Here is a 56,618-nt window from a genome sequence, read left to right as displayed (position 1 = left end):
GTCGAACCCTGCAGCGCGAGCGAGGTCGACGCCTTCCTGATTGACGGTCTTCGCGTCGGTGAGGGCGATGTCCTCCGCCTCGGCCTCGGGCGCCCATTCGGGCTGCAGGACGCCGGAGAGTCCGGACATGCGGGCGGCCTGGCGCACCATCGGTTCCCATGCCGTGACGACGACGGCGCGGTGTGAGGTGAGGAAGCGGGCCGCGTAGTCGATCGCGCGTTTCGCGTTGTCGGTGCCGTCGTACGCGATCATCACGAGGTCGGTTGCCATGTCGCCTCCCGGTGGCTGGTGGTCCGTCATAGTACTCGTGGTTCACGGCGGTGACCTCGGCTCGGGACGGGTGTCGAGACCTTTTTGTTATCTTGGTCGCCATGCGTTGCAAGCTCGTGATCACCGTTCTCGCGTGTGCCGGTCTCGTCGCCGGCTGCTCGTCCGCGTCCGGCGGTGAGGCCGCGCCGGAACCGGAGGCGCCCGCCTCGCCGGCGTCGAACGGCGTGACGGCGTCGCAACTCGCGGCCGCGCCGTCGTGCGAGGACGCGTTCCTGGACACTCTCACCGACCGGCAGAAGCTCGCGCAGCTGCTCACCGTCGGTGTCACGGACACCGCCGACGCCGTGTCGATCGTGTCGCGCGAACAGATCGGCGGGATCTTCGTCGGCAGCTGGACCGACGAGGCGATGCTCGCGAACCGCGAGATCCCACAGGTCGAGGCCGCAGCTCCGATTGCCCCGCTCGTGACGATCGACGAGGAGGGCGGCCGCGTCTCGCGCGTCGCCGACCTGCTCGGGGCGGATCCGTCGGCACGCGAGGCGGCGCAGACGATGACCCCCGAGCAGACCTACGAGATGGCGCTCACGCGCGGGCAGCAGTTGCGCGAGCTCGGGATCACCGTGAACTTCGCGCCCGACGTCGACGTGAGCGCGCAGCCCGACGGCGCCGTCATCGGCGACCGCTCGTTCTCCGACGATCCCGACGTCGTGATCCGGTACGCCGACGCGTATGCGCGCGGGATGCGCGACGCCGGCGTTCTGCCCGTCCTCAAGCACTTCCCGGGTCACGGTGCGGCGTCGGGAGATTCGCACACGGGGTCGGTGACGACGCCGCCGCTGCCCGACCTGATCGCGAAGGATCTCGTGCCCTATCGCGCGCTGGTCGACGGCGCGACGAGCGAGCCCGGCGTGGCGTCGGAGAGCGCCGGCGTGATGCTCGGTCACCTCGAGGTGCCGGGGCTGACGGCGCCGGGCGAACCCGCGTCGATCAGCCCGGCGGCGGTGGAGCTGCTGCGCAGCGGCGCCGGTTACGGCGGAACGCCGTTCGACGGCGTCGTGTTCACCGACGATCTCTCGGGCATGAAGGCGATCACCGATCGCTACGGCATCGCCGACGCCGTCGCGATCGCGATCGCTGCGGGTGTGGATCAGGCGCTGTGGCTCACGACGGACGACGTGCCGCGTGTCCTCGATCATCTCGAAGGGCAGCTCGCGAGTGGAGAGTTGCCTGTGTCACGTGTCGACGAGAGTGTGATGAGGGTCGCGGAGACCAAGGGCGTGGTGCGCTGCTAACGTTTTTTCGGCCCGTGTCCGGGTCGTGTTTTTCGTTGGTGGAGAGGACTTCTCGTGCGTTCAACCCTGGTGGCCGGTGTTCTCGCGGCGGCGACGGCCGCGACGGCGGTGGGGTTCGCGGCACCCGCGACGGCGGCGACCGCGACCTGCCCCGTGGGCTTCGAATGCCCGGCCGATCCGCCGCCCTGCCCGTACGAGTGGAAATTCGTGTGGGGTCAGTTCCGGTTCGTGTGGCAGCAGCAGTCGTACTGTCTCGACGAGCGCGCTGTCTCGACGCCCGAACGGGACGCGCAGCGGGCCCGCCAGCAGGCCTACAACGAGGGTCACGCATACTGACCGTGGCGCACGCGGCCCCGCCCGCTCGTGTCGAAATCCGACGCCCGCGCGAAGTTCTTACCGTAGAGTAAGATCGTCTGTTCGCGGACGGTTGGAGGGTGTGATGGCTGGCGGCACCAAGCGATTGCCGCGCGCGGTGCGTGAGCAGCAGATGCTCGACGCCGCCGTGTCCGTGTTCTCCGAGCGTGGCTTCCACGAGACGTCGATGGACGCGATCGCGGCGCGGGCGGAGATCTCCAAGCCCATGCTCTACCTCTACTACGGCTCCAAGGACGAACTCTTCGCCGCGTGCATCCAGCGTGAGGGCGCCCGGTTCGTCGAGGCGCTCGCCCCCGCGGGTGCCCGCGGCCTCACCCCGCGTGAACAGTTGCGTGTCGCCCTCGAATCGTTCCTCGGCTTCGTCGCCAAGCATCGTGAGTCGTGGCTGGTCCTGTACCGGCAGGCGCTCGCGCAGGCGGCCTTCGTCGGATCGGTGCGTACCAGCCGCGACCGGCTGGTCGAGCTCACGCAGCATCTGCTGGAGGCGAGCACGAAGGATCCGTTGTCGGACGAGGATTTTCGCATGATGGCCATCGCGCTGGTCGGCGCGGGCGAGGCAGTCGCGGACCGCGTCGCCGGCGGCGAGATCGAGGCCGACCATGCCGTCGATCTGCTCGAAGCCCTCGCCTGGCGCGGCCTGAAGGGCGCTCTGCGCTCGTGAGCGACTTTCCGGCACAGGGGCCGGAAAGCCGCGCACGAGCGGCTCGCCGCCTACCGTAGCGTCGCGGTGAGGTGCGGGTAGCCCTTCTTCGGATGCCGGATCGCGAGATTCCAGCCCGACTCGCCCGCCTCCGCGTGCTCCACCCGATCCGCGTAGAGGTTCAGCGTCGCCGGCAGCACGATCGGCTTGCCGAAGCGCACCGAGTACGTCACGGCGCCCGGAATCCGCCCTTCGACGGTGCCGAGGATGGTTGCCGCACTCCACATTCCGTGTGCGATCGTGCGCGGGAAGCCGAACGCCTTCGCGCCAAGCGTCGAGACGTGGATCGGATTGCGATCGCCCGAGACTGCCGCGTACCGCGAGATCGTCTTCTGATCGACGCGCAGGGTCCGCAACGGCGGCGGCGGCACCTCGTCCGACTTCGGGACGGCGCGCGGCTGATCCGAGAGCGACGTGTGGCCCTGCCGCAGGAAGCTCGACACCTGCCGCCACACGAGTTCACGGCCCACCCGAACCTCGCTGACGACGTCGATCAGCATCCCCTTGCGGTGCTCGCGCAGGTTCTCGGCGTGCACCTCGATGTCGAGCGGCGAGGTCGTCGAGATCGGCCGGTACTGCTCGATGACGTTCTCGGCGTGCACCGATCCGATCGCGGGGAACGGAAATCCCTCCGACACCATGAGTTTCATGACGATCGGGAACACGAGCGTGAAGGGGTAGGTGAGCGGAAGGTCGTCGGTCAGCCGAAGGCCCGTCACCTTGCAGTACGCGGCGAGGTTGTCGCGGTCCACTCGGAAGTTCTTCAGCGCGAGCGTCGTCGACGGCACGGAGTCGCCGCCGGCGCCGATCACCGGGAGTGCGCTCTTCACCGCGCGCGAGTAGAGATCGAACGTGCTCGGGATGCCGCCGAGGACGATGGTGTCGCCGGCCATCACGCGCCCAGCATGCTCTGGCCGCACACGCGGACGATGTTGCCGCTCACGGCGTTCGACGCGGGGCTCGCGAAGTACGCCACGGTCTCGGCGACGTCGACGGTCTGGCCGCCCTGCAGGAGCGAGCTCATCCGCCGGCCGCCCTCGCGGGTGACGAGCGGGATCGCGGCCGTCATCGCCGTCTCGATGAATCCCGGTGCGACGGCGTTGATCGTGATCTTCTTCTCGGCGAGCAGCGGCGCCTCGGAGTTCACGAGACCGATGACACCGGCCTTGGAGACGGCGTAGTTCGTCTGGCCGCGGTTGCCGGCGATGCCCGCGATCGAGGACACGTCGATCACGCGGCCGCCGTCGCGCAGTGCGCCCTTCTCGACGAGGGCGTTCGTGATCCGGTACGGCGCGAGCAGGTTGACGGCAAGGACGGAGTCCCAGCGGCTCGCGTCCATGTTCGCGAGCAGCTTGTCGCGGGTGATGCCGGCGTTGTGGACGATGATGTCGATTCCGCCGTGGCGCGCGATCGCGTGCTCGGCGAGCTTGTCGGCGGCGTCGGGCGCCGTGATGTCGAGCGCGAGCGCGGTGCCGGACACCTTGTTCGCGGTCTCGGAGAGCGCTTCGCCGGCGGCGGGGATGTCGGCGCAGATGACGTGGGCGCCGTCGCGCGAGAGGACCTCGGCGATGGTCGCGCCGATGCCGCGGGCGGCGCCGGTGACGACGGCGACCTTGCCCTCGAGTGGCTTGTCCCAGCTCGCGGGTGCCACCGAGTCCTTCTCGTCGACGCGGACGACCTGGGCGTCGACGAAGGCGGACTTGGCCGAGAGCAGGAAGCGCATCGTGGATTCGAGGCCCGAGAGCCCGGTGCTCGCGTCGGGCGAGACGTAGACGAGCTGGGCGGTCGCGCCGCGGCGCAGTTCCTTGCCGACGCTGCGGGTGAACCCTTCGAGCGATCGCTGCGCGATGTGCTCTTCGACGTCCGTCACGAGTTCGGGGGTCGTGCCGACGACGACGACGCGCGCACACGGCGCGAGGGAGCGCATCGCGGGCTGGAAGAACTCGAAGAGGGCGCGGGTGCCCTCGATCGTCGTGATTCCGGTCGCGTCGAACACGAGTGCGCCGTACTTCTCGTCGCCACCGGAGGGGGTGGTCCCCGACGCGGCGGGGTAGTCCGAGAGCAGTTCGCGCAGCGGCTCCACGACGCGGCCTTCGCCGCCGACGAGGAGCGGGCCGGGGAGCGCGGGCTCGCCGGCCTTGTAGCGGCGGAGCGGCTCGGGCTTGGGCAGACCCGCCTTGTCGGCGATGAAGGCGCCGGGCGCGGACGAGAGGAATTGCGAGTACAGGTCGGGCGCTTGTTTCGCTGCCACGTTCCCACCTTTGCGTTCGTGTGTGCCGTGTGGTGTCGACAAGTAACTTACTGCTGAGTAAGAATAGTAGCCAATACCGAGCTGCACCACAGTTCACGAGCGCACGGCACGACGACAGGGAGACTCCCGTGACCAGCAAAGCCCGCACCACGACCAAGACGGCCGCCGCGAAGCCGAAGCCCGCGGGGGCATCCGGGGGCCGGGCACTGCGGCCCGTCGCGATCGTCGGCGGCAACCGTATCCCGTTCGCGCGTTCGGATCGCGCGTACGCGCGGGCGAGCAACCAGGACATGTTCACCGCTGCGCTCGACGGCCTCGTCAGCCGCTTCAACCTGCAGGGTGAGCGGCTCGGCATGGTCGGCGGCGGCGCCGTCCTCAAGCACAGCCGCGACTTCAACCTGATCCGCGAGTGCGTGCTCGGGTCGTCGCTGAGCCCGTACACGCCGGCGTTCGACATGCAGCAGGCGTGCGGGACGGGTCTGCAGTCGATCATCGCCGTCGGTGACGCGATCGCGTCCGGCCGTATCGAGTCGGGTGTCGGCGGCGGCGTCGACACGACGTCGGACGCGCCGATCGGTGTCGGCGAGGAGCTGCGCGAGTTCCTGCTGTCGCTCAACCGCGCGAAGTCGACGGCCGATCGCATCAAGCTGCTCGGCAACGTCCGGCCGTCGATGCTCGGCATCGAGATCCCGCGCAACGGCGAGCCGCGGACGGGTCTGTCGATGGGCGAGCACGCCGCGATCACGGCCAAGGAGTTCGGCGTCTCCCGCGAGGCGCAGGACGAGCTCGCCGCCGCGAGCCACCAGAACATGGCAGCCGCCTACGACAGCGGCTTCTTCGACGACCTCGTGACCCCCTACCTCGGCCTCATGCGCGACGACAACCTGCGCGCCGATTCGACCGCCGAGAAGCTCGCGAAGCTGAAGTCGGTCTTCGGCACGAAGCTCGGCGACGCGACGATGACGGCGGGCAACTCGACGCCGCTCACCGACGGCGCGTCGACCGTTCTGCTGTCGACCGACGAGTGGGCGACGGAGCGGGGCCTGCCGGTCCTCGCGCATCTCGTCGACTCCGAGACCGCCGCCGTCGACTACGTCCACGGCAAGGACGGGCTGCTCATGGCCCCGACGTACGCGATTCCGCGTCTCCTCGCGCGCAACGGCCTCACGCTGCAGGATTTCGATTTCTACGAGTTCCACGAGGCGTTCGCGTCGGTCGTGCTCGCGACGCTCACGGCGTTCGAGGACGACGCGTACTGCAAGGAGCGGCTGGGTCTCGACGGCGCGCTCGGCGCGATCGATCGAAGCAAGCTCAACGTCCACGGTTCGTCGCTGGCGGCCGGTCACCCGTTCGCCGCGACGGGCGGACGCATCGTCGCGTCGCTCGCCAAGACGCTCGCCGAGAAGGGTTCGGGCCGTGGTCTCGTCTCGATCTGCGCGGCCGGCGGCATCGGTGTGACGGCCATCGTCGAGCGCTGAGCAAACCCCGCGCGCATCCTCCCGGCCGGCGTGTAACACTTCGTCGGCCGGGGCGGATAGACGGGACAGCCTCGCGTTGCTGTCCGACCCCCGACCTGGCAGCAACGCGGGGCTCCTTCGTGTCGTCGGTACCCTGGAAGGGACTATCTGGACATCACGGGGGCAGGAAAGCGAGTTCATCGGTGAGGTACACGTCGTGACGGACGATCGACGACGGGGCGACGGCCCCCACGACGAAACGACCCCGATCGGCGGTCCGGCCGCTGGTGACGGCGGCGCCGATCCCGTGGGTGACGACCGCGCACACTCTGCCGACGAGGGCCCCGGGCAGGCGCCCGAACAGCCCGTCGGCGACGGGTCGAACGATCCGACCGAGGCGATCCCCGCCGTCCCGCCGGCCGAGCAGGGGCATGCGTACTCCGCGATGCCGCCCGAGCCGCGGCCGGTCCGGCAGCAGTCCGATGCCGAGGCGACGCGTGAGGTTCCGACGGTGCCGGAGTCGCCGCAGCCGGAGCCCGAGAACCCCACCACGACGTCGAGTGCTCGTCCGGCCTGGGTGAAGGCCGCGGCGATCACCGGTGGCGTGGTCGGCGTCCTCGCGATCGGGTACGGCATCGACCTCGCGGTGTCGTCGGGCTCGATGCCGCGCGGCACTGCCGTCGCGGGCATCGAGATCGGCGGCGCGAGCCGCGAGGAAGCACACGAGCGGCTCGTCGCGGGACTGTCGAATCGGGTCGACGAGCCGGTCGCGGTCCGGGCGGGCGACGTCGAGACGCAGATCGTGCCCGCCGACGCCGGTCTCGGGTTCGACTGGGAGGCGACGCTCGATCACGCCGAGGCGCAGCCGCTCAATCCGTTCGTACGGGTCGCGTCGTTCTTCACGACGACCGACAGTCCCGTCGTCCCGCAACGCGACGACACCGCCCTCTTCGGCGCGATCGACGGGCTGCGAAACGACGTCGATCGTGCACCGCGCGAGGGCGGCGTCGTGTTCGAGGGTGCGACGCCGGTCGCGGTGACTCCCGAGCCCGGCCAGAATCTCGACGGCCAGGCAGCGGCGGACGAGTTCGCCCTGCAGTGGCCGTACGGCGAGACGGTCGAATTGCCCGTCGACACCGTCCCGGTGACGGTGACGCAGGACGCCGTCGATCGCGCGATGAACGAGGTCGCGATTCCTGCGACGTCGGCGGATCTCGTCGTGACCGGCCGTGACGACGTCGCGGCGACGCTGCCGCGCGATGCCGTCGGTGCCGTCCTGTCGTTCGCGCCGACGGAGTCGGGTGATCTCGAACCGCGATTCGACGCGGAGGCGGCGACGGGGATCCTCGCGCCGCAGCTCGCGCCGACCGAGGTGCAGCCGGAGGACGCACGGATCAGGCTCTCGGGCGGCACCCCGACGATCACGCCGTCCGTCGAGGGTGTCCTCGTGAACTGGGAGGAGACGCTCGAGCAGCTTCCCGAGATGATGACGGACACGCACACGGGCGAGGCGGTGTACGAGACGAAGGAGCCGGAGCTCACGACGGAGCGGGCGGAGTCGCTCGGCGTGAACGAGCAGGTGAGCACGTTCTCGACGGGTGGCTTCTCCGCGGCGTCGGGCACGAACATCCGGCTCGCCGCGAATGCGATCAACGGTGCGCTCGTGATGCCGGGCGAGACGTTCTCGCTCAACGGTCACACCGGTCCGCGCGGGACGGCGCAGGGCTACGTCGAGTCGGGGATCATCAACAACGGCCGGCCCGACAACGCCGTCGGCGGTGGTGTGAGCCAGGTGGCGACGACGCTGTACAACGCGTCGTACTTCGCGGGAATGGAGGACGTCGCGCACACCGAGCACTCGTACTACATCTCGCGGTATCCGGAGGCGCGTGAGGCGACGGTCTTCGAGGGTGCGATCGATCTGCAGTTCCGCAATCCGTTCGACACCGCGGTGCTGATCGCGGCGTCCGCCGATTCGTCGACGCTCACGGTGTCGTTCTACGGGACCGACCATGTCGAGGTGGAGTCGGTGACGGGTTCGCGTTCGAATCCGACGCAGCCGAACACCGTCCGGTTGCCGGCGGGGGAGGCGTGTTCGCCGTCGAGCGGTGCGCCGGGCTTCACGTCGAGCGACACCCGCATCATCCGGGATGCGGCGAGCGGCCGCGAGATCTCGCGCGATACGCGGACGGTGCGTTACGACCCGCAGCCGATCGTGGTGTGCGGCGACCAGGGCGACGACAGCGCGGACGACGACAGCGCGGGCGACGACGAATAGCCGTTCTGCACCCCTTTTCGCATTCTGCACCCCTTTCGGGCGACCGATAGGGGTGCAGAATGCTGTCAGGGGTGCAGAATCGCGGAGCGTCGGTGCCCGTGCGCACACTGTCGGGTCATGGAACCCGAGTTGATACGGCGCGGTGGGCCTGCGAGTCCCACCGACAACGACATGAGGCGGCGGCGCCGCACCCACGACGTGCATCGGATCGCGTGCGGCGTCTACACCCCGCTCGATCCGGACGGGCTCGATCCGCTGCGGCGGCACCGGCTCGCCGTCGACGCGATGCTGCCGCGGCTGTCGCCGGACGCCGTCGTGAGTCACCAGTCGGCGGCCGTCGTCCACGGTCTGACGCTGTGGCGCACCGACCTGTCGCGCGTGCACGTGACGCGCGAGCGTGACGGCGGCGGCAGGCGACGAGCGGGGTTGCGGGTCCACCCCGGTGATCTGCGAGGGCGAACGACACGTGTCGACGGCATCGTCGTCACGACGCTCGAGCGCACCGTCGTGGATCTGGCGCGTGAGCTGCCGTTCGAGCAGGCGCTCGTCGCGGCGGACGCCGCACTGTCGACGGCGGGCGCGCGCCGCGCCGAGCTCGAGCGGGCGTGTCTCGAGGTGACGGGGTGCTACGGCGCTCCCGCGGCCCGCCGCGTCACCGAGTACGCGAGCGAGGGGAGCGAGAGCGTCGGGGAGTCGCGCTCGCGAGTCGTGTTCGCGAAGTTCGGCGTGCCGCTACCGATTCAGCAGGCCGAACTCGTCACGGCCGAGGGCCGGGTGCGGGTCGATTTCCTGTGGCGTGGGCACGGCGTCGTCGGCGAGTTCGACGGGAAGGTGAAGTACGGCCGGTTCGTGCGTCCGGGTGAGGATGCCGGCGATGCGGTGTTCCGGGAGAAGCGGCGCGAGGACGCGATCCGCGACCTCGGCCTGCGCGTCGTCCGGTGGACGTGGGACGACCTCGACGCACCCGCCGATCTCGTCGCCAGGATCATGCGCACGCTCGGTCGCCGCTGACGGTTCTGCACCCCGAATACGACTCTGCACCCCTACCAGTTGCCCGGCAGGGGTGCAGAGTACGAAAAGGGGTGCAGAACCGCAGAGATCAGAACGCGGCTTCGTCGAGCTCCATGATGTCGCTGTCGAGGTTCGCGACGATGTTCTTGGTCGCGGTCAGCTCCGGCAGGACGTTCTTCGCGAACCAGGACGCCACGGCGACCTTGCCCTCGTAGAACGCCTTGTCCTTGTCGGACGCACCCTCGTCGAGCGCCTTGATCGCGACCTCGGCGCTGCGCAGCAGCAGCCAGCCGATGACGAGATCGCCGGTGGCCATGAGGAAGCGGACCGAGCCGAGGCCGACCTTGTAGAGCTCCTTCGGCTGCTCCTGCGCACCCATGAGCCACTGGGTCAGCGTCGCCGCCATGCCCTGGACGTCCTCGAGCGCCGTGTTCAGCAGGGCACGCTCGGACTTGAGGCGACCGTTGCCGGCCTCCGAGTCGATGAACTTCTTGATCTCACCGGCGACGTGCGCGAGCGCGACACCGCGATCGCGAGCGATCTTGCGGAAGAAGAAGTCCTGCGCCTGGATCGCCGTGGTGCCCTCGTACAGCGAGTCGATCTTGGCGTCGCGGATGTACTGCTCGATCGGGTAGTCCTGCAGGAAGCCCGAGCCACCGAACGTCTGCAGCGACTCGGTGAGCTTGGCGTACGCCTGCTCCGAGCCGACACCCTTGACGATCGGGAGCAGCAGGTCGTTGACGCGGTGCGCGGTCTCGGCGTCGGCGCCCGACACGAGCTGCGCGGTCTCGACGTTCTGGTGGGCCGCGGTGTAGAGGTACACCGAACGCAGGCCCTCGGCGTACGCCTTCTGGATCATGAGCGCGCGGCGCACGTCCGGGTGGTGCGTGATGGTGACGCGCGGCGCCGACTTGTCGGTCATCTGCGTGAGGTCGGCGCCCTGGACGCGGTCCTTGGCGTACGCGAGAGCGTTGAGGTAGCCGGTCGAGAGGGTCGAGATCGCCTTGGTGCCGACCATCATGCGGGCGTGCTCGATGACGTCGAACATCTGCGCGATGCCGTTGTGGACCTCGCCGACGAGCCAGCCGACGGCGGGCTTGCCGTGGCCACCGAAGGTGAGCTCACAGGTCGCCGAGGCCTTGAGGCCCATCTTGTGCTCGACGTTGGTGACGTAGACGCCGTTGTGCTCGCCGAGCTCGTTCTTCTCGAAGTCGAAGTGGTACTTCGGGACGAAGAACAGCGACAGGCCCTTGGTGCCCGGCTTCGCACCCTCGGGGCGAGCGAGCACGAGGTGGAAGATGTTCTCGAAGAGGTCGTCCGAGGTGGCGGACGTGATGAAGCGCTTGACGCCCTCGATGTGCCACGTTCCGTCGGCCTGCTGGACGGCCTTGGTGCGGCCTGCGCCGACGTCGGATCCGGCGTCGGGCTCGGTGAGCACCATCGTGGCGCCCCAGCCGCGCTCGACGCAGGTCTCGGCCCACTTCTTCTGCTCGTCGGTGCCGTTGTTGAACAGGACGTCCGCGAACGAGGGGCCGGCCTGGTACATGAAGGCGGCGGGCTGCGATCCGAGGAGCATCTCCGAGATGGACCACACGACGGCGCGGGGGACCGGAACGCCGCCGATCTCCTCCGACAGGCCCATGCGGTACCACTCGGCGTCCCACATCGACTTGAACGACTTCTTGAAGGACTCGGGCAGCGAGATCTCGTGGGTCTCGGGGTCGAAGACCGGCGGGTTGCGGTCGGCGTCGGCGAATGCCTCGGCGAGCGGACCCTCGGCGAGCCGCGCGACCTCGCTCAGCATGTTCTTGACGGTGTCGGCGTCGAGGTCGCTCCATGCGCCCTGGCCGAGAAGCTGGTCGATCCCCAGGAGTTCGAAGAGGTTGAACTCGAGGTCGCGGACGTTGCTCTTGTAATGGCCCATGCTCAGTGCTCTCCCATTAGGTGCGGTCTGTTCGACGAGTACCGCCCAAGTTATTACTCGTCGGTAACATCGTCCGATATTACGCCCGATTTTTTCGGGTGCCAAGAAGGGGTGGGGGTACGGTGCGTACCCGGCGGAGGCCACGGCGGCCGACCACTGAATCACGCTGGACGGCAGTATGATTCGTTGGAAACGCCACGGGCCGGAGCCCGCCGGAATCATGAGGATTCCGTCAGGTTCCGGCCCGGTGGCCCGGCTCAGCCGAGCGAGGTGCGCAGCAGCAGGGCGTTGTAGTTGGTGTGCTGCGTCGTCATGAAGTAGAGGTCGGGTCCGGTCGACCACGGGTGCATGTAGGCGCCGTACGCGGTCGGCAACTCGTGCGCGAACACCTGGACCTCGGCGGGCCCCCACGGCCCGATCGGGTTGGGCGAGCGGCGCAGGATGACGTTGTTGAACGAATCCGTCGTCATCATGACATACTGCCCGAGATAGCTGTTGTACTGCACGGACAGCTCGCCGACGCCCTCGTCCGTCACGGGCTTCGCGACGTCGGGATTGCCGCGGATCCACGCGCCGCCGTCCCAGTACTCGTAGGCGCCCATGTCGCTCATCTTTCCCTTGGGGACGCGGGCGACGTGGACCATCCCGCCCCGGCCGGACGGTGTGCCGTACACGTAGACGAAGCCGCCGTCCGAGAGGAAGGCGTTCATCTGGAAGTTCGCGTTGCCGCCCTCGTTCGGTCGGCTCGTCTCGGGCGCGAGGGCCCAGTTCTCGCCGTTGTCGGCGGAGAACGCGAGCTGCGACCAGTTCGTGGTCCAGTGCCCTGCCGGCCCCCACTCGCGGACCGACATGATGCTCATGACCTGGACGTTTCCGTCGGCGATCCCGGCGGTGGGGATCTTGCTGATCTCGACGCCGGGGATCTTCGGGCTCGGGAGCAGCTCCTTCGCCGAGCCGGAGGCGTCGCGGGGAGTCGTCGTGAAGTCCATGCCGTCCGAGAGACCGGTGTCGGAGCTGCGGAAGAGCACGTTGCTCTTCCACGCCCACACGCTGCCCTGCAGCAGATTGGGGAAGCCGAGGCCCGCGGTGTCGCCGAACGCCGTGAGCACCTCGCCTGCGCCGTTGTCCCACATGATCCCGAGGTCGGTGCCGAGGACGTTCGAGTCCTGCGTGCGGTTCGCCGACATGAGCCCGGTCATCTGCGAGACGGGCTGCGCGGGGCCGCTCAGCGCGGGCAGTCCCGTGATGCCGTTGAGCCCCGGGATGGGGTTGACCATGAGCGGGTCGGCGCCGGCGGGTGCGGTCAGCGCGATCGCTCCCGCGACGACGCCGGTGAATGCGGTGAGGGTCGCTGAGATGCGTCGTGTCCGCCGTGTGATGTCGCGGCGGCGGGGCCGCGAGTTCGTTGCCTGTACGTCCGTGTGCTCGTTGCCGTTCTGCTGCGTGCGCGTCTGCTTCAAGGCCCCGTCCTCATTCGTGTGCAGTGACTGGACAACACCCGGGTGTGACCGGGGTAACTGCTTCGGAACTTCGCGAGCGTAACAACTTCGGCGTCCCCGGCCGCCGGGAATCGTCCGACACGAGTGCGATTCGTGACGTCCTCGCGACCTCGACTACCCGCCGGTAACGACGACCCGTGAACCGGGGTAACGCGTACGGCCCGTACGGTGGAGTCGGCCCGAGGAGGGGCCGGTGGGACGAGCACGAGGAGACGCGATGGGCAAGCAGATCGAGGTTCCGGCAGTGAGCCGTTACTCGGCTCTGCTCGGACTGGGTGCGTACCGACCCGAGCGGGTCGTGTCGAACGACGAGATCTGCGAGCTGATCGATTCGAGCGACGAGTGGATCCAGTCGCGCTCGGGTATCCGGAACCGGCGCTTCACGGCCGAGGGCGAGTCCGTCGTCTCGATGGGCGTCGAGGCAGCGAAGAAGGCCCTCGAGGCGTCCGGCATCGCACCCGAGCAGATCGGCAGCGTCGTCGTCGCGACGTCCACCTACACCCTGCAGACGCCCCCCGCGGCCGCGGTCATCGCGGATGCTCTGGGCACGAACGGCCCCGGTGTCTTCGATCTCGGCGGCGGCTGCGCCGGATTCTGCACCGCGCTCGCGCTGGCGTCCGACATGGTGCGCGCAGGCAGCGCCGACTACGTCCTCGTCATCGGCGTCGAGCAGATGAGCGTCACGACGGACCCCTACGATCGCTCGACGCGCTTCATCTTCGGTGACGGCGCGGGCGCCGTCGTCGTCGGTCCGTCGGACGTACCCGGCATCGGACCCGTCGCATGGGGTTCGGACGGCTCGCAGGCCGACGCGATCGTGCAGGAACCCGGCTGGCTCGACTACCTGGAGAACCCCACCGGGCCGCGGCCGTTCATCAAGATGACCGGCACCGCCGTCTTCCGCTGGGCGGCGTTCGAGATGGGCAAGGTCGCGCTGCACGCGCTCGAGAAGGCCGGGCTGAGCACCGAGGACCTCGACGCCTTCGTGCCGCATCAGGCCAATTCGCGGATCACCGAGGTCATCGCCCGCAGCATGAAGCTGCCGGAGTCGGTGCCGGTGTCCGACGACATCGCCGAGACCGGCAACACGTCGGCGGCGTCGGTGCCGCTCGCGATGGAGGCCATGCTTCGCGACGGCGAGACGAAGCCGGGTGACACCGCGCTTCTCCTGGCGTTCGGTGCGGGGCTGTCCTACGCGGCGCAGGTCGTCACGATGCCGCCGCTGGCCTGAGCTGCGTCACGGTTCGTCGCCCGAGTCGTCGGGGACGCTGCGCCGCGGTGTGATGCGGCGGTCGCTGCGTTCGCGGCGGTCGGCGAGTGAGATCGCGCGCCCCAGCACGACGGCAGCGACGACCGACACGACGCAGCAGGCGCCGAGCACCCACCAGACCCACGACATGGTTCGGTTGTAGCACCGATCGCGCGGATTATCGAACGGCTGGGCGAGCCCGGGGCAACGGTCAGGTCACGGTATGGAGAACGGGAACGGCGAGTTCGTCGTCGGTGAGCGCGCCGTGCTGCCCGACGAGTTCGCTGAGATGCGGTTCCGCTCTGCTGCGGACGATTCCGCCACCGCCGCGCGCGACGACGACGAGATCGCCGATGCGGCCCGCGACGTCGGGGGCGACGGTGGGCCCGAACAGCCCCGATGCGATCGCCTCGGCGCGGGTGAGGATGTGCCAGTCGTCGCCGAGTCGATCGCGCCACCGGGCGGCGACGTCGTCGGTCCGTCCGGGCTCGGTGTGCACGTGGCGGCAGCGCGGCTCACCCGCGAGGGTGTGGACGCCGCTCCGGAGCGTGTCGTCGTGGTCTGCGTCGATGCGCGCGGACTCGGGCACCGTGACCATCCCGTGGTCGGCGGTGACCAACAGCCCTGTGCCGCGCGGGAGTTCGCGTAGCAGGACGTCGACCGCGGCACCGACCTCGGCGAGTTCGCTGCGCCATGCCAGCGAACCGGGACCGTACACGTGCCCGAGCGTGTCGACCTCGCTGATGTAGCAGTACACGAGGCCACCCTCGGCGGCGGCCACGACGGTGTGGGCGATCATGTCGCCGTGCGCGTGGCGCGGCGCGAAGCGGGCACCTCGCAGCGCGGCGCGCGTGAGCCCCGAACCCTCGAAGGACGCGGGCAGGACCGCCGTCGCGGGGATCCCGGCCCGAACGGCGCGCTCGAACACCGTCGGATGTGGTTGTGTCCGTTCGGGAACGACGGTCTCGCGCAGGTCGTTGCCCGAGCGGCCCGAGCGCCAGGACAGCCAGCCTACGGTGTCGTCGATCTCCGGCACGAAGGACCGATAGCCGGTCACGCCGTGCAGGCCGGACGGCAGGCCGGTGCCGAGGGTCGTGAGCGAGGTCGCCGTCGTCGTCGGGAATCCCGCCGGGGTGGGCACGCCGGTGAGCTCGCCCAGCGCCGGAGCCTCGGAGAGACTGTCCTGCAGCAGGTTCCATCCGAGTCCGTCGACGAGCAGGACGACCCATGCCGAGCATCGCGGCAGCCCCCACGGATCGTGCTCCCCGCTCGCGCCCAGCCCCGCGAGCGCCGCGGGCAGTACGTTCGCGAGGGTGGGCCCCGAGTACACGTCGAGTGCCGTGGGCATGGATCGTCCTTCCGGTGGCGTGCTCTCCGTCACAACCTACCCATCGGGGCCGGGGCGGGGTGTGGAAAGCTACACGCACCACACCGAGCGTCAGGAGACATTCTGTGACGGACAACCGGGGCCGGGCACGCCAGAACGCGATCTACCGTGCGGGAGTTCTCGGGCGGAAGCCCGCGGTGCCGACGAGCTTCGACCAGCTCGAACGTGCGGCGAAACGGGTGATGTCCCCGAAGGCGTGGGCCTACGTCCACGGCGGCGCGGGCCTCGGCGGGACGATGCGAGCCAATCGGGAGGCCTTCGACCGGTGGCAGATCGTCCCGCGCGTGCTGCGCGACGTGTCCAGTCGCGACACGGGCGTCGAGTTGTTCGGGCGCAGCCTCCCGTCGCCGGTGCTGCTCGCGCCCGTCGGCGCGGCCGAACTCGCGCACCCCGGCGCCGACGTCGCGATCGCCTCGGCAGCAGCGGAACTCGGTGTCCCGTACATCTTCTCGAGTCAGGGCTGCGCCCCGATGGAGGAGAGCGCGGCGGCGATGGGTGACAGCCCGAGGTGGTATCAGCTGTACTGGTCGACCGACGACGATCTCGTCGACAGCTTCCTGGCCCGCGCCGAGGCGATCGAGGCGGACGCCGTCGTCGTCACCCTCGACACGACGATGCTGGGCTGGCGCCCGGAGGATCTCGACCTGGGCTCGCTGCCCTTCGCACAGGGCCAGGGCATCGCGCAGTACACCTCCGATCCGGTCTTCCTGCGCATCGTGCGCGAGCGGATCGCGGCAGCCGCGGAGTCCGCGCCGGTCGAGGTCACGCTCGGAGCCGTGAAGTCGCTGCTGTCGATGACGAAGCGCTACCCGGGCAGATTCCTCGACAACATCCGTTCGCCCGAACCGCGTGCGGCCGTCGAGACCTTCCTCGACATCTATTCGCGGCCGTCGCTCGGCTGGGCGGACATCGAATCGCTGCGCGAGCGGACGTCGCTGCCGGTCCTGCTCAAGGGCGTCCTGCATCCCGACGACGCGCGCCGGGCGATCGACGCGGGGGTCGGCGGCCTCGTCGTCTCGAATCACGGTGGCAGGCAGGTCGACGGGTCGATCTCCGCACTCGACGCGCTCGTCGACATCGCCGAGGCCGTCGACGGGCGTATTCCGCTGGTCCTCGACTCCGGGATTCGCTCGGGCGCAGACGTGTTCAAGGCGATCGCGCTCGGTGCCAGCGCTGTGACGCTCGGGCGCCCGCATCTGTACGGGTTCGCGCTCGGTGGCCGTGACGGCGTCCGCGACGTGACCGCGAATCTGCTGGCGGAGTTCGATCTCACGATGGGGCTCAGCGGCCTGACCTCGGTCGCCGAGATCGACCGTTCGGCGCTGCGGCGCGCATGAGTTGCGTGAGACTGCGAGGATGAGGCGGGAATCGGGCCGGACGAGGACAGGTGGGAGCGGAGATGTCGGACGACGATCTGCGGCTCGGTGACGACGAGCGGTTGCATGCGCTCAACGTTCTCGGAAACCACTATGCCGCCGGGCGACTCGATATGACGGAGTTCGACGAACGATCGAAGGCCGTCGCGGCGGCGCGCACCGTCTCGGCCGTCCGGCCCGCGTTCGGCGATCTTCCAGGCGGGGTTCCGCTCGTCGTCGAGCACGGCAGCATCCGCAAACTCGACGTCGACGACACGGACTCGGCGCCGGCAGTGGTGTCCGGCACGTCCGCCGTGCGTGAGGGCGAACTGGAACTGCAGAAGCTGCTGGTGCGGGGCCGCCGGGTCGAGGTGATGGACGGCATCATCGTCGGCGCGACGCTGGTCGTCTTCCTCGTTCTGCAATTCGTCGTCGGCTGGGGTTTCGCGTGGATCGTGTGGCCTTCGCTCGCGCTGACCCTCGGCATCCCGCGCGCGCTCGCGGGCTTCAGTGACGACGACGAGGAACTCTACGACGAACTCAAGGAAGCCGCAGGTGAGGAGCGTAAGGCGCGGCTGCGTGAGGCGTCGAAGCGCATCGCGGAACTCGGCGACGGGCGCGAGAACCGGTCGTGAGCTACTCGCAGCCGATGCCGTCGCCGTCGCGGTCGAGATGCGTTCCGTAACCGGGTGATCCGGCGTGGACGGGTGCCACGCCCGCGGCACGCGCCGCCGCGCAGTTCGGGAAGTAGACGGCGCTCGTGTCGGCAGGCGCGGGTGCCGGCGCCGGCTCGGGGACGGGTGCCGGTGCGGGCGCCGGTGCGGGGACGGGTGCCGGTGCGGGCGCAACGTCCGGGCCGCACGACGCGAGAATCCCCGCGATCGCATCGTGTTCGGCCTGCGTCACCCACAGCCGGTAGGCGGCCTTCACCTCGACCTGCGCGGAGACGTACTCGCAGCGGTACGACCTGTCCGGCGGCAGCCACGTCGCGGCGTCGCCGTCGCCTTTCTGCTGGTTCGTGGGCCCGTCGACGGCGCGCAGATTGCGGGGATCGTTGGCGAACGCCGTCCGCGTCGCGGTGTCGAGTTGCTGTGCGCCCTTCTGCCATGCGTCCGACAGGGCGACGACGTGGTCGATCTGGACGGCGCTCGACGTGGTCTCGCCGCGGACGAAGGCGATCGTCGTCCCGGTGTAGGGATCGTCGAGGGTGCCGGAGGTGACGACGCAGTCGCGGGTCCCGGGACGGTAGGTGACGTCGGTGAGATCGCGCGTGAGGATGTCGTTGCGGGTGTCGCAACCGTTGTGGCCGAATTCGACGGGGACGTCGTCCGTCCAGGCCTGCCCGAAGAGCGCGCGGTCGTAGCCGGTCTTGGGCGCGCGCCCCTTGATGTCGAGGGTGCCGAGCAGCGCCAGTGCCTCCGAGGCGGGCGGCAGGCCCGGGTCGGCCACGATGTCCGCGCGCTCCGCGGCGCCGTCGTCACCGGCGTCCGCGGTGGGCGCCGCGAGTTCCTCGGCGGTCGCCACCGTGCTGGGTGCGGGTGCGGGATCGTCGGTTGCGGCGCAGGCGGTGGGCACCAGCAGCAGCCCCACCACTCCGATCGCGGCCATGCCGCGCCGACTCACCAGTGCGCTGCGCGTCATCTCGTCCTCACGCTCGTCGTCCGGCCGCGCCGTGCGGCCGGATCGAGCCTAGTTGTACGAGTGTGCGTCGCTCCGGGGTGATGTCATGCCGCTCGCGGTTCGTCCGGGCCTCGCGGTCGGGAGCCGGGCCGTGTGACGCCCGGTGGCTCGAAGCTCGGTCTGCCTCTCGGTGTCGGGACGATTCGCCAGGTGCTGTGGTGGATGTGGCGGTGGTGTTTGCCGCACAACAGGACTGTGTTGTCGAGGTCGGTGGGTCCGCCGTCGGCCCAGTGCTCGATGTGGTGTGCTTCGCACCAACTCGCGGGGGCTGTGCAGGTCGGGAACGCGCAGCCGCGGTCGCGGACGGTGAGTGCGCGGCGTTGTGCGGGGGTGACGAGCCGCGTGGTGCGGCCCATGTTCAGTGGGACGCCGTGGTCGTCGATCACGATCGGTGTCACGTGCGCATCGCACGCCACCGCACGCGCCGTCTCCGGGGTCAGCGTGCCGCCCCACGGCATCCAGGGCAGACCGATGCCGTCGAGTAGGGCGGTGACAGACACGGTCACCCGCTCGTCACGGCCTTGCGGCTGTGCTTTCAGGTCTCGATGGTGGATCAACACCGTCACGTGGGGCTTCTCGGCTGCCTCGAACCCACTGTCGCCCGCGTCGAGGTGGCGTCGGCAGATCTCGATGAGCCCGTCCGCCCGCCGTTGCCCGGCCGAGCGCGGATCACGCGTTCCGTCTCCTGCTGGGCGCGGTGCTGACAGCTTCGAGAGAGCGGTCGACAGAATCTCACCCGAGAGGGCGTCGAGGTCGCCGTGCAGCACGACCCTGCCGTTCAGTGTGTTCGAGAGGGTGAGGGTGTTGAGGTCGTCGCGTTCACGGGTCGTCGGCCCGTCGGTGTCGATGTCGAGGCGCGCCCGCAGCGTCTCGATCGCAGTGCGTACCGACTTCGTCGCGGTCTCCGGACCCGGCGCAGCCGCGGCGAGGAGCGCGTCGCGGCAGGCCGCAATCACGTTCGCGTGCTCGTCCGGGTCGGTGTCCGCCAGCGCTGCGAGCAGTGACGGCGGCGTGTCGAAGAATCCGCACAGCATCGCCGCGTGGCGCGGTGAAATCCGCTGTTCGGCAACGGCAGCGGCGATCTCGGGCTGCGTCCGCAGGCTTGTTCCCAGCGCTGCGACATCACGTGCCTCACCGATTTCGAGCATCGTGTGTGCCGCGAGCCAGGCCCCGGCGTCGCGGTAGCCCGCTGCGGTCGCGAGGCCGCGGTCGGTCACCTCGCCCATCAGCGTGATGCGCCGGGCCTGCAACACCTGGATCTGCCGCGACACGTCCAGCACCGCGGCAGACAGTTCGGCATCACCGAGCTGCCACGGCTCCCCGTGTACGGCCCACGTGCCGTGTGCTGTGTGTGAATCCCCCGACCCCATGCGACTAACCTAGTTCGTACACCCGTTCGACACAAGACGTATTTTCCCAGTTGTGGACAACTTTCCTGCTGTGGATGACGGTGGCCTGTCATGATGCGAGGATGACGCGATCGGGAGCCGGTGTCCTGTTCGCGGACGTCGTCGCGACGTCCGCGACGGTGGCGGGCACCCGCTCCCGGACGGCGAAACGCGGAGCGCTCGAGGAGCTGCTGCGGCGGTTGCGGCCCGACGAGATCGCGCCCGTCGTCGCGTGGCTCTCGGGCGAGCTGTTGCAGGGCAGGGTCGGGATCGGCTGGCGCACTCTCGCCGCCGCCGAGGCCCCGCCGAGCGAGAGTCCGCAGATCACGGTGGCGGAGCTCGATTCCGCGCTCACGACCCTCGCGAACACCACGGGAAGCGGCTCCGTCGCGGCGCGTCGTGACGTCCTCGGCGGCGTGCTCGCGCAGTGCACCGCACCGGAACAGCGGTTCCTCGTGGCGATCCTGGGCGGGGAACTGCGGCAGGGCGCGCTCGAAGGAGTGATGACGGACGCGATCGCCGCGGCGTCCGAGCGTCCCGTCGAGCACGTGCGCCGGGCGTTCATGCTGTCGGGTCGCCTGCCGGAGACCGCCGTCGCGGCGCTGACGGGCGGGTCCGACGCGCTCGCGCAGCTGTCGCTGGTCGTGGGGCGGCCGGTCCGGCCGATGCTGGCGTCCCCGGCGGAGTCGCTTCCGGCGGCGCTGGGCGAACTCGGTGAGCGGGTGAGCGTCGAGTACAAGCTCGACGGCGCGCGTATCCAGGTCCATCGCGACGGTGACGACGTCGCGGTGTTCACGCGCACGCTCCGCGACATCACGGCGCAGGTCCCCGATCTCGTGCGGGTCGCGCGGGAACTGCCGTGCCGCTCGGTGGTTCTCGACGGCGAGACGCTCGCGCTCACCGATGCGGGCCGTCCGCGGCCGTTCCAGGAGACGATGAGCCGGTTCGGCGCGACGAGCACGCGAGAGTTGTTGCTGCACCCGTACTTCTTCGACTGCCTGCATCTCGACGGCGACGTGCTCGTGGACGCCCCGCTCGGTGATCGGCTCGGTGCGCTCTCCGTCGCGGCGGACGCGCATCGGATTCCGGGCGTGATCGCTCCCGCATCCGATCTCGCGGAGGCGCATCTCGGCGATGCGATCGCGCACGGCCACGAGGGTGTGATGGTCAAGGCGCTGGGTTCGCCCTACGCCGCGGGCCGGCGCGGGCGGGCGTGGCAGAAGATCAAGCCCGTCCACACGCTCGATCTCGTCGTGCTCGGCGCGGAGTGGGGGTACGGCCGCCGGACGGGCTGGTTGTCGAATCTCCATCTGGGGGCGCGGGATCCGGACGGCGGCGCGCCGATCATGGTCGGCAAGACGTTCAAGGGCCTGACGGACGCGCTGTTGCGATGGCAGACCGACGAGTTCCCGCGCCATGAGAGCGGTCGCGACGAGCACACGGTGTATCTGCGGCCCGAGATCGTCGTCGAGATCGAGCTCGACGGAGTGCAGGTGTCGTCGCGCTATCCAGGGGGCGTCGCGCTGCGCTTCGCGCGCGTCCTGCGGTATCGCCCCGACAAGACCGCCGTCGATGCCGACACGATCGACGCCGTGCGGGCACTGTTGCCGGGCGGTTCCTGACGCGCGTGCGGCGGACGGAGTCTCGCTCTAGGGTGACCGAATGCCGATGACATGGACGCAGCTCGTCGTCAACTCGCTCGATCCCGAGGCGTTGGGCCGGTGGTGGGCGCAGGCGCTGGGGTGGGAGTACGAGATCGATCAGGACGGCGACGTCGTGGTGCACGCGCCGGGGTCCGCTCCGGATCTGCTGTTTCTGAAGGTCCCCGAGGTCAAGTCGGTGTTCAACCGGCTTCACCTCGACTTCCGGCCCGACGACCAGAAGGCGGAGGTCGCCAGGCTGCTGGAGCTCGGGGCGCGCACGGCGGACGTCGGACAGGGCGAGGACGTGCCGTGGGTGGTGCTGGCGGATCCCGAGGGCAACGAGTTCTGTGTGTTGTCGGGGCGGTCCTGACGTCGGGGCCGCCAGGGCCTGCCCGGCTCAGACGGTCGCCTGCGCGAGGATCGAGGCCTGCGCGAGCCGCCATGCGGGGGAGGTGACGTTGCCGAACTCGCCGTGACCGACGCCCGGCATGACGGTCAGTGACGCCTGGTCGCCGGCGCCGCGTGCGGCGTCGACGTACATCCGGCTCTGCTCGACCGGCACCGTGCGATCGGCGTTGCCGTGGATCGCGTGGATCGGGACGCGGGTGGGCAGGTGCCGGATCGGTGAGGCCACCGCGTACCGATCGGGGACGTGCGCGGGCGAGCCGCCGAGGAAGCGGACGAGAAAGGCGTCACCCGTCGAGACGGCGCGCGGCAGATCGAAGACACCGGCCATGACCGTCGCGGCGCGGGGCCGCACGCGAGGCTCGGCGCCAGGGCTCCCGGGCGGCAGCACGTGGCGCGACGCCACCCATGCCGCGAGTTGCCCGCCCGCCGAGTGTCCTGCGACGACGACACGCGAGAGGTCGAGCCTGCCGTCCGCGCGTGCCTGCACGACGTCGGCGAGCGCGTCGACGGCGGCAGCGACGTCGAGCAGCGTCGTCGGATATCCACCGGCCCCGCCCACGCGCCGATACTCGATGTTCCACACCGCGACACCCGCGTCCGCCAGCGAGCGTGACAAAGGCGCGAAGTAGTCGAGCGGTGTCTCCTGCCGCCAGCCGCCGCCGTGGATCATGACGACGACGGGCAGCGCCGTGGAACTGCTCGTCGGCAGGTACAGGTCGCCGAAGCGGTCCGGCTCCGGGCCGTATTCGATGCGGGTGGTGGTCGCGGGGGTGACGGGGAACGCGGCGGCCGCGGGAGGTGGCGCCGTCGCCGCCGCCCCGCGCTCGGTGAACGACGCGCATCCGCACACCAGTACGGCGAGGGTGCAGATCAGTGCGACGGCGGCGAGACGGAGCTTTTTCATCATCGACATGATGGCAAAGAAGAGTGCGGCGAGGCGAAGTTCCGCCCGGTCGTCGCCGAATTCGTCGCGAGTGTGATCGCTGTTCCACCTTCGTGTGCCGGGCGTCCATCGCGCGTTATCGTGCGGTGTGCTCGGTCATCGGCGTGAAGAAGTGGTGCTGGCGGCGAGTCTGTCGTCGCTCGCCGGTTTCGTCGACGCGGTGGGTTTCATCGCGGTCGGCGGCTACTTCGTGTCGTTCATGAGCGGGAACACGACGCAGGCCGCCGTCGCGATCGCGGACGGCGCGTGGCACGACCTGCTCGTCGCGGGCTCGCTCATCGTCGCGTTCGTCGTCGGTGTCGTCGGCGGGTCGCTCGCCGCGAGCGTGCGGGGGATCCGGCGTCGTCCGGTCGTGCTCGCGCTCGTGACGGCGCTGCTCGTGATCGCCGCGGGCGCGCACGCCGCGTCCGCTCCGGTGGTGCTGTGCGCTCTCGTCGTCGCCGCTGCGATGGGTGCCGAGAACGCGACGTTCGAGCGGGACGGCGAGGTGAGTATCGGCCTGACGTACATGACGGGGACGCTCGTGAAGCTCGGACAGTCGCTGGCGCGCGTCGTCCGTGGTGATCGTGATCGGGCGTGGTTGCGGTACGCCGTTCTGTGGTCGGGTCTGGCGGGTGGAGCCGTGCTCGGTGCGCTTGTCTATCGGGGTCTGGGTTTCGCGAGCGTGTGGGTGGCTGCCGGGGGTGCCGCACTCGCGACCTTGGTCACCTACGCACGCGACCTTTGATCAGGTTTCGCCCCGGTCGAGGGCATCGTTTTCTCGGCGACAGGGCACTGTTTCGACGATTTTCGTGCGCGCGAGCAGGCGGGAATCGTTCAATGGACCGGTGACGGTGTCCGCTCCGGAGCGCTCCTCCGGAATCCAATCTTTCAATCTTCTGCTGGCCACATGGGTTTCCGCGATCAACTTCTGGGCGTGGAACATGATCGGCCCGCTGTCGACGTCGTACGCCGAAGCGATGACGCTCAGCAGCGCACAGGCGTCGGTGATGGTCGCGATGCCGATCCTCGTCGGGTCGCTCGGCCGCATCGTGGTCGGTGCGCTGACCGACCGTTACGGCGGGCGGGTCATGTTCATCGCGATCTCGGTCGCGTCGATTCCGCCCGTGCTGGCCGTCGGATTGTCCGGTGCCGCAGACTCGTACGTCCTGCTCCTGGTGTTCGGCTTCTTCCTCGGCATCGCGGGCACGATCTTCGCGGTCGGAATCCCGTTCGCGAACAACTGGTACGAGCCGTCCCGGCGTGGATTCGCGACCGGCGTGTTCGGTATGGGCATGGTCGGCACCGCGCTCTCCGCGTTCTTCACGCCACGCTTCGTGGGCTGGTTCGGGTTGCTGACGACGCACGTCGTCGTGGCGGTCGCGCTTGCGGCGACGGCCGCTGTGTGTGTTCGCGATGAAGGACGCGCCGCGGTTCGTCCCCAACCGTGACCCCGTGGTACCGAAGCTTCGCGCGGCACTGCGGCTTCGGGTCACGTGGGAGATGTCGCTGCTGTACGCGATCGTGTTCGGCGGCTTCGTCGCGTTCAGCAACTACCTGCCGACGTACATCAAGAACATCTACGACTTCTCCGCCGTCGACGCCGGGACGCGGACCGCGGCCTTCGCTCTGGCCGCGGTCCTCGCGCGTCCGATCGGTGGCACGCTCTCCGACCGCATTCCGCCCAAGTACGTCGTCATGACGTCCTTCGCGGGGACGGCGGTCATGGCGGCGATAGCGATCGCGAAGCCGCCCGCCGACCTGTGGTCGGGCGTGACCTTCATCCTGCTCGCGATCTTCCTCGGCATCGGGACGGGCGGCGTGTTCGCGTGGGTCGCGCGGCGCTCGCCCGCGAACACCGTCGGCAGTGTGACCGGAATCGTGGCCGCCGCAGGCGGTGTGGGCGGCTATTTCCCGCCGCTGGTGATGGGAGCGACCTACGACCAGGCAGGCAACGACTACACCGTGGGGCTCGCGCTCCTCGTCGTCGTCGCGGTGGTGGCGCTGGCGTACACGACGCTGAAGCTCGGGGCGCGCGAGGCTCCACCGGGCGAAAGGGCTGCGCCGCCGCGATAGCGCCGGCGAGCGGAACACGAGGGAGAATGCATGTCGCACAGTAGAACCGGCGGAACGCTCGAAGACCTGCTCGCAGACGGCGGCAGGTTCTTCACGCCGGGGGAGATCTCCACGGACGGGCGGGTCGTGGAGCGACGCGGCGGCCGTGAGGGGGACGTGTTCTATCGCGATCGGTGGAGCCACGACAAGGTGGTCCGCTCGACGCACGGAGTCAACTGCACCGGGTCGTGCTCGTGGAAGATCTACGTCAAGGACGGGATCATCACGTGGGAGACGCAGGAGACCGACTATCCGAGTGTCGGGCCGGATCGGCCCGAGTACGAGCCGCGCGGGTGTCCGCGCGGGGCCGCGTTCTCGTGGTACACGTATTCGCCGACACGCGTGCGTTATCCGTACGTACGGGGCGTGCTGCTGGAGATGTATCGCGAGGCACGGCGCCGCACCGGCGATCCCGTGCTCGCATGGGCCGAGATCCAGGACGATCCCGAGCGACGCCGGCGCTACCAGCGAGCCCGCGGCAAGGGCGGTCTCGTGCGGGCGACGTGGGACGAGGCGAGCGAGATGGTCGCGGCGTCGTACGTTCACACGATCTCGCGGTACGGTCCGGACCGGCTGGTGGGTTTCTCGCCGATCCCGGCGATGTCGATGGTGTCCTTCGCCGCTGGGTCGCGGTTGATCGAACTGCTCGGCGGGGCGATGACGTCGTTCTACGACTGGTACGCCGACCTGCCCGTCGCGTCGCCGCAGGTGTTCGGTGACCAGACCGATGTTCCCGAGTCGGGTGACTGGTGGGACGCGTCGTATCTGCTGGTGTGGGGATCGAACGTGCCGGTCACGCGCACCCCGGACGCGCACTGGATGGCGGAGGTCCGCTATCGCGGCGCGAAGGTGGTCAACGTCAGTCCCGACTACGCCGATTCCACGAAGTTCGCCGACGAGTGGATGCCGTGCGCGGCCGGCACCGACGGCGCGATGGCGATGGCGATGGGGCACGTGGTTCTCACCGAGTACTACGCCCGCCGCGAGGAGTCGTTCTTCGCGGACTACGTGCGCCGCTACACCGACCTGCCGTTTCTGATCGAGATCGAGGATCGCGACGGCGTCGCGGTTCCCGGAAAGTTCCTCGTGGCCGAGGATCTCGGCGACGAGAGCGAGAACGCGGGTTTCAAGCCCGTCGTCCTCGACTCCGCGACCGGCGAGGTCGTGATCCCGAACGGTTCGCTCGGCTTCCGATTCGGTGAGGAGGGCGTGGGCAAGTGGAATCTCGATCTCGGTGATCTCGAGCCCGCACTCAGCGCGGAGGGCAGGGACGCGACGCCGACGGAGGTGTCGATGCCGAGCTTCGACACCGTCGACGGCAGCGGCACCGTGGTGCGGCGCGGCGTCCCGGTCAGGACGGTCGGGGGCAGGCGCGTCACGACCGTCCTCGATCTCATGCTGGCGCAGTACGGCGTTGCGCGTGAGGGCCTTCCGGGTGAGTGGCCGTCCGGTTACGACGACGCCGAGAACGGGTGCACTCCCGCGTGGCAGGAGCCGATCACGGGCGTCTCGGCCGAGCAGGTCGTGCGTGTCGCACGCGAGTTCGCGCAGAACTCGATCGACTCGGGTGGCCGGTCGATGATCATCATGGGCGCCGGCATCTGCCAGTGGTTCCACGGCGATGCGACCTATCGTGCGGTGCTCGCGCTGCTGATGCTCACGGGGGCGATGGGTCGCAACGGGGGTGGCTGGGCGCACTACGTCGGGCAGGAGAAGTGCCGTCCCGTCACGGGGTGGACGGCGATCGCGATGGGCACCGACTGGAGCCGCCCGCCGCGTCACATGGCGGGGACGACCTACTGGTACGCCCACACCGATCAGTGGCGTTACGACGGATATCGCGCGGATGCGTTGTCGAGTCCGCTCGGTCGAGGCAACTTCGCCGGCCGGCACACGATGGACGTGGTGGCCTCCGCGGTGCGGATGGGATGGACGCCGTTCTATCCCCAGTTCGACCGGTCGAGTCTGGAGATCGCCGACGAGGCCGATGCGGCAGGCGAATCCGTGCCGGATCACGTCGCGCGTTCCCTCGCGTCCGGAGCGTTGAAGCTCGCCGTCGAAGACCCGGACGCGGAGGTGAACTGGCCGCGCGCGCTCACGGTGTGGCGCGCGAACCTGCTGGGCTCGTCGAGCAAGGGAAACGAGTACTTTCTCCGTCATCTGCTGGGGACCGACTCGAACCTGCTGGCGTCGCCGACTCCGGAGGAATCCCGCCCCGCGGATGTGGCGTGGAGCGACGAGATCCCCGAGGGCAAGCTCGATCTCGTCATGTCGATCGACTTCCGGATGACGTCGACGACGCTGCTGTCGGACGTCGTGCTGCCCGCGGCGACCTGGTACGAGAAGTACGACCTGTCGAGCACCGACATGCATCCGTACCTGCACGCGTTCAATGCCGCTATCGATCCGCCGTGGGAGACCCGTTCGGACTACGACGCGTTCTTCCAGGTGGCGCGATCGTTCAGCAGGCTTGCGGCGAAACACCTTCCGGGTGTGCGCCGCGACGTCGTCGCGGTTCCGTTGCAGCACGACACTCCGGGTGCGATGGCGTATCGCTCCGGGCGGCAACGTGACTGGCGCGCGACGGGCGAGATTCCGGTGCCGGGCAAGACGATGCCGCAGATCGCGGTCGTCGAACGGGACTACAGCGCGATCGCGCAGAAGTGGTCGGCGCTCGGTCCGCTGGTCGAGAAGGCCGGGCTCGTGACGAAGGGGATCACGTACACGCCCGACGTCGAGGTGGCGGCACTCGCGAGGCAGTTCGGTGTCATGGACACCGGGGTCGCGGCGGGGCGCCCCGCTCTCGACAGTGCCGAGAACATGGCGGACGCGATCCTCGCGATGTCGGGCACGTCGAACGGCCGCCTCGCGGTGCAGGGATACGAGCAGCTCGAGAAGCGCACCGGGCAGTCGCTGGCGTATCTCGCCGAAGGGAGCGAGGAACGCCGAATCACGTTCGCCGACACCCAGGCACGGCCGACCCCCGTCATCAGCAGCCCGGAGTGGTCGGGTAGCGAGTACGGCGGCCGCCGCTACGCCCCGTTCACCGTCAACATCGAGAACCTCAAGCCCTTCCGCACGCTGACGGGCCGCATGCACTTCTACGTCGATCACGACTGGCTCGAGGAACTCGGCGAACAGCTCCCGGTGTATCGGCCTCCGCTCGACATGGCGCGGCTGTTCGGGGAGCCCGAGCTGGGGGCCCGCGACGGAGTCGGATTGACGGTCCGCTATCTCACCCCGCACAGCAAGTGGTCGATCCACTCGGAGTATCAGGACAACCTGCTCATGCTCTCGCTCTCACGCGGAGGGCCCACGATGTGGATGTCGCCTTCGGATGCCGCGAAGATCGAGGTGCGCGACAACGACTGGGTCGAGTCGGTCAACCGCAACGGCGTCGTCGTGTGCCGCGCGATCGTCTCGCACCGCATCCCGGACGGAGTGGTGTTCGTCCACCACGCTCAGGAACGCACGATCGACGTCCCGCTCACAGAGACGACGGGCAAGCGCGGTGGCATCCACAACTCGCTGACGCGGCTGCTCGTCAAGCCGTCGCATCTCGCGGGTGGATACGCCCAGACCTCGTTCGCCTTCAACTATCTGGGGCCGACGGGCAATCAACGCGACGAGGTGACGGTGGTCCGTCGCCGGTCGCAGGAGGTGACCTACTGATGCGCGTCATGGCACAGCTCGCGATGGTGATGAATCTCGACAAGTGCATCGGGTGTCATACCTGCTCGGTCACGTGCAAGCAGGCGTGGACGAATCGCTCGGGCACCGAGTACGTGTGGTTCAACAACGTCGAGACTCGGCCGGGGCAGGGGTACCCGCGTACCTACGAGGATCAGGAGCGCTGGCGCGGGGGGTGGGTACGCGACGGCAAGGGCCGCCTGCGGCTGCGCGACGGCGGCCGATTCTCCAAACTGTTCAAGATCTTCGCGAGTCCGCGGATGCCGTCGATCCAGGACTACTACGAGCCGTGGACGTACGACTACGAGAACCTCACGAATGCTCCTGCGGGCGACCAGTTCCCGGTCGCTGCGCCGCGAAGCCTGATCTCCGGTGAGCCGATGAAGGTCGAGTGGTCGGCGAACTGGGACGACGATCTCGCCGGATCACCCGAGATCGTCGCGGGAGATCCCGTGCTGCAGAAGGTCGCCGAGACCGTCAAGCTCGAGCTCGAGCAGGCGTTCATGTTCTATCTGCCGCGGATCTGCGAGCACTGCCTCAATCCGTCGTGTGTCGCGTCGTGTCCCTCGGGTGCGATGTACAAGCGTGCCGAGGACGGGATCGTCCTGGTGGATCAGGACAAGTGCCGCGGCTGGCGGATGTGTGTGTCCGGATGCCCGTACAAGAAGGTGTATTTCAACCATCGGACCGGCAAGGCCGAGAAGTGCACCTTCTGCTATCCGCGCGTCGAGGTGGGGCTGCCCACCGTGTGCTCGGAAACGTGCGTGGGCCGGCTGCGCTACATCGGCCTGATGCTGTACGACGTCGACAAGGTCACGGAGGCGGCGGCAACGGAGAACGAACAGGACCTGTACGAGGCGCAGCTGGGGGCACTGCTCGATCCGTCCGATCCGGCGGTGATCGAGAACGCCCGGCAGCAGGGAATCTCCGACGAGTGGCTCGACGCGGCGCGCAGATCGCCGGTGCACGCGCTCATCAAGCGGTACCGGGTCGCACTGCCGTTGCATCCGGAGTTCCGGACGATGCCGATGGTCTGGTACGTCCCGCCGCTGTCGCCGGTCGTCGACGCTGTGGCGCGCGACGGTGGTGACGGCGAGGATCTCGGAAATCTGTTCGGTGCGCTCGAGGCCCTGCGGATTCCGCGTGAGTATCTGGCGGGCCTGTTCACCGCGGGCGACGTCTCGGTGATCGACGACGTTCTGCGTAAGCTCGCGGCGATGCGCTCGTACATGCGCGACATCAATCTGGGACGTGAGACGCAGGAGGAGATTCCGGCGTCGGTGGGGATGTCGGAGGTCGACATCTACGAGATGTACCGGCTGCTGGCACTCGCGAAGTACGACGAGCGGTACGTCATTCCCACCGCCTATGCGACGGAGGGGCACCGGCTCGAGGAGACCGTCACCGACTGTCCGCTGGACTTCGAGGGTGGTCCCGGGCTCTACGAGTCGGGTCCGCTCGGTGAGGCGAGCGGCGCCCCGGTGCCCGTGGCCGTCGAGACGTTCCACGCGCTGCAGGAACGGCAGAGCACGGAAGCGCAGTCCGCGAACGCGAGCCGGCCGTCTCGGGTGAATCTCCTCAACTGGGACGGGAAAGGGAAGCCGGACGGCATGTTCCCGGCATCCGAAGAAGGAGAACGCTGATGCGGCTGCGCCGTCCCCGCCACGACGATCGCGCGGAGTGGGCGGTGTGTTCGCTGCTGCTCGACTACCCGGGCGGCGATCTGGATGCGCGGCTCGCACGGGTCGACGCGCTGTGGCCGCATCTGTCGGTGGCGGCCGCCCGCGCACTCGCGCCGCTGCGCGCGCACCTGGGGAGCGGTGACGGTGCGCAACGCGAACGCGAGTACGTGGAGACGTTCGATCTGCGGCGTCGCGCGACGCTCTACCTCACCTACTGGACCGCCGGCGACACGCGCAGCCGCGGCGGCGAGATGCTCGCGATCGCCACCCGGTACCGCGAGAGTGGTTCCGTTCCACCGGCGTCCGAGTCGCCGGACCATCTCGCGGTCGTTCTCGATTTCGCGTCGACGGTCGATCCCGCTGCAGGTCGTGCGCTGCTCGAGGAGTATCGCGTCGCCCTCGAGATGCTGCGAAGCTCGCTCGCCGAATCCGGGTCCCCGTACCGAGGCGCGCTGGACGCGGTGTGCGGCACGCTCGGTCCGGTCACCGATCAGCAGACGACGCGGGCGCGCAGGCTCGCGGCAGAGGGGCCACCCGTCGAGGCGGTCGGTACCGGTGTCGGCCCGTTCAACCCGACGATTCCGCCGCGCCGCGCGCCGGCGGCCGTCCACGAGAGAGGTGCCTGATGGAGGCCGCTGCCATCTACTGGGACGTCGTCCCGTACGTCGTGCTCGCGATCGTCGTCGTCGGGACGTGGTGGCGCTACCGCTACGACAAGTTCGGCTGGACGACACGGAGTTCGGAGCTGTACGAGAAGCGGTTGTTGCGCGTCGCGAGTCCGCTGTTCCATTTCGGCATTCTCGTCGTGATCGTCGGCCACGTCATCGGTCTCGTGATCCCGCAGTCGTGGACGGACGCCGTGGGGATCTCCGAGCACGCCTATCACCTGCAGGCTGCGGTACTCGGGGCGATCGCCGGCGTCGCGACGCTCGTCGGCGCGGCGTTGCTCGTCTACCGCCGGCGCACGAGCGGCCCCGTCTTCTCCGCGACGACGGTCAACGACAAGATCATGTATCTGGTGCTCATCGCGGCGATCGTCGCGGGTCTCGCGGTGACCTTCCTGGGTGTCGACGGTAGCCAGGGCAACTACCGCGAGACCGTCGCGCCGTGGTTCCGGTCGATCTGGATCCTGCAGCCGCGCGGCGATCTCATGGCGGAGTCGGCGTTCTCGTATCAGCTCCACGTGACCATCGCGATGGTGTTGTTCGCGCTCTGGCCGTTCACGCGCCTCGTCCACGTCTTCAGCGCTCCGATCGCATACCTGTTCCGCCCGTACATCGTCTACCGCTCGCGAGACGACGCGCGGCCCGGCACGCCCGTGGGCTCGGCGCCGCGGCGCCGGGGGTGGTGACGGGGGCCTCGCGGTCCGTCACTCGGGGTCGGGCGGCGGCTGTGCGCCGCCCGCCTCGTCGCGCTCGGCCCATTCGAGGAGCTGCTCGATCGAGAAGACCGACTCGTCGATGCCGGAATGCAGGTCGCCGAGTTCGGCGAACCGGCCGGGGACGGTGCGGATCGTGAAGTCGTGCGGATCGAGGTCGCCGATCTCGTCCCACCGGACGGGCGTCGAGACACGGGCGTCGGGAACGCCGCGCACCGAGTAGGCGCTCGCGATCGTGTGGTCGCGTGCATTCTGGTTGTAGTCGACGAAGACCTTCGCGGGATCGCGGTCCTTGCGCCACCACGTCGTCGTGACGTCGGCGGGTGTGCGGCGCTCGACTTCCCGCGCGAATGCGAGCGCGGCGCGGCGGACGTCGTGGAATCCCCAGTGCGGCAGGATGCGTACGTAGACGTGCAGCCCCTTGCCGCCCGAGGTCTTGGGCCAGCCGACCGCACCGAGATCGCCGAGCACGTCGTGGACGACTCCCGCGACCCGCGCGACGGTCGAGAACGGGCACTGCTCGCCCGGATCGAGGTCGATGCGCCATTCGTCGGGCGACTCGACGTCCGCCCGCCGTGAGTTCCACGGATGGAACTCGACCGCGGACATCTGCACCGACCACGCCACGTCCGCGAGGTGCGTGACGCACAGCTCGTCGGCGGTGCGGCCGTAGCGGGGGAACGTCACGCGCACCGTCTGCACCCAGTCGGGTGCGCCGCGCGGGAGCCGCTTCTGGTGCACCTTCTCTCCCGCGAGGCCGTCGGGGAAGCGGTGCGTCATGCAGGGCCGCTCGTAGAGGGCGCGCACGATGCCGTCGCCGACCGAGAGGTAGTAGTGCACGAGGTCGAGCTTCGTCGCGCCGAGCGCGGGGAAGTAGACGCGTCCCGGATTGGAGACGCGCACGGTGCGGCCGTCGACGTCGAACTCGACCGCGGGAGTCGTCTTCTTCCCCGGCATGACCCACACCGTAATCGCGGCGGCTCACCGCGTTCGGGGTTTCGTCCGAGTCCAGCGGGTCCCGGGACGGACCCGATTCGGAACGGTTTCCCGGCAAAGGCCGTGAACCGGACTCCACCAGGGGATTTCGCGCGAACACGGGGCTAGTCTTCGCGGGTCCGGAGGGTCGAGAACGACCCCGGGAGGAGATTGCCATGACATCGCTGGCACGGCGGGACGAGACGCCCTCCGCACAGCCCCACGGGCTGGGTACGTCGCTCAAACCCCGGCACATCACGATGATCTCGATCGCAGGTGTGATCGGTGCGGGTCTGTTCGTCGGTTCCGCGACGGCGATCGAGCAGGCGGGGCCCGCGGTCCTCCTCTCGTACGCACTCGCGGGGACGCTCGTGGTCCTCGTCATGCGCATGCTCGGTGAGATGGCGACGGCGAACCCCGACACGGGATCGTTCTCGGTGTACTCCGATCGCGCCCTGGGGCACTGGGCGGGCTTCTCCGTCGGATGGCTGTACTGGTGGTTCTGGGTGCTCGTGATCCCGGTCGAGGCGACCGCCGCCGCGAAGATCCTCGGCGATCTCGTCGGCGGCGAGCAGTGGTTCTGGGCGCTCGCCGTGACGCTGCTGCTCACGATCACCAACCTGGTGAGCGTCGGCAACTACGGCGAGTTCGAGTTCTGGTTCGCGCTCGTCAAGGTCGTCGCGATCGTGGCGTTCGTCGGGATCGGTGCCGCCGCGATCCTCGGTGTCTTCCCCGGCTCGGAGGTCAGCGGCATCACCCACCTGTGGGAACCCGACGGCTTCCTGCCCAACGGCTACGGCGCGGTCGTCGCGGTACTGCTGACGACGATGTTCTCGTTCATGGGAACCGAGATCGTGACGATCGCCGCCGCCGAGTCGCCCGACCCGGCGAAGGGCATCACGCGCGCCGTGAACTCGGTGATCTGGCGGATCTCGCTGTTCTACCTGGGTTCGATCTTCGTCGTCGTCGCGCTCATGCCGTACAACCGCCTCGAGGACGGCTCGTACCAGAGCGTCCTCGATGCCATCGGCATCCCGTACTCCGCGCGAATCATGGACGTCGTGATCCTCACGGCCGTCGCGTCGTGCCTGAACTCCGCGCTCTACACGGCGTCGCGGATGCTGTTCTCGCTCGGTGTGCGTCGCGACGCACCGCAGGCCGTCCGGAGGCTGAGCCGACGCGGTGTGCCGTGGGTCGCGGTGTCGGCGTCGATGGTCGTCGGATTCGCCGCGGTGATCGGCAACTACGTTCTGCCCGACCGGATCTTCACGTGGCTGCTCTCGACGTCGGGCGCCGTCGCGCTGTTCGTGTATCTCGCGATCGCGGCGAGCCAGTTGCGGCTCGGCCGCAGGATGCGCGACGAGGGCGGCAGGCCGCCGGTGCGGATGTGGCTGTTCCCGGGCCTGACGATCGTCGTCATCGTGTTCATCGTCGCGGTGCTCGTGCTCATGGCGTTCGATCCCGCGCAGCAGCAGGCGATCGGATTCTCGGTGGCGTCGGCCGCCGTCATCGTCGTGCTCGGTGTGATCGTCGGACGACGCCACTCCCGGACGGCCGATCCCACGATGGGCGAGCCGATCGCCGACTGAATCGCCCTCAGCGGGTGGCGGTCTCGTCGAGCCGGGCGCGGTCGACGAGTTCGGTGACGAGATGCGAGACGTGGTCGATCTGGCCCACGACGTCGGCGGCGAGCGAGTCGCGTTCGGCGTCGCCCAGTTCGGGGCCGTCGGGGTCGCTCGTCGAGACGAGGAGTTCGAGGTTCGTGCGCAGCGCCGTGAGCGGAGTGAGCAGTTGCGCCCCCGCGTCGGAGACGAGCGCGCGCTGGCGTTCGCGCGACTGGCCGAGTGCCGCGAGCATCTCGTTGTAGCGCTCGGTGAGGCGCGCGATCTCGTCGTGGCCGACGGCAGGGATCGGGGCGAGGACGTCGGTGACGGCGACGCGGCGCATCGCGCCCGTGAGCCGGCGGATGGGGCGCAGCCCGGTGCGGGCGACGGCGGAGCCTGCGAGGATCGCGAACGCCGTCACGATCCCGCCGAGGATCGTGAGCCCGACGAGGAGCTTGCGGAGCAGGCTCGCGGTCCTGGCGGTGGCCTCCGCCGCGAGGACGATCTCACCGGACGGCGCGGCCTTCGCGAGCATCAGGTAGCCGTCGACGGTCGTCGTGGCGGTGTCGCCCTCGGCGAGATCGGCCGAGTTCACCCACCCGGTGACGGCGGTGGGGTCGTCGAAGGGTGCGCCCCACGCACCCGCGGCGGCGACGAGTTGCCCCGACGACGTGACGACGGCGACGCGCGAGGAGACGGCGGGGGAGAACACCCAGGGCGGCCCGCCGGACACCGCGGTGCCGATGACGGCGTCGGCGGTCCGGCCCAGCCGATCCTCGGCCTGCTCGCCGAGCGAGCGTTCGGTGACGAAGTAGATGGCGGCGGCCGACGCGACGACGGCGAGCGCGGCGACGAGTGCCGTCACCACCACGATGCGGGCCTGGAGCGACCGCTGCGAGAGGGTGAGCACCTCCGCCATCGCGCGCGCACCTCTCTTTCGCCGGACCTCGTCCGAGTATCGCGCGCCATGCTGAGAACGCCCTGAGTCGCGCGCCGGGCCGGGCGCGGCGGGCCGCGGCTGTGGTTCACTCGCCGCGTGAAGGAGCATCGACCCGACCGCGCCCGCGTCCACCGTGGCCACGTCTTCCACGTCGCCGGCAGTCCCCGGCTCGACGAGGCCGCGAGCGCCCTCGTCTCGATCCCCGACGGCGCGCTCGTCGTCGGCGAGGACGGGACGATCGCGTGGTGCGGCGAGTACGCGGACCTGCCGGCCGAGCACGACGCGCTCCCGGTGCACGACGTGCGGCCCGGTTTCCTGCTGCCGGGCTTCGTCGACACGCACGTGCACTTCCCGCAGACCTTCTCCGTCGACGCCTACGGCGGCGGTCAGCTGCTCGAATGGCTCGACCGCGCGATCTTCCCTGCCGAGGCGCGGCTCGCGGACCCGGGCTTCGCGCAACTCGTCGCGAGTGCGTTCTGCGATCGCCGCATCGCGGCGGGCACGACGGCGGCGATGGTCTTCGGCTCGGCGTTCCCCGCGGCGCAGGACGCGCTGTACACCGAGACCCGTAGGCGCGGGCTGCGGATCGTGAGCGGTCGCGGCATCCAGACCCGTGGGCCCGAGTCCGCGGCGCCGCTGATCACGGGTGAGGACGAGGCGATCGAGGCGGTACGCGCCGAGATCGACGCGTGGCACGCCGTCGACACGGGCGATCCCGCGACCGCCCGCATCCAGGTGGCGGTCGTGCCGCGGTTCTCGCTGTCGGTCACGCCCGAGACCTTCCGCAATCTCGGCGAGCTGTACGACGACGTGCGCGAGCGCGGCGTCTACTTCCACAGCCACATCAGCGAGAACGACCGTCCCGGTGACGGCGAGATCGACGCCACCAAGGCGCTCTACGGGTGCGAGCGGTACCTCGACACGTACGACGGCAGGTTCCTTCCGGGCTCGCAGGTCGGCGGATCGAGCCTGCTGGGGCGGCGCAGCATCCTCGCGCACGCCGTCCACTGCACCGACGGCGAGCTCGAGCGGATGGCGGAGACGGGCACCTCGATTGCGCACTGCCCGACGTCGCAGCTGTTCCTCGGCTCGGGCACGATGCCGTGGCGGCGGACGACGGCCTCCGGCGTCACGGTCGGGATCGGCACCGACGTGGGCGCGGGCGACGAGTGGTCGATCGCGCGTGTTCTCGGCGACACGTACAAGGTCCACATCTCCGAGCCGGGCGACGCGGGCGTCTCGCTCGATCCGGCGCAGCTGCTCTTCAGCGGAACCCTCGCGGGCGCGCGTGCCCTCGACATGGAGGCGCGGTTCGGCAACTTCGACGCCGGCAAGGACGCCGACTTCCTCGTCGTGGATCCCCGTCGCTGGCAGCCGCTCTCGGATGCGCTCGACTACGGAATCCGTTCCGACGCCGCCGAACTCGCGCGCGATCAGCTCCTGTTCACGGTGCTGACGGTGATGCGCGAGCCGGCGATCGCCGAGGTGTACGTCGGGGGCGGCCGGATCGACTGACGTCGCGGTTCGCGCTGCGGTGGCCGCCGGGCACGGCTAGTTTGATGCGTCGTGCTGACTGTGCAGGGCGCGCTCGCGGTGTTCGGGCGAACGGGCGACGAGACCGGATCCGACGTCGTGATCGAGGACGGCCGCGTCGTCACGGCGTCCGGTGGCTCGGGTGGCTCGGGCGGTGAGGTCCTCGACGCGAGTGGGTGCGTCGTCACGCCGGGGCTCGTCAACGCGCATCACCACCTGCTGCAGACCGCCTTCCGGACGATCCCGGAGACCAAGGGCGTCCCGATGGCGCAGTGGCTGCCGACGATGGCCGAGCACTACGCGCGGGCCGGTGTCGAGCCGGGGCTCGGCGCCGCCGCGGCGGAGGCAGGCCTCGCGGAGTCGCTGCTGTGCGGCGTCACGACGGTGGCCGATCATCACCTGACGTGGCCGGCGGACATGACGGCCGAGGGTTCCGTCGAGTACGCCGACGCCGTCGCAGCCGTGGCGCGAGAGCTCGGCGTCCGGCTCACGTTCGTGCGGGGGACGGCGCGCGACGATCCGGCGGCGGCCGCGGAGTCGGCGCGCGCGATCGCCCGGCACTGGCTGACGCCCGAGGATCGCGGCGTCACGGCGGACGGGATGCTGCAGTTCGCGGTCGGTCCCGCCGGCGTGCACAGCGATGAGCGCGAGACGTTCGATGCGCTCGCGGAGGTCGCGCGCGAGTACGGGTTGCGACGGCGGACGCAGGCGAACGAACAGGTCGACGTCGCCATCGCCGCGGAGCGGTACGGCAGACGACCGATCGAGCTGCTCGACGAATGGGGTTGGCTCGCAGACGATGTCACGCTCGCGCACCTGTGCGACGTGACCGGCGACGAGATCGCCCGGCTCGCGCAGGCCGGTGTGAGCGCGACGCACGCGCCCGGTTGCGATCTCCCGATGGGATGGGGGATCGCACCCGTCGCCGCGTTGCACGACGCGGGCGTCGCCGTCGGGATGGGGACGAGCGGCGGCGGCAGCAACGACGCCGGGCATCTGCTCGCCGACACGCGGCTCGCGATGCAGGTCGCGCCGCTCGTCGGCCGGCCCGTCCCGGCGCGGGAGCTGCTCACCGCGGCCACGGCGGGTGGAGCTGCGGGGCTGGGGCGACCGGAACTCGGCACGCTCGACGTCGGGGCCGCGGGAGATCTCTGCGTGTGGGACGTCTCGGGCGTGGCGGACGCGGGCGTCCACGACCCCGTCGCGGGTCTGTTGTGGGCGTCGCCGGGCCGCCGCCCCAAGCACGTCGTCGTGGGCGGACGCGTCGTCGTCCGCGATGGGGCGCTTCGCGCTCGTGCGAGACTTTCCGGTCCAGGGACCCGAAACTCACTCACGAGCGGAGAGCGCCTGCCATGAACTTCGGACACGACTGCGAACCCGAGCACTACACCGACATCGACCCGATCCGGCTGCTCGGGATGTGGCTGGGGCCGGATACCCTCGACGCTCCGCCGCTCATGGCGCTCGCGACGACGGGTACCGACGGCTACCCGCGGGTGCGGCACGTGCTGCTCACCGAGGTCGCCGGAGGACGACTCCATTTCCATACCGACTCGGCGTCGCGCAAGGTCCGGGAACTTGCCGAGTCTCCGCGTGCGTCGTGTGCGCTGGTGTGGCCGGACGCGGGCCGTCAGATGATGGTCACGGGTGATGTCGTGGCCGCCGATGCGGGCGAGAACGCGCGCGCCTATCGCACCCGGAGCAGGTATCTCCAGTTGCTCGCGTGGCTGAACACCGAGGAGATGGCAGCGATGCCGGTCGAGGACCGCCACGCCGCGTGGGCGGCGTTCGACCGCGAGCACCCCGCCCTCGACGAGCCGCGCACCTGGGCGGGCTACGCGATCGAGCCGCGCGAGATCGTGTTCTGGCGGGGCGACTCCGACGGCCCGTCGCGGCGGGTGCGGTTCACGCGGGGTGACGGAACGGCCCAAGAGGCGTGGCGCAGCGAACTCCTGCCGGGGTGACAACGGCGCAGCGGAGGGCATCGGTTCTGTAACGAAACCGCCCGGGCGAGGTATACCCACAGCACACGTCCGTCGCCCCGGGGAGAGCCTGATGACGATGCTGCTCGCAGCCGCTGCGCTCGTCGCCGCGATCCTCCTGGCGCGCACGACATTGTTCGTGGCGGGCGCTCTGCTCACCGCGTCGGGCGGCGCCCTCGTCGTCGCGTCGTTCGAGGTCCACGCCGCCGGGCTGCGGATCGGACTCGTCGCGCTCGCCGCGGTGGTCGCCGCCGTGGGCGTCCTCGTAGCGGTCCGCGGCGCGGTCAGGGCGTGACGGCGTCGCGCGGTGCCGATCCCTCTCCGGAACCGGCACTCATGCGCGGGGGTGGCTGCTGGAGTCCGGGGGAACGACGAGATACAGGTCGCCTCCGATGGGGCGTGCGCGGTCCCGCCAAGAGTTGCCGTCGAGAAGTAGATCGAGCTTGGTGATCAGCGCGTCGGTTCCCGTGACGACATCCCAGTTCGGTGCGTACATCGCAACGAGATACGAAGTACTGTCGCCGGATTCGTGATTCCAGTCGAACGTCACCACCACCGTCGGACCTACGGACTCGACCGCGACATTCCGCATGTGAACCCAGGGCTCGCGGCCGTAGACGGGTCCGTCGCGATGGGGCGCCGTCGCGAACCACCCCGTTGCGGAGTCGTCGTGCGATGCGGGCTCCGCAGGGAGCGACGATGCCTCCCGAAGATAAGCGTGCAGCGCTGCGGCGATCTCGCGTCGAAGACGGGCCGACTGGTCGGGGTGTGGTCGCACGGCTCCATCATCCCCGGATCGCGTCATCCGGATGCTCCGAAAGCGACCCACGTGACGCCGTCGACGATCTCTGGATCCCGGAACGTCGGCTGACTGAAGGGCGTCCTGCCGACGCGGCGTCCTGCTGTACTCGCACGCGGATCATCATGGACTCGGAGTCGATATGCCCGAAGCCCGGCGAGGTCGATGTCGAAACCGAATCGCTTGTCGCCGTCGACCAGGTGCCAGGTGTATCTGACGATCACACGGTCGATCCCGTGCAACCGGATCTCCTCGAACGTGAACCAGCGACTGGCGCCCATACGTCCGAGTTCATCCGCGATGGTGGCGGTCAGCGAGGATACGAACTCCTGCGCCCACACTTCCGGCGGCGACGCCTGCGGATGCGCCACCCGGTCCGCCCTGATGAGATCGCCGTGCCGGCGTAGGTACCAGAGCAGTTCCGGATCGTCGGGAACCACTTTCTCGGGGTATGCACGTCGGCCACCGCCGCTGCTGGCGAGCAACCACGCGAAGTCACTCGGTGCGAGGCGAGGAGAGCCATCGGACTCGACGAGAACGACGAAGAACGAAGGTCGTACACGAACCATGCTCGCGTCGGTGACGACCCGGTACGCGTAATCGGCGGAATCACCGAGAACTGCTCGTACCCAGGCGATCTGTTCTCGGAGGGGTAGATCGACCGGGGGCGGCAGGGTGTCCTCGACCTCGGGGGTGTCGGGGTGTGCGAGGAGTGCGACGCGGACCATCTTCGTGTCTGCGGTTCTGTCGAACGTGCCGAGGTAGGAGGGATCGCTGCACCACACCGATACCGTCACGGTCACGTCGTCCAGTTCGACACTCGGAACTCGAACGGATCTGGACTGATCCGCGTGTGGCTCCGATCCGGGGGCGAGAATCGATGCGAGTCGGCTGTAAATCGGTGTCAGATCGATTCCGGGATCCGATCGGATCGACGCTGCGAGTTCCGTGGGGGTCCTGTCCGCGGGCATCGCTCTCACGCTCCCGCGGTGCTGTCGTCGGCTGTCCCTTCCCATTCCGTGACGTGCTGGTTCAGGCTTTCGAGTTTCCGCCGTATGCCGAAGACCAATTCTGCGTTGCTTTCGTGCATCTCCCGGCAGGCGGCGGGTGATGGTGATCCGAAGACCGTGTCCAGGCACCGGTGGTAGTCCGGGGGTTGCATCTGCTTGTGTTCCGACATGTCGTCGCTCCCGCTGACTCCGTCCGAAGACGAAGAGATCGACGTTACACCGGAGTGTCAGGATCGTCCACTGGTCGCCGCTCGATGCCGAACCCCGCGACCGCAGCGTCTCGTAGCGACGGGTCGCGAAAGACGGCGAGTGCCGTCGCGGCGAGGATCACGGCTCCGTCGGCGATGGTCTTCTCGGCATTCGGCCCTGCTGCAGCAGCGGCGAATTCGCGGGTGTGCGGATGCACGCCCGGTTCGAGGCACACCATCGGGTGGATCGCGGGGACGATGCGGCTGACGTTGCCCATGTCGGTGGATCCGGCCATGACCTCCTGCGGCTGCGGCACCCGGCCGACCGCCGCGAACGCCGCGGCAGCGACGTCGGCGAGCACGGGATCGGGCCGCATCGAGTGATAGGGCGGTGTCCGCTCCTCGATCGTCACAGTGCATCCGGTCGCGAGTGCTCCCGCCTCGAAGCATCGGCGCACGCGCGGAACGATGTTCGCGAGCAACCGATCCTGATCGACGTCGCGGACGAAGCATCGCAGCGCGGTGTGCTCGGGGATGATGTTCGGCGCCTGCCCGCCGTCCGTGACTATCGCGTGCACCCGCACCGCGTCGGGGAGCTGCTGGCGCAGCAGTCCGATCGCGTTGAGCGACAGTGTCGCCGCGTCGAGCGCATTGACACCGTCCGCGGGATCGTTGGCGGCGTGCGCCGCTCGTCCCTCGAACTCGACGTCGAGTGCGATGCGCGACAGGCTCGTTCCGCCGACGGCGTCGAGATCGGCGGGGTGCGCCATGATCGCGACGTCGATGCCGTCCAGCACGCCGCCCTCGATCATGGGCACCTTGCCCGCGGCGCCCTCCTCTCCCGGGCTGCCGATGACGACGACGTGCGCGTCGGTGCCGGGTGCGGCGAGCAGGGCGTCGCGAAGCAGCATCGCGGCACCGAGTCCGAACGCCGCGATGAGGTTGTGTCCGCACGCGTGCCCGATCTCCTCGAGTGCGTCGTACTCGCAGAAGATCGCGACGGTCGGGGCGTCGGGCGCGGCGCCCGGCGTCGACCAGCGTCCGACGAACGCCGTGTCCAGGCCGGCGAATCCGCGCGTGACGGCGAATCCCGCACGGTCCAGCTCGTCGGTGAGCCGCTGCGCCGCATGGTGTTCCGTGAAGCGGATCTCGGGATGTGCGTGAAGATCCGCCGCGACGTCGCAGAGCACGGGGAGCCGCGCGCCGAGGCCGCGGGCGACCTCGGCGACGAGCTCCGGCATCCGGGTCACTGGAGCTCCAGGCCGTGGCCGGGGCCGACGGGAAGACCGAGGAGCCCCCATGCGACGAGCTGCACGAGCCACACGCCCCAGATGATCATGGTGAACGGAATGATGAGGCTGAACAGGGTCCCCAGCCCGGCCTTGGGGCTGTACCGCTGCATGAGACCGAGGACCACCGGCAGCATCGGATTGACCGGAACGAGCGGGTTCGTCGCCGAATCCGTGATCCGGAACGCCGCCTGCGTGTAGGCGGGATCGACGCCCGCGAGCATGAACATCGGGACGAAGATCGGTGCGAGCAGCGTCCACAGGGCCGAGCCGCTGGTGAGCATCAGCGCAGGCAGCGTCACGAAGAGGCTGAAGAGCAGCAGGCCCCACACGCCGCCGAGTCCCGTCGCCTCCATCGCGCCGGCACCACCGGTCGCGATGAGCAGCCCCAGCTGCGACCAGTTGAACCACGCGATCGCCTGTGCCGCAGCGAAGATCACGACGATGAACGGTGCGAGCTCCCGCACGGCGTCGCCCATCAGCTTCGGCACCTGATCCCACGCCGTCAGCGTCTTCGCCGCGACGCCGTACACGATGCCGCCGACGAGGAACATGCCCATCAGGAAGATGGGGATCGAACTCATGAACGGGGACCGCAGAATGGCGCCGCCCTCACCGCGCAGCGGCGACGCGGGTACCACCACGGCTGCGGCGACGACGACGAGGTAGAGCGCGATGGCGATTCCGGCGCGGCGCAACCCGCGCTTCTGGTCGTCGTCCAGTGGCTTCGCGTCGTCGTCGTGCGCCTCGCCCTGATACGGGGTGAGCCGCGGCTCGACGAACCGCTGGCACGCGAACGTGATCGCGGCGGCGAGGATCAGCGTCGAGAAGGACATGAAGAACCAGTTGGCGACGGGCGTGATGTTCGCCTCGGGATCGACGATCCGCGCGGCCTCGGTGGTGATGCCGGACAGCAGGACATCGGTACCCGCCGGCACGACGTTCGCGCTGAATCCCGCCGCCACGGCGGCGTAGGAGGCGGCGAAGCCCGCGAGCGGGTGGCGTCCTGCCGCGAGGAACGCCGCGGCGGCGAGCGGTGGGAGGATGATCATCGCGGAGTCGGACGCGAGATTGCCCATGAGGCTGACGAGCACGACGACGAAGGTGATCGCCGACTTCGGGGCCGAGAGCACCGCGCCGCGCATGAACGAGCCGAGCAGGCCCACTCGTTCGGCGAGCCCGATCCCGAGCATCACCGTGATGATCAGGCCGAGCGGCGGGAACTCGACGAAGTTGTCGATGGCCTCGGTGAGGGCGTACGCGATGCCCTCTCCGGTGAGAATGCCTTTGACGGCGACGGTCTCGCCGGTCACGGGATCCGTCGTGCTCGCTCCGAATGCGGAAGCGAGGGTGGACGCCACGGCGACGAGCCCGGCGACCAGGAGGAACAGGTAGAACGGATGCGGCAGCTTGTTGCCGACGCGTTCGATCGCACCGAGCACGCGCCCGAGACGCCCGCTCGCGTAGGAGATGGTGCCGTCTGTCTCACTGCTGGTGGTCGTCATGCGTACTCCCGTGTGGGCGTGAGGGTTTCGATCCCTCGTTCGAGTCGAGCATGGGCGAGTTCGGCGAACAGTGCGGCGCCGAACGGCAGGACGGATTCGTCGAAGACGACGCTGGGCGAATGGTTGTTGGGGACGGTCGCGGGGTCGGTGCCCGTGGGCGCGGCGCCGAGCATCACCATCGCCCCGGGCACCTCGCGCAGCACTCGCGAGAAGTCCTCGGCGCCGGTGAGCGGGTGTGCCATGCGATGGAAGTGCTCCTCGCCCAGCGTCTCCCGCACGGTGGCTTCCACGAAGTCGACCTCGGCTGCGTCGTTCTCGGTCACCGGATACTTGTCGGTGAACGTGATCTCGGCGGAGACGCCGTGAGCGTGGGCGATCGACTCGACGAGCGTGCCCGCGAGTTCCTTGACCCGCCCACGTGCGTCGTCCGAGAACGCACGCAGGGTGCCCTCGGCGCTCGCCGTCCCCGGAATGATGTTGCGGCGGGTGCCCGCCGCGATCCTCCCGATCGTCACGACGACGGGATCGAACGGGTCGAGCCGCCGCGTCACCATCGTCTGCAGCGCGGTGACGATCTCGCAGAGCGCGGGGATCGGATCGCGCGCGCGATGGGGCGCGGAGGCGTGGCCGCCCTCGCCCGTGACGACGAGGTCGATGTTCGTCGTCGAGGCCATCGCCGGACCGCTGCGCGCCGCGAACGCGCCCGGATCGAAGCCGGTCGTGAACACGTGCATCGCGTACGCGGCGTCGGGCCGGCGGTCCGGAATGTCGAGCAGGCCCTCGGCGAGCATCGCGCCCGCGCCGTCGCAGCCTTCCTCGCCGGGCTGGAACATGAACACGACGTCACCCGTGAGGCGGTGCCGCGCACCCGAGAGCAGATGCGCGGCGCCCGTGAGCATCGTGGTGTGCAGATCGTGTCCGCACGCGTGCATCGTGCCCGGTGTCTCGGAAACGAAGTCCAGTCCCGTGCGTTCGTCGAGCGGCAGTGCGTCCATGTCGGCGCGCAGCAGGACGGTCGGGCCCGGCTCGGCGCCGCGCAGCACCCCGACCACCGAGGTGAGGTCGCGGCCGAGGGTGATGTCGAGCGGGAGTCCGTCGAGCGCGCGCAGCACCCGTTCCTGCGTCCTTGGCAGGTCGAGCCCGATCTCGGGTGCCCGGTGCAGCTCACGGCGAAGTCGCGTCAGCTCCGGTGCCATCGCCATCGCGTCGTCGAGGAAGGGCATGCCGGCCCCTTTCCGTGTCGTGGAGAGTCGCGTCCGCATCGACGCGACCGAATCGCTGGGACGAGCGTCGCCGCGGCTGCGTGAGTACGCAGCGGAGAACCGGAATCAGTCATAAGATGCCGCAGCTATGCGGATATCCACCGATCTGGACGAGACAGATCTGGAGATCGTCAACTGCGTCCAGATCGCGCCTCGCGTGACCTGGAACGAGATCGGGTCGGTACTGCTGATCGGTCCCGACGCCGCGGCGCGACGCTGGAAGCGGCTCGCCGGTGTGGGGCTGACCTGGGTCACGGCCTACCCGCAGCTGTCGTCGTGGGCGAAGTACCACTGCCTGGCGTTCGTCGGGGTCGACTGCGAATTGCGGGCACGCCAGTCGGTCGTCGAGGACCTGGAACGGATTCCACAGGTCGCGTCCGTGTCGCAGATGTCGTCGGGTCGCGATCTGTGGCTGATCGTGCTCTTCGACGACCTGCAGGAACTCGGCCGGTTTCTGCAGGGGCATCTCGCGTCGCTGCCTGGCGTCCGGCGGACGCGGACGTACGCGGTCAGCGAGGTGTACAGCGACGGCGCGCGCTGGAAGCTCGGGGCGCTGCCGCGTGACAGCCATCAGCGGCTCGTCGCGAAGTCCCACGGCAGCCACCTCGAGGGACCGGTCGTGCTGGCGGGTGGGCTGCGTGAGCTGGCCTGCGAACTCGCCCGTGACGGCCGCGCGTCCGCGTCGGCACTGGCACAGCGGCTCGGAACGAGCGCGTCCACCGTGCGGCGCCGCCTCGCGAGGCTCGAGGATGCCGGTGTGCTGACCTTCCGCTGCGAGGTGGCGCAGGTGCTCAGCGGGTATCGGGTGATCGCGACCTACTGGGCGCGTGTCCCACCGGGCGATCTCGACGACGCCGCCCGCGCGATCGGCGCGATGCCCGAGGTGCGGCTCGCCGCGACCGTCACGGGGACCGAGAACCTCATCATGACGGCGTGGCACCGCACGATCGGTGACACCAAGGAATTCGAAGCGCGCGTCGTCGGGCGTTGCCCGACGGTCGACTTCGTGGACAGCGCGATCGCGCTGCAGATGAACAAGCGGATGGGCTGGATCCTCGACGGCGACGGCAGGGGAGTCGCCGCCGTCCCCATCGGCGGCTACGCCGCTCGTGAGTGACTTTCCGGACCTTGCACCGGAAAGTCACTCACCAGCGCGAAGCGCCTCAGGCGTCGGGACGCTGCACGTCGCCGCGCCACGCGCCGGTCTCACGGCCGCGACGCTCGATGAACTCCTTGAAGCTCGCGAGGTCGGATTCGACGCGGCGCTTCACGAATCCGAGCTTGTCCGCGACGTTCTCGGCGAACCCGTCGGGCTCGATGTCCATCTGCGCGGTGATGCGCGTGGTGGTGTCGTCGAGCCGGTGGAAGGTGATCACGCCGGCGTGCTGCGGGCCGTCGTCGGACGTCCATGCGACACGCTCGTCGGGATGCTGCTCGGTGATGGTGGCGTCGAATTCGCGGGTGGACGGACCCACCTTCACGGTCCACCGCGTGTGCGTGTCGTCGAGCTGGGTGATCCGCTCGACACCTTCCATGAACTCCGGGAACGACTCGAACTGGGTCCACTGGTCGTAGACGGTCGTCAACGGGACTTCGACGTCGATGGACGCGGTGTGGGTGCTCATGGCGAAACCTTTCTCGCGGTGACATCCCTCGCGACCGGGTCCGGCCGCATCGGGCTCCACGGGCTCCTACCCGGGTCGCCGATGTGCGAAACGGGCGGTCACGCCGCGGGCGACGCGTCCCCGCGCACGCGGCCGGTCATGACCCCCGCCATCGCCTCGAGCGTCGGGGCGCCGCGCTCCCAGTACGCGCTGTGCGACGCCGCGCTCCACCACGACGGGTCGCCGCCGGTCAGGGGCGTGCCCCAGCCGGGCGTCTGCGCCGGTTGCGGACCGTGAACGACCGTGGGGACGAACCGGATCGGGTCGTCGGGCGCCGTCACGGAATGGATGCGCGTGGCGTTGTCGCGGGGATCGACGGCGTCGAAGCGCAGGTCGGTGGGGTGCTCGACGCCGATCCCGGGGCTCGCGACGAGGATCACGTCGTCGGCGGCGAGCACGTGACCGCCCGAGGCGGCATGGCCGATCACCGTCGTCCCGTAGCTGTGCCCGACGACGGTGAGCGGCACGCCCGGCGAGGTCGCGCGCAGGCCGTCCTGGAACTCCGCGAGCAGTGGCGCAGCGGCGGTCGCGGCCGCACCTCGCGACGCCTCGACGAGTGTCGCGGGTGCGTCGTAGCCGTACCAGACGACGACGGCGGGGTTCGCCGACGGATCGAGCGTGCGCACGGCGTCGAGCATCGCCTGGCCTCGGTCGATGCCGGCGCGCATCGTCGCGATGTTCGCGCCGGTTCCGGGAACGAGGGTGGTGATGGCGTCGGCGGTGTCGGGATCGCCGAGCGACACCGCGACGCGTCCGGCGTCGTCGAACACCGTGAGCAGCCGGTCCGGGCCGAGCGTCGCGGTGAGATCGCGGAGCGCTGCGGCGTGCGTCTGCGCGGGCTCGACCTGCTCGCGCCACTGCCCCTCGCTCGGGTACGCCTCCCGCGCGCTGTGGATCAGTGCGACCTGCCGTTCGGCGCGGGCCAGTGCTTCGGCGAGGTGACGGCGGTTGTACCGGTCGCGATCGGCGTGAGGCAGGCCGTCGCGATTGCCGAGGCTCCGATCGTCCTCGTACGCATCCTCTTTCGTGTCGGCGTCGATCCGCGACCACCACTGCGCGGTGACGGCCACCTCGCCCAGTTCTGCCGCGACGTCGCGCAGCGATGGTGCAGTACCTGCGGCGACGGTGATCTCCCGCGCCGCCCACGCGTCGGTCGCGGCGGCGTCGTCGGCGAGAGCGTGCAGCCTGCTCGTGAACCAGTCGGCGAGCTCGCCGTGAGGTGAAGCGATTCCGTTGGCTGCGAGGGTGATTCCCGCAGCAGGTGCCTCGCCGTCCACGATCGTGCGCACGGCGTCCCGGAGCGCGGACATCCGCTCGTCGAACTCTGCGAGCATCGCGTCGAGCGCGTCGATCACCGCCGCGATGCCGCGCGCCTCGGCCGTGTGCTGTGCGACCGCGTCGTCCAGCCCGTCCCGGGCGATGCCGTGCCAATGCACGTCGATGCGCAGTCCGTCCGTCGCGGCCATCATCCCGTCGCGGGCCGTCGCCAAGGCCGTTCGGTGGGCGCGAACGGCCTCGGTGTCGAACCGCATCGCCGCCGTGATCACGACGCGAGCGCCGCCGCGAACGCGTCGTCACCGTCGCGATACCGGGCCGCGGTCGTGGCGACGTCGTCGTGAAGGACGTCCAGCTCCAGCGCGAGTGCCGTGGCCCGCTGCGCGAGAGTCGCCCATGCCTCGGCGAGCGCCGAGCGTGTCCGCGGCGGCAGGCCGTCGTCGACGGCGGGTGGCGCCACGCAGCACGAGACGACGGATGCGCGCGTGGCGAGGGTGGAGGCGAACAGCTCCAGGTCGTCCGGGTCCACCGACAGTACGGTCATTCGTATGCTCCCCTCCTCGATGGCGCAACGATAGGCTCGGGCGCATGCACTCGGACGTGTGCGCACGTCCGCCTGTGGACGAAGCACCGCCTGTGGACGGAGACGGCATGGCACTCGACGGCACCCGGATCGACGGCACCCGGATCGACGCAGTTCTGTTCGACGTCTTCGGGACGGTGGTCGACTGGCGCGGTTCGGTGGCCCGCGAGGTCGAGATGTGGTCGCAGGAGCGCGGTCTCGGCATCGATGCCGCGGACTTCGCGGACCGCTGGCGTGAGCGATACCAGCCGTCGATGGAGCCGATACGCCACGGTGAGCGCGAGTTCGTGCCGCTCGACGTGCTGCATCGCGAGAGTCTCGAAGCCCTGCTCGCGGAGGAGCAGATCACCGCTTCGGCCGACGAGATCGAGCGCCTCGTCCTCGCCTGGCACCGGCTCGATCCGTGGCCGGATACGATCGAGGGAATCGCCCGGCTGAAGGCGCGCCACATCGTCGCGCCGCTCTCGAACGGCAACATCGCGATGATGCTCGACGTCGCGAAGCGCGCGGGAATTCCGTGGGACGCGATCCTCGGCGCCGAGGTCGTGCGCGCCTACAAGCCGGCGCCCGAGGCGTATCTGCGGACGGCTGCGCTGCTCGCGCTGCCGCCCGAGCGCTGCATGCTCGTTGCCGCGCACAACTACGACCTCGAGGCGGCGTCGCAGTGTGGGTTCAGGACGGCGTTCGTCGTCCGGCCGCGTCAGTACGGCCCGGATCAGCGCATCGATCTCGCGCCCGAGGGCGACTGGGACGTCGTCGTCGACTCCTTTCCAGCGGTGGCGGCCGCACTCGGTGCATGAGCACTCGATAGTGTGAACGCGGACACACCGGGAGGAACAGCATGATCGTGAAGCTGGGAGACGCGGCACCGCAGATCGCGGAGACCGCATGGGTCGCGGACAACGCCACCGTCGTGGGCAGGGTGACGATCGCGGCGGGCGTGGGCGTCTACTACTCCGCCGTGATACGCGGCGACATGGAGGCCATCGAGATCGGCGAGGGCACCAACATCCAGGACGGCGCCGTCCTGCATGCCGACCCGGGCAAGCCGCTCGTGATCGGTAAGGGGATCTCGGTCGGGCACAACGCGATTCTGCATGGATGCACGGTCGAGGACGACGTCCTCGTCGGGATGGGTGCGACGGTGCTCAACGGCGCGCGGATCGGTGCGGGCTCGCTGATCGCCGCGAACGCACTCGTTCCCGAGAACGCGGACATCCCACCGGGTTCGATGGTCGCGGGTGTGCCCGGCAAGGTTCGACGGGAACTGTCCGACGCCGAGAAGCAGGGCATCGTCCTCAACGCGCAGGTCTACAGCGCCCTCACCAAGCAGCACGCGGCACACGCCGTCGTCGTGACGGATCAGGCGTAGGCGAGGGTTTCGCGTACCGCCGCCCGCACCGTCGCGGGCGGCTCGCCGGACTCGAGGAGCACCGTCGCGCTGTGGACGACGGCGTTCACGAGTGCCGCTGCCGCACGGGGATTCGCGGATCCGCCGTCGCGCAGCGCGGCGGTGAGCGGCTCCGCGAGTTCGCCGTGCAGCGCTGCCATCCGTTCGCGGGAGACCGCGTCGGGTTCGAGCCGCGTGAGGGCGCCCACCACGGCGTGCTCGCCCTCCACGACGAGCGCGATGTTCGCGTCGACGTATGCCAGCACCCGCGCCTGCGGGGTGCCGGCGGCGGCCATCGCGGCGCTCACGCGCTCGTTCCATCGCGGGAACATGTCCTCGACGACGGCGGCGAGCAGATCCTGCCGGGACCGGAAGTAGTTGTACGCGCTCGATCGGGCGAGCCCGGCGCGGGCAGCGACGTCGGCGAGTCCCGGTGCGCGGTCGGGTGCTTCGGTGAGCAGCGCACGCGCAGCGTCGAGCAGTGCCCGACGCTGCGCGTTGTGGTGCTCGGCGACCGTCGCGGCGGAGATCTTCGGCATTCGCCTCCTTCCCGGACTTCAGTCGTGCGGGTGCAGCGCGCCGTCCACCATCTCGAGGACGCGGTCGCAGTGGCCCAGCACGTCGTGATCGTGCGTCACCATGATGGTAGCGACCCCGGCCTCGTGGGTTTCACGGGCGAGCAGCGCGACGATCTCCTGGCTGCGCGCGCGGTCGAGCGCCGCGGTGGGTTCGTCGACGAGCAGCACGGCGGGCTCGCCGACGAGCGCGCGGGCGATGCCGACGCGCTGCCGCTCGCCGCCCGACAGCCGCCCCGGCCGCTTGTCCGCGCGATGCGACATGCCGACGGCGTCGAGCAGGGCGTCGGGGTCGCGGCCCGGGCGCCCGGTGATCCGCGGGACCAGTCGCAGCTGGTCGCGGGCGGTGAGGGCGGGGAGCAGGTTGCCGGACTGGAACACGAAGCCGATCTGTTCGCGCCGCAGTGCAGCGAGCCGGCGACGGTTCAGCCCGGACAGGTCGGTCTCGCCGACCCGCACCGTGCCCGACGTCGGAACGGTCAACGCGCCCGCGACGGCGAGCAGGCTCGACTTGCCCGCCCCGGACGGGCCGACGATCGCGACGATCTCGCCGCGCGCGACGTCGAGATCGACGTGATCGAGGGCGGTGACGGTCTGGTCGCCGTCGCCGAACGTGAGGACGACGTCGCGGAGCGAGAGCCCGGTGGCGGTCCGCGGCGTGTCCGAGCGAGTATCGGTGGTGGGGTGGTTCATCGGTTCTCTCCCAGTGCGGCGAGGGGGTCGACACGCGTGATGCGCAGGATGGCGACGACGGCTCCGGCGAGGCCGAGGACGGCGAGCAGCACCGCCCCGTTCACGACGGGGCCGACTTCGAGGGCGAACGGCATCCCGCTGCCTTCGAGGCCGCTGCCGAGCCCGACGCCGAGACCGACACCGACCACGACCGATGCGACGAGCACGACGAGGGCCTGAACGACGCCGTCGCGCAACAGGAATCCGGTGGAAGCGCCCATCGCGCGCAGAACGGCGAGTTCGCGGCTGCGCTGGACCGTCCAGATGCTGAAGAAGGCGCCGACGACGAGCGCCGAGATCGCATAGAGGAACGCTTCGATCATCGACATCGTCATCATCTCGGCGGAGAAGCCGGGCGACGAGTCGAAGGATTCCTCGAGCGTTGTCGCGGAGGTTCCGGCCGCGGCGTCGCCCGCCGCGAGATCCGGTGTGCCGTCGACACCGCGGAGCGCGACCACCGAGGCCTCGTCGTAGATGCGCGGGTCGGGTGTCTCGCCCGCGCGCGTTCCGGCGTGGATCTCCTGCCAGGTGGGCAGTGGCAGGTAGGCGACGTCGACGTGACCGAATGTGCGCTTCTCGGCGGTGAATCCGACGACGGTGAGCTCGGTGCCGAGTCGATCGAGGACGACGGTGTCGCCGATGCTCAGGCCTTCCTCGGCCAGGGCCGCGCTGACGACGATGTCGTGGTCGCCCACGAGGCGTTCTCCCTGCGCGGGTTCGGGTTCGAGGTACGACCCCGGCGTGATGCCGAAGAGGGTGAGGTCCACGGGGGTTCCGGAACCGGTGTGCGCGTTGACGATCGCGTTGCCCATGAGCTCGGCATCGGCGACGTCGGGACGCTCGGCCCAGAGCTGCGCCTGCTCCTCGGTGACGACGGAGCGCGAGAACGCCGAGTCGGCCTTCGTCCCCTCCTCGAATGCGAAGGCGTCGATCGAGGAGCGCTGGAGCGACGAGACGCCGTCGCCCACGAGGCCGGAGGACAGTCCGGACAGGATGACCATGAGGATCGAGATGAGTGCGACGACGGCCCCCATCAACAGGAATCTGGTACGCGCGAACCACAGTTCGCGCAGGGCGAGAAACATGAGCCGTCTCCGAATCGGGCGTGGGCGCCGACGGTTTGTCGACACTGCGTCGAAATCATATCGACGCAATGTCGACAAGTTTCGCCCGGGGGTCACCGCGCGCGTTCGCGCCGCCCGATCACCACGAGAGCGAGCACGGCCACCGCCACCACGACGAGGGCACGTACGACGCCGACCCAGCCGTCCTCGGCGACGGCGATCCAACCTGAGTCCGGCGGCCCGTAGGCGGTCCATCCGAACTCGCTCCCGACCGCCCGGCCGGTCACAGCAGGGAGCATCGCAGCGAGGACGACGGTCGGGGCAGCCGAAGGCAGCACGCAGGCATAGGCGTACACAGCGACAGCGGGGAGTACGAACAGCGCGATCGTGATGCCGACCGAGTCCCATGGCGACGTCGTGAGGAGTGCGGCAGGGACACAGAGGGCGAGGGTCGCCATCGCCCACCACGTGTGAGGACGCCGGTACCCGAGCCACGCTCCGAACGCCGCCGCAGCCGCGGTGCCGAGTGCGGTCCAACTCCAGTGGGTGCCGCCGATCGCATCGGGTGCCCGCACCGCCGTCACGGCGACCGCGACGGCGAGGACCGCCCCGACCCGGCCGGGAAGCCACGGTGCTGCGACGGCTACGGCGATGCCGACGATCACGGTGATCCACGGGGACGGCAGGGTGAACGACGAACCTGTGAGCGATGAACCGGCGAGCGTGTCTGCCTGCGACCGGAACCAGAGATAGAGGCCGACCGACGCGCCGACGGCGCCCACCGCGATGAGCGACGTGCGGCCGTCGACCCGGAAGCTGCGGACGCGGTCGATGGTGCGCGTCTCGCCCCGCACCATCGCGATCACCAGCAGTGCTGCGGTCAGCGGAGCCGCCACGAGCAGCCAGACGGTGGCGGGGTCCTCGGCCGCACTCAGGGGCACGAACTCGGCGTAGCGGCGGGGCATCGCGTCCGTCGGGAAGCGGGTGAGTGCCGGGCCGGCCCACGACCCGGCCAACGCGCCCGTCATCACCAGGATCTGGTGACGCCGCACGTCGATTCCGGTCGCGAGCCGGGCAAGCGAGCCGAGCAACGCCGCGGCGCCCAGGATCGCCGCGGTGTGGGCGACGATCGCGGGCACCGGCAGCGCCGAGACGGTGAGTACGGCGCACGCCGCGAGTGCGATCGCCGTGGCGGTTCTGGCCCGGACGACGAGCGCGGCCACCAGGACCGCGACGAGGGCGACGACACTCGTCGCGAGGGTGTCGTCGAAGACGAACCGGCTCCACGAACCCCGCATGTACGCGACGTTGCTCTGCCGGCCGGTGACCGCCGCACCCGCGGTGAAGGATCCGGGGCGACGGCGATCGGCAGCCACATCATCGGACGGGTCCGCGTCCGAGGAGCAACGCCGCCGCGGGAGCGGCTGTCTTCCCGTGCACGTTCCCCCGTCGCATCCCGTCCTCCTCGTCGGCCGTGTGCCCACACTCTCGGTCATGAGGCACGGCGGCGGAGGGAGCCACGCCGCGTCCGGTGCACGGACGGTCGGTGGATGGGCGACGGTGCGGTCAGTGCACGGCGACGGGAGCTGTGCCGGGGTCGACGCGCGGGACGCGCCGTTCGTACACGACGGCCGCGATGATCGCTCCGACGACGAAGAATCCGGCGCCCCACCAGAACGCACCCTGGAATCCGGCGATCGCGGCGGCCTCACCCATCCGTTCGGGGGCGATTCCCGCTCCGGAGAACGACGCCGTGGCCGATGCCGAAATGCTGCTGAGCAGGGCGATTCCGATCGAGCCGCCGATCTGCTGTGCGGTGTTCACCGTCGCCGACGCGACGCCGGCGTCCTCGTTGCGGACGCCGATCGTCGCGAACCCGAAACCGTTGGAGAACACGATGCCGAGGCCCATGCCGACGAGGATCAGACCCGGAAGGACGTGCAGCGCATACGAACTGTCGAGGCCGATGGTCGTGAGGCTCGCCATTCCGGCAGCGCCGAGCAGCATTCCGACGGTGACGCTGATCTTGGGGCTGACCCGGGTCACGAGGAACGAGCCGCTGATCGACGACATGACGCCGATCGCGATCGTCATGGGCAGGAATGCGACACCGGTGACGACGGGGCTGAAGCCGAGCGACAACTGCATGTAGAAGGTGAGGAACAGCGAGATGCTGAACAGGCCGATCGCCGACACGAGCATGACGAGATACGACGCGCCGCGGAGCCGGTCGACGACGATGCGCAGCGGCAGCAGCGGATGGACCGCGCGTCGCTGGACGAGGACGAAGGCGATCAGCAGCAGGATTCCGACGACGAGCGAGCCGATCGTCACGGCGTTGCCCCAGCCGTTCGACTCCGAGTGTGCGAATCCGAACACCAGCAGGAACAGGCCGACGGTGACGACGACGGTGCCGAGCCAATCGATTCCGGCGGCGTGCTTCTCGCGGACGTGACGCGGGAAGAGCGCGAGGGCGCCGACGAGGGCGACCGCTGCGAAGACGATGTTGACGTAGAGGCACCAGCGCCACGAGATGTACTCGGTGAGTACGCCGCCGAGGAGCAGGCCGATGGCGGCGCCCGCGCCGGCAACGGCGCCGAAGATGCCGAATGCCTTTCCGCGATCGGGAGATCCGGCGAAGGTGACGGTGAGCAGCGACATCGCAGCAGGGGCGAGGAGGGCCGCGAAGACGCCCTGGAACGCGCGTGCGCCGACGAGGAGTTCGAAGGTCGGCGCCCAGCCGCCGATCGCGGAGGCGAGGGCGAATCCGACGAGGCCGACGATGAAGGCGTTCTTGCGCCCGAACAGGTCGCAGATGCGTCCACCGATGAGCAGCAGGCTGCCGAAGGCGAGCGAGTAGGCCGTCACGACCCACTGGCGGCCGCCGTCGTCGAAGCCGAGTGCGTGCTGCGCCACCGGCAGCGCGATGTTCACGATCGTGGAGTCGAGCACGACCATGAGTTGCGCGATGGACAGCGCCGCGAGAATCCACCAGCGGTGCAGTGGTGTGGCGTGGGCGGAGTCCGTCGGGCGTGAGTCGACAGCGGTCATCGAGCGGGTGCCTCTTTCCAAGCGGAATAGGTGATTCCGGTAGACGATAGCACAAGCGGAATCAGACGTTCCGCTCAATGTAGACTCGCTGACATGCTGCGCAGCGATGCCCGCGAGAACCTCGACCGCATCCTCGGCGCCGCGCGTCAGGTGTTCGCCGAGCAGGGGCTCGATGCAAAACTCGCCGACGTCGCGGCGCGGGCGGGGGTCGGCGTCGGCACCGTCTACCGCCGATTCGAGAACAAGGACGCGCTCATCGCGGCCCTCTTCGACTCGCGGCTCGAGGTCGTCGTCGAGAAGTCGCGGGCAGCACTGGAATTCGAGGATCCGCTCGAAGGGCTCGTCTGGTTCCTCGACGTCTCGACGCAGCTCATGGCCGACGATCGGGCGCTGCGCGATCTGGCGGTCGGCGGTCCGGCCACTCCGCACGCGCACCTGTCCCAGGCGACGCTCGATCGCGTCGAGAAGCTGCGGTACGAGGTGCACGAACACGTCCAGCGTCTCGTGGCGCGGGGGCAGGCGGCCGGCGTCGTGCGCGACGATCTCGATGCGACCGACATCGGACTGCTGAGCAGTACGTTGCAGGCCGCTGTCGACCCCGGCGCAGACAGCGAGCCCGACGTGTGGCGTCGCGTCCTCGGCCTCGTCGTCGACGGACTTCGCACCGACGGGGTCCGGACGCCGCTCGCGCCGCGGCCGCTGACCGAACCCCAACTGTCCGCTGTCATGCGGCGCGTCAAGAGCCCGGCCGACCCGAAATGAGCGGCAGACGTCACGACGGCTGTTGCACAGGAGGGTCCGGGCCCCACAACGTCACGGCGAGGACGTAGCCGACCACCCCATGCTCGACAGGAAGCCTCCCGCGATGCAGCGAAACGGGCCCGGTGTGCTGAAGTTCGGTCCACCCCGAGACGAATCGTCGGGCGGGAACCATGCGCCGTGCCAGGCTGATTCGTTCGTCCACTCGCACCGTCCCGTGAGGTGTCGTGGCGTAGTCCATCCAGAGATACCGATCCCACATCAATGCGCCGGTGAGCGTGGTGTCGCCTCGACCGGGAACGTGGTCGGGCACCATCGTAGTGAAGCCGGACCCGAGGTATGCCACTCGCTCGACGCCACGCGCTGTGTCGACCTCTTCGATCCGCGCCGGGATGGTCGTGAAAAGCGAGTCGGGTAGGTGCGGGTCCGGGAGAGTCCAGTGCGTCGAAGGGGTGCACACATCGCCCGGCTGAGGGTCATCCGG

At 69.6% G+C, this 56,618-nt stretch carries 51 protein-coding genes and 1 pseudogene (1 of these 52 only partly in view); 26 read left to right on the top strand and 26 right to left on the bottom strand.

Going from position 1 to position 56,618, the window contains the following annotated elements:
- Positions 1-270, bottom strand: partial view of a universal stress protein gene (locus RR1_RS07415; RefSeq protein WP_010837991.1) — the 5' portion only. Its footprint begins 201 nt before the window's first position; the window shows 270 of its 471 coding nt (coding positions 1-270); the start codon lies at positions 268-270; its stop codon lies off the left edge, out of view.
- A 101-nt stretch (positions 271-371) separates the two neighbouring features.
- Between RR1_RS07415 and RR1_RS07410 the strand changes: the two genes are divergently transcribed.
- The 3 genes from RR1_RS07410 (at position 372) to RR1_RS07400 (ending at position 2,598) form a co-directional block, all read left to right on the top strand.
- On the top strand, positions 372-1,562 hold the full coding sequence (locus RR1_RS07410; protein WP_010837992.1) for a glycoside hydrolase family 3 N-terminal domain-containing protein: 1,191 nt from the start codon (positions 372-374) through the stop codon (positions 1,560-1,562).
- 54 nt (positions 1,563-1,616) lie between these two features.
- On the top strand, positions 1,617-1,898 hold the full coding sequence (locus tag RR1_RS07405) for a hypothetical protein (RefSeq protein WP_143153752.1): 282 nt from the start codon (positions 1,617-1,619) through the stop codon (positions 1,896-1,898).
- Between the two features lie 103 nt (positions 1,899-2,001).
- Entirely contained in the window at positions 2,002-2,598 is a 597-nt protein-coding gene (locus RR1_RS07400; RefSeq protein WP_010837994.1) for a TetR/AcrR family transcriptional regulator, read from the top strand.
- 50 nt (positions 2,599-2,648) lie between these two features.
- On the opposite strand, the gene RR1_RS07395 is transcribed toward RR1_RS07400, so the two are convergent.
- Both RR1_RS07395 and RR1_RS07390 read right to left on the bottom strand, forming a co-directional pair.
- On the bottom strand, positions 2,649-3,530 hold the full coding sequence (locus tag RR1_RS07395; protein WP_010837995.1) for a MaoC/PaaZ C-terminal domain-containing protein: 882 nt from the start codon (positions 3,528-3,530) through the stop codon (positions 2,649-2,651).
- Positions 3,530-4,888: a 3-oxoacyl-ACP reductase gene (locus RR1_RS07390; protein WP_010837996.1), complete on the bottom strand. Its 1,359-nt coding sequence runs from the start codon at positions 4,886-4,888 to the stop codon at positions 3,530-3,532. Before RR1_RS07390 ends, RR1_RS07395 begins: the two co-directional genes overlap by 1 nt.
- A 128-nt stretch (positions 4,889-5,016) precedes the next feature.
- Here RR1_RS07390 and RR1_RS07385 point away from each other — a divergent pair, with 128 nt between their 5' ends.
- From RR1_RS07385 to RR1_RS07375, 3 genes are all read left to right on the top strand, one after another.
- Positions 5,017-6,366 carry an acetyl-CoA C-acetyltransferase gene (locus RR1_RS07385; RefSeq protein ID WP_010837997.1) on the top strand — a complete coding sequence of 450 codons (1,350 nt, stop codon included), beginning with the start codon at positions 5,017-5,019 and terminating at the stop codon, positions 6,364-6,366.
- A 424-nt stretch (positions 6,367-6,790) separates the two neighbouring features.
- Positions 6,791-8,623, top strand: coding sequence for a VanW family protein (locus RR1_RS07380; RefSeq protein WP_010837999.1), 1,833 nt, complete (start codon positions 6,791-6,793; stop codon positions 8,621-8,623).
- A 117-nt stretch (positions 8,624-8,740) separates the two neighbouring features.
- Positions 8,741-9,634, top strand: a complete 894-nt coding sequence (locus tag RR1_RS07375) for a hypothetical protein (RefSeq protein WP_010838000.1) — start codon at positions 8,741-8,743, stop codon at positions 9,632-9,634.
- 88 nt (positions 9,635-9,722) lie between these two features.
- Here the strand turns inward: RR1_RS07375 and RR1_RS07370 are convergent, their stop codons facing one another.
- Positions 9,723-11,558 (bottom strand): acyl-CoA dehydrogenase, encoded by a 1,836-nt coding sequence (locus RR1_RS07370; protein ID WP_072713614.1) that lies wholly within the window; start codon positions 11,556-11,558, stop codon positions 9,723-9,725.
- 257 nt (positions 11,559-11,815) lie between these two features.
- Positions 11,816-13,018: a glycoside hydrolase family 183 protein gene (locus RR1_RS07365; protein WP_010837988.1), complete on the bottom strand. Its 1,203-nt coding sequence runs from the start codon at positions 13,016-13,018 to the stop codon at positions 11,816-11,818.
- A 256-nt stretch (positions 13,019-13,274) separates the two neighbouring features.
- On the opposite strand from RR1_RS07365, the gene RR1_RS07360 reads away from it, so the two are divergent.
- Positions 13,275-14,288: a beta-ketoacyl-ACP synthase III gene (locus tag RR1_RS07360; protein WP_040772888.1), complete on the top strand. Its 1,014-nt coding sequence runs from the start codon at positions 13,275-13,277 to the stop codon at positions 14,286-14,288.
- 6 nt (positions 14,289-14,294) lie between these two features.
- Here RR1_RS07360 and RR1_RS22270 read toward each other — a convergent pair whose 3' ends face one another.
- Both RR1_RS22270 and RR1_RS07355 read right to left on the bottom strand, forming a co-directional pair.
- A complete protein-coding gene (locus RR1_RS22270; RefSeq protein ID WP_010837985.1) occupies positions 14,295-14,456 on the bottom strand; it encodes a hypothetical protein in 162 nt (53 codons plus the stop codon).
- A gap of 61 nt (positions 14,457-14,517) precedes the next feature.
- A complete protein-coding gene (locus RR1_RS07355) occupies positions 14,518-15,654 on the bottom strand; it encodes an alkaline phosphatase family protein (protein WP_010837984.1) in 1,137 nt (378 codons plus the stop codon).
- A gap of 104 nt (positions 15,655-15,758) precedes the next feature.
- Here RR1_RS07355 and RR1_RS07350 point away from each other — a divergent pair, with 104 nt between their 5' ends.
- Together RR1_RS07350 and RR1_RS07345 are read left to right on the top strand one after the other, a co-directional pair.
- On the top strand, positions 15,759-17,030 hold the full coding sequence (locus RR1_RS07350; RefSeq protein WP_010837983.1) for a lactate 2-monooxygenase: 1,272 nt from the start codon (positions 15,759-15,761) through the stop codon (positions 17,028-17,030).
- A 62-nt stretch (positions 17,031-17,092) separates the two neighbouring features.
- Entirely contained in the window at positions 17,093-17,683 is a 591-nt protein-coding gene (locus tag RR1_RS07345; protein ID WP_040772931.1) for a DUF1707 SHOCT-like domain-containing protein, read from the top strand.
- Between the two features lies 1 nt (position 17,684).
- Here RR1_RS07345 and RR1_RS07340 read toward each other — a convergent pair whose 3' ends face one another.
- Together RR1_RS07340 and RR1_RS07335 are read right to left on the bottom strand one after the other, a co-directional pair.
- The gene (locus tag RR1_RS07340; protein ID WP_010837981.1) at positions 17,685-18,689 is read right to left on the bottom strand and encodes a GmrSD restriction endonuclease domain-containing protein; all 1,005 of its coding nucleotides are present in this window, start codon (positions 18,687-18,689) and stop codon (positions 17,685-17,687) included.
- A gap of 83 nt (positions 18,690-18,772) precedes the next feature.
- Positions 18,773-20,098 carry an HNH endonuclease signature motif containing protein gene (locus tag RR1_RS07335; protein WP_010837980.1) on the bottom strand — a complete coding sequence of 442 codons (1,326 nt, stop codon included), beginning with the start codon at positions 20,096-20,098 and terminating at the stop codon, positions 18,773-18,775.
- A 101-nt stretch (positions 20,099-20,199) separates the two neighbouring features.
- Here RR1_RS07335 and RR1_RS07330 point away from each other — a divergent pair, with 101 nt between their 5' ends.
- Together RR1_RS07330 and RR1_RS07325 are read left to right on the top strand one after the other, a co-directional pair.
- Positions 20,200-21,738: an ATP-dependent DNA ligase gene (locus tag RR1_RS07330; RefSeq protein ID WP_010837979.1), complete on the top strand. Its 1,539-nt coding sequence runs from the start codon at positions 20,200-20,202 to the stop codon at positions 21,736-21,738.
- A 40-nt stretch (positions 21,739-21,778) separates the two neighbouring features.
- Positions 21,779-22,129, top strand: coding sequence for a VOC family protein (locus RR1_RS07325; protein WP_010837978.1), 351 nt, complete (start codon positions 21,779-21,781; stop codon positions 22,127-22,129).
- A gap of 27 nt (positions 22,130-22,156) precedes the next feature.
- On the opposite strand, the gene RR1_RS07320 is transcribed toward RR1_RS07325, so the two are convergent.
- On the bottom strand, positions 22,157-23,080 hold the full coding sequence (locus RR1_RS07320) for an alpha/beta hydrolase family protein (RefSeq protein WP_010837977.1): 924 nt from the start codon (positions 23,078-23,080) through the stop codon (positions 22,157-22,159).
- A 145-nt stretch (positions 23,081-23,225) separates the two neighbouring features.
- Here RR1_RS07320 and RR1_RS07315 point away from each other — a divergent pair, with 145 nt between their 5' ends.
- On the top strand, positions 23,226-23,837 hold the full coding sequence (locus RR1_RS07315; RefSeq protein WP_238558977.1) for a YoaK family protein: 612 nt from the start codon (positions 23,226-23,228) through the stop codon (positions 23,835-23,837).
- Here RR1_RS07315 and RR1_RS22620 read toward each other — a convergent pair whose 3' ends face one another.
- The gene (locus RR1_RS22620; protein ID WP_010837975.1) at positions 23,838-24,035 is read right to left on the bottom strand and encodes a hypothetical protein; all 198 of its coding nucleotides are present in this window, start codon (positions 24,033-24,035) and stop codon (positions 23,838-23,840) included.
- Here RR1_RS22620 and RR1_RS07310 point away from each other — a divergent pair.
- The 5 genes and pseudogenes from RR1_RS07310 (at position 24,034) to narI (ending at position 31,927) form a co-directional block, all read left to right on the top strand.
- Positions 24,034-25,165 (top strand): annotated as a pseudogene (locus tag RR1_RS07310) (MFS transporter). The gene RR1_RS22620 and the pseudogene RR1_RS07310 overlap by 2 nt on opposite strands.
- 30 nt (positions 25,166-25,195) lie before the next feature.
- The gene (locus tag RR1_RS07305; RefSeq protein ID WP_010837972.1) at positions 25,196-28,876 is read left to right on the top strand and encodes a nitrate reductase subunit alpha; all 3,681 of its coding nucleotides are present in this window, start codon (positions 25,196-25,198) and stop codon (positions 28,874-28,876) included.
- Positions 28,876-30,537, top strand: coding sequence for a nitrate reductase subunit beta (gene narH, locus RR1_RS07300; protein WP_010837971.1), 1,662 nt, complete (start codon positions 28,876-28,878; stop codon positions 30,535-30,537). Before RR1_RS07305 ends, narH begins: the two co-directional genes overlap by 1 nt.
- A complete protein-coding gene (gene narJ, locus RR1_RS07295; RefSeq protein WP_010837970.1) occupies positions 30,537-31,202 on the top strand; it encodes a nitrate reductase molybdenum cofactor assembly chaperone in 666 nt (221 codons plus the stop codon). The genes narH and narJ overlap by 1 nt, the downstream gene beginning before the upstream one ends.
- Positions 31,202-31,927 (top strand): respiratory nitrate reductase subunit gamma, encoded by a 726-nt coding sequence (gene narI / locus RR1_RS07290; RefSeq protein WP_010837969.1) that lies wholly within the window; start codon positions 31,202-31,204, stop codon positions 31,925-31,927. The genes narJ and narI overlap by 1 nt, the downstream gene beginning before the upstream one ends.
- 18 nt (positions 31,928-31,945) lie before the next feature.
- Here narI and ligD read toward each other — a convergent pair whose 3' ends face one another.
- Positions 31,946-32,911, bottom strand: a complete 966-nt coding sequence (gene ligD, locus RR1_RS07285; protein ID WP_010837968.1) for a non-homologous end-joining DNA ligase — start codon at positions 32,909-32,911, stop codon at positions 31,946-31,948.
- A gap of 194 nt (positions 32,912-33,105) precedes the next feature.
- Between ligD and RR1_RS07280 the strand changes: the two genes are divergently transcribed.
- Positions 33,106-34,518 carry an amino acid permease gene (locus tag RR1_RS07280; RefSeq protein WP_040772886.1) on the top strand — a complete coding sequence of 471 codons (1,413 nt, stop codon included), beginning with the start codon at positions 33,106-33,108 and terminating at the stop codon, positions 34,516-34,518.
- 7 nt (positions 34,519-34,525) lie between these two features.
- Here the strand turns inward: RR1_RS07280 and RR1_RS07275 are convergent, their stop codons facing one another.
- Positions 34,526-35,452, bottom strand: a complete 927-nt coding sequence (locus RR1_RS07275; protein ID WP_010837965.1) for a HAMP domain-containing protein — start codon at positions 35,450-35,452, stop codon at positions 34,526-34,528.
- A 117-nt stretch (positions 35,453-35,569) separates the two neighbouring features.
- Between RR1_RS07275 and RR1_RS07270 the strand changes: the two genes are divergently transcribed.
- The 4 genes from RR1_RS07270 (at position 35,570) to RR1_RS07255 (ending at position 39,283) form a co-directional block, all read left to right on the top strand.
- Positions 35,570-36,988, top strand: a complete 1,419-nt coding sequence (locus tag RR1_RS07270; RefSeq protein ID WP_010837964.1) for a guanine deaminase — start codon at positions 35,570-35,572, stop codon at positions 36,986-36,988.
- A 60-nt stretch (positions 36,989-37,048) separates the two neighbouring features.
- Positions 37,049-38,362, top strand: a complete 1,314-nt coding sequence (locus tag RR1_RS07265; protein WP_010837963.1) for an amidohydrolase family protein — start codon at positions 37,049-37,051, stop codon at positions 38,360-38,362.
- The gene (locus tag RR1_RS07260) at positions 38,359-38,970 is read left to right on the top strand and encodes a pyridoxine/pyridoxamine 5'-phosphate oxidase (protein ID WP_010837962.1); all 612 of its coding nucleotides are present in this window, start codon (positions 38,359-38,361) and stop codon (positions 38,968-38,970) included. The genes RR1_RS07265 and RR1_RS07260 overlap by 4 nt, the downstream gene beginning before the upstream one ends.
- A 91-nt stretch (positions 38,971-39,061) precedes the next feature.
- A complete protein-coding gene (locus RR1_RS07255; protein ID WP_010837961.1) occupies positions 39,062-39,283 on the top strand; it encodes a hypothetical protein in 222 nt (73 codons plus the stop codon).
- A gap of 39 nt (positions 39,284-39,322) precedes the next feature.
- Here RR1_RS07255 and RR1_RS07250 read toward each other — a convergent pair whose 3' ends face one another.
- From RR1_RS07250 to RR1_RS07230, 5 genes are all read right to left on the bottom strand, one after another.
- On the bottom strand, positions 39,323-39,544 hold the full coding sequence (locus RR1_RS07250; protein WP_143153750.1) for a hypothetical protein: 222 nt from the start codon (positions 39,542-39,544) through the stop codon (positions 39,323-39,325).
- A gap of 245 nt (positions 39,545-39,789) precedes the next feature.
- Positions 39,790-40,926, bottom strand: coding sequence for a hypothetical protein (locus tag RR1_RS07245; RefSeq protein ID WP_238558976.1), 1,137 nt, complete (start codon positions 40,924-40,926; stop codon positions 39,790-39,792).
- Between the two features lie 85 nt (positions 40,927-41,011).
- The gene (locus RR1_RS07240; protein WP_040772923.1) at positions 41,012-42,226 is read right to left on the bottom strand and encodes a M20 family metallopeptidase; all 1,215 of its coding nucleotides are present in this window, start codon (positions 42,224-42,226) and stop codon (positions 41,012-41,014) included.
- A 5-nt stretch (positions 42,227-42,231) separates the two neighbouring features.
- Positions 42,232-43,779, bottom strand: coding sequence for an AbgT family transporter (locus tag RR1_RS07235; RefSeq protein ID WP_010837956.1), 1,548 nt, complete (start codon positions 43,777-43,779; stop codon positions 42,232-42,234).
- On the bottom strand, positions 43,776-45,002 hold the full coding sequence (locus tag RR1_RS07230; RefSeq protein ID WP_010837955.1) for a M20 metallopeptidase family protein: 1,227 nt from the start codon (positions 45,000-45,002) through the stop codon (positions 43,776-43,778). Before RR1_RS07230 ends, RR1_RS07235 begins: the two co-directional genes overlap by 4 nt.
- A gap of 127 nt (positions 45,003-45,129) precedes the next feature.
- Between RR1_RS07230 and RR1_RS07225 the strand changes: the two genes are divergently transcribed.
- Entirely contained in the window at positions 45,130-46,158 is a 1,029-nt protein-coding gene (locus RR1_RS07225) for an Lrp/AsnC family transcriptional regulator (RefSeq protein WP_010837953.1), read from the top strand.
- A 46-nt stretch (positions 46,159-46,204) separates the two neighbouring features.
- Here the strand turns inward: RR1_RS07225 and RR1_RS07220 are convergent, their stop codons facing one another.
- The 3 genes from RR1_RS07220 to RR1_RS07210 form a co-directional block, all read right to left on the bottom strand.
- Complete coding sequence (locus RR1_RS07220; RefSeq protein ID WP_010837952.1) at positions 46,205-46,666, bottom strand: SRPBCC family protein; 462 nt, start codon at positions 46,664-46,666, stop codon at positions 46,205-46,207.
- 98 nt (positions 46,667-46,764) lie between these two features.
- Positions 46,765-48,237: an alpha/beta hydrolase gene (locus RR1_RS07215; RefSeq protein WP_143153749.1), complete on the bottom strand. Its 1,473-nt coding sequence runs from the start codon at positions 48,235-48,237 to the stop codon at positions 46,765-46,767.
- Between the two features lie 11 nt (positions 48,238-48,248).
- Positions 48,249-48,524, bottom strand: a complete 276-nt coding sequence (locus tag RR1_RS07210) for a hypothetical protein (protein ID WP_010837950.1) — start codon at positions 48,522-48,524, stop codon at positions 48,249-48,251.
- A 107-nt stretch (positions 48,525-48,631) separates the two neighbouring features.
- Between RR1_RS07210 and RR1_RS07205 the strand changes: the two genes are divergently transcribed.
- Together RR1_RS07205 and RR1_RS07200 are read left to right on the top strand one after the other, a co-directional pair.
- Positions 48,632-49,363 carry a haloacid dehalogenase type II gene (locus RR1_RS07205; RefSeq protein WP_051111137.1) on the top strand — a complete coding sequence of 244 codons (732 nt, stop codon included), beginning with the start codon at positions 48,632-48,634 and terminating at the stop codon, positions 49,361-49,363.
- A gap of 41 nt (positions 49,364-49,404) precedes the next feature.
- Positions 49,405-49,935, top strand: coding sequence for a gamma carbonic anhydrase family protein (locus RR1_RS07200; protein ID WP_010837948.1), 531 nt, complete (start codon positions 49,405-49,407; stop codon positions 49,933-49,935).
- On the opposite strand, the gene RR1_RS07195 is transcribed toward RR1_RS07200, so the two are convergent.
- From RR1_RS07195 to RR1_RS07175, 5 genes are all read right to left on the bottom strand, one after another.
- Positions 49,926-50,492, bottom strand: coding sequence for a TetR/AcrR family transcriptional regulator (locus RR1_RS07195; RefSeq protein WP_010837947.1), 567 nt, complete (start codon positions 50,490-50,492; stop codon positions 49,926-49,928). The genes RR1_RS07200 and RR1_RS07195 overlap by 10 nt on opposite strands.
- Positions 50,493-50,510: 18 nt before the next feature.
- Entirely contained in the window at positions 50,511-51,221 is a 711-nt protein-coding gene (locus tag RR1_RS07190) for an ABC transporter ATP-binding protein (protein ID WP_010837946.1), read from the bottom strand.
- Positions 51,218-52,345: an ABC transporter permease gene (locus tag RR1_RS07185; RefSeq protein WP_010837945.1), complete on the bottom strand. Its 1,128-nt coding sequence runs from the start codon at positions 52,343-52,345 to the stop codon at positions 51,218-51,220. The genes RR1_RS07190 and RR1_RS07185 overlap by 4 nt, the downstream gene beginning before the upstream one ends.
- Positions 52,346-52,437: 92 nt before the next feature.
- A complete protein-coding gene (locus RR1_RS07180) occupies positions 52,438-53,700 on the bottom strand; it encodes a hypothetical protein (protein ID WP_010837944.1) in 1,263 nt (420 codons plus the stop codon).
- A 190-nt stretch (positions 53,701-53,890) separates the two neighbouring features.
- Positions 53,891-55,375, bottom strand: a complete 1,485-nt coding sequence (locus RR1_RS07175) for an MFS transporter (protein ID WP_010837943.1) — start codon at positions 55,373-55,375, stop codon at positions 53,891-53,893.
- Positions 55,376-55,468: 93 nt separating this feature from the next.
- On the opposite strand from RR1_RS07175, the gene RR1_RS07170 reads away from it, so the two are divergent.
- A complete protein-coding gene (locus tag RR1_RS07170; RefSeq protein WP_010837942.1) occupies positions 55,469-56,137 on the top strand; it encodes a TetR/AcrR family transcriptional regulator in 669 nt (222 codons plus the stop codon).
- The last annotated feature ends 481 nt before the right edge of the window (positions 56,138-56,618 follow it).

The sequence above is a fragment of the Rhodococcus rhodnii NBRC 100604 genome, from assembly GCF_001894925.1.
Taxonomy (GTDB): Bacteria; Actinomycetota; Actinomycetes; order Mycobacteriales; family Mycobacteriaceae; genus Rhodococcus_F; species Rhodococcus_F rhodnii.
The sequence above is the reverse complement of the archived record's forward strand: the minus strand, read 5'-3'. Positions and strand labels throughout refer to the sequence as shown.

Bases quoted from the DNA above. Each gene is read 5' to 3' on its own strand.
- RR1_RS07410 (WP_010837992.1), top strand. From the start codon at position 372: ATGCGTTGCAAGCTCGTGATCACCGTTCTCGCGTGTGCCGGTCTCGTC.
- RR1_RS07400 (WP_010837994.1), top strand. From the start codon at position 2,002: ATGGCTGGCGGCACCAAGCGATTGCCGCGCGCGGTGCGTGAGCAGCAG.
- RR1_RS07395 (WP_010837995.1), bottom strand. From the start codon at position 3,530: ATGGCCGGCGACACCATCGTCCTCGGCGGCATCCCGAGCACGTTCGAT.
- RR1_RS07380 (WP_010837999.1), top strand. From the start codon at position 6,791: ATGCCGCCCGAGCCGCGGCCGGTCCGGCAGCAGTCCGATGCCGAGGCG.
- RR1_RS07375 (WP_010838000.1), top strand. From the start codon at position 8,741: ATGGAACCCGAGTTGATACGGCGCGGTGGGCCTGCGAGTCCCACCGAC.
- RR1_RS07370 (WP_072713614.1), bottom strand. From the start codon at position 11,558: ATGGGCCATTACAAGAGCAACGTCCGCGACCTCGAGTTCAACCTCTTC.
- RR1_RS07360 (WP_040772888.1), top strand. From the start codon at position 13,275: ATGGGCAAGCAGATCGAGGTTCCGGCAGTGAGCCGTTACTCGGCTCTG.
- RR1_RS22270 (WP_010837985.1), bottom strand. From the start codon at position 14,456: ATGTCGTGGGTCTGGTGGGTGCTCGGCGCCTGCTGCGTCGTGTCGGTC.
- RR1_RS07355 (WP_010837984.1), bottom strand. From the start codon at position 15,654: ATGCCCACGGCACTCGACGTGTACTCGGGGCCCACCCTCGCGAACGTA.
- RR1_RS07345 (WP_040772931.1), top strand. From the start codon at position 17,093: ATGTCGGACGACGATCTGCGGCTCGGTGACGACGAGCGGTTGCATGCG.
- RR1_RS07340 (WP_010837981.1), bottom strand. From the start codon at position 18,689: ATGACGCGCAGCGCACTGGTGAGTCGGCGCGGCATGGCCGCGATCGGA.
- RR1_RS07335 (WP_010837980.1), bottom strand. From the start codon at position 20,098: ATGGGGTCGGGGGATTCACACACAGCACACGGCACGTGGGCCGTACAC.
- RR1_RS07330 (WP_010837979.1), top strand. From the start codon at position 20,200: ATGACGCGATCGGGAGCCGGTGTCCTGTTCGCGGACGTCGTCGCGACG.
- RR1_RS07325 (WP_010837978.1), top strand. From the start codon at position 21,779: ATGCCGATGACATGGACGCAGCTCGTCGTCAACTCGCTCGATCCCGAG.
- RR1_RS07320 (WP_010837977.1), bottom strand. From the start codon at position 23,080: ATGTCGATGATGAAAAAGCTCCGTCTCGCCGCCGTCGCACTGATCTGC.
- RR1_RS22620 (WP_010837975.1), bottom strand. From the start codon at position 24,035: ATGTTCCACGCCCAGAAGTTGATCGCGGAAACCCATGTGGCCAGCAGA.
- RR1_RS07305 (WP_010837972.1), top strand. From the start codon at position 25,196: ATGTCGCACAGTAGAACCGGCGGAACGCTCGAAGACCTGCTCGCAGAC.
- narH (WP_010837971.1), top strand. From the start codon at position 28,876: ATGCGCGTCATGGCACAGCTCGCGATGGTGATGAATCTCGACAAGTGC.
- narJ (WP_010837970.1), top strand. From the start codon at position 30,537: ATGCGGCTGCGCCGTCCCCGCCACGACGATCGCGCGGAGTGGGCGGTG.
- narI (WP_010837969.1), top strand. From the start codon at position 31,202: ATGGAGGCCGCTGCCATCTACTGGGACGTCGTCCCGTACGTCGTGCTC.
- ligD (WP_010837968.1), bottom strand. From the start codon at position 32,911: ATGCCGGGGAAGAAGACGACTCCCGCGGTCGAGTTCGACGTCGACGGC.
- RR1_RS07280 (WP_040772886.1), top strand. From the start codon at position 33,106: ATGACATCGCTGGCACGGCGGGACGAGACGCCCTCCGCACAGCCCCAC.
- RR1_RS07275 (WP_010837965.1), bottom strand. From the start codon at position 35,452: ATGGCGGAGGTGCTCACCCTCTCGCAGCGGTCGCTCCAGGCCCGCATC.
- RR1_RS07260 (WP_010837962.1), top strand. From the start codon at position 38,359: ATGAACTTCGGACACGACTGCGAACCCGAGCACTACACCGACATCGAC.
- RR1_RS07255 (WP_010837961.1), top strand. From the start codon at position 39,062: ATGACGATGCTGCTCGCAGCCGCTGCGCTCGTCGCCGCGATCCTCCTG.
- RR1_RS07240 (WP_040772923.1), bottom strand. From the start codon at position 42,226: ATGCCGGAGCTCGTCGCCGAGGTCGCCCGCGGCCTCGGCGCGCGGCTC.
- RR1_RS07235 (WP_010837956.1), bottom strand. From the start codon at position 43,779: ATGACGACCACCAGCAGTGAGACAGACGGCACCATCTCCTACGCGAGC.
- RR1_RS07230 (WP_010837955.1), bottom strand. From the start codon at position 45,002: ATGCCCTTCCTCGACGACGCGATGGCGATGGCACCGGAGCTGACGCGA.
- RR1_RS07225 (WP_010837953.1), top strand. From the start codon at position 45,130: ATGCGGATATCCACCGATCTGGACGAGACAGATCTGGAGATCGTCAAC.
- RR1_RS07220 (WP_010837952.1), bottom strand. From the start codon at position 46,666: ATGAGCACCCACACCGCGTCCATCGACGTCGAAGTCCCGTTGACGACC.
- RR1_RS07215 (WP_143153749.1), bottom strand. From the start codon at position 48,237: ATGCGGTTCGACACCGAGGCCGTTCGCGCCCACCGAACGGCCTTGGCG.
- RR1_RS07210 (WP_010837950.1), bottom strand. From the start codon at position 48,524: ATGACCGTACTGTCGGTGGACCCGGACGACCTGGAGCTGTTCGCCTCC.
- RR1_RS07205 (WP_051111137.1), top strand. From the start codon at position 48,632: ATGGCACTCGACGGCACCCGGATCGACGGCACCCGGATCGACGCAGTT.
- RR1_RS07200 (WP_010837948.1), top strand. From the start codon at position 49,405: ATGATCGTGAAGCTGGGAGACGCGGCACCGCAGATCGCGGAGACCGCA.
- RR1_RS07195 (WP_010837947.1), bottom strand. From the start codon at position 50,492: ATGCCGAAGATCTCCGCCGCGACGGTCGCCGAGCACCACAACGCGCAG.
- RR1_RS07190 (WP_010837946.1), bottom strand. From the start codon at position 51,221: ATGAACCACCCCACCACCGATACTCGCTCGGACACGCCGCGGACCGCC.
- RR1_RS07185 (WP_010837945.1), bottom strand. From the start codon at position 52,345: ATGTTTCTCGCCCTGCGCGAACTGTGGTTCGCGCGTACCAGATTCCTG.
- RR1_RS07175 (WP_010837943.1), bottom strand. From the start codon at position 55,375: ATGACCGCTGTCGACTCACGCCCGACGGACTCCGCCCACGCCACACCA.
- RR1_RS07170 (WP_010837942.1), top strand. From the start codon at position 55,469: ATGCTGCGCAGCGATGCCCGCGAGAACCTCGACCGCATCCTCGGCGCC.